This window comes from Enterococcus sp. DIV1328a, assembly GCF_050536905.1.
GTDB classification, from domain to species: Bacteria; Bacillota; Bacilli; order Lactobacillales; family Enterococcaceae; genus Enterococcus; species Enterococcus faecalis.
Genome location: NZ_CP172912.1, coordinates 1988429 through 2046099 on the forward strand (window position 1 = coordinate 1988429; position 57671 = coordinate 2046099).

At 36.2% G+C, this 57671-nt stretch carries 47 protein-coding genes, 1 riboswitch and 2 other annotated features (2 of these 50 running past the window's edge); of the genes, 5 read left to right on the forward strand and 42 right to left on the reverse strand.

Going from position 1 to position 57671, the window contains the following annotated elements; all coding sequences use genetic code 11:
* From IGL93_RS09530 to IGL93_RS09585, 12 genes are all read right to left on the reverse strand, one after another.
* Positions 1–1789 carry the 5' portion of a pyruvate carboxylase gene (locus IGL93_RS09530; RefSeq protein ID WP_010776010.1) on the reverse strand. The gene continues 1640 nt to the left of window position 1, outside the view, so 1789 of the gene's 3429 nt are visible here — the first part of the coding sequence; it begins with the start codon at positions 1787–1789; its stop codon lies beyond the left edge, outside the window.
* A gap of 32 nt (positions 1790–1821) precedes the next feature.
* Entirely contained in the window at positions 1822–3030 is a 1209-nt protein-coding gene (locus IGL93_RS09535; protein WP_002356686.1) for an FtsW/RodA/SpoVE family cell cycle protein, read from the reverse strand.
* 3 nt (positions 3031–3033) lie between these two features.
* Complete coding sequence (locus IGL93_RS09540) at positions 3034–3339, reverse strand: YlaN family protein (protein WP_002356684.1); 306 nt, start codon at positions 3337–3339, stop codon at positions 3034–3036.
* A 226-nt stretch (positions 3340–3565) separates the two neighbouring features.
* Positions 3566–5335 carry a DNA helicase RecQ gene (gene recQ, locus IGL93_RS09545; RefSeq protein WP_002368957.1) on the reverse strand — a complete coding sequence of 590 codons (1770 nt, stop codon included), beginning with the start codon at positions 5333–5335 and terminating at the stop codon, positions 3566–3568.
* 316 nt (positions 5336–5651) lie between these two features.
* The gene (gene typA, locus IGL93_RS09550; protein WP_002356682.1) at positions 5652–7487 is read right to left on the reverse strand and encodes a translational GTPase TypA; all 1836 of its coding nucleotides are present in this window, start codon (positions 7485–7487) and stop codon (positions 5652–5654) included.
* 220 nt (positions 7488–7707) lie between these two features.
* Positions 7708–8490, reverse strand: a complete 783-nt coding sequence (locus IGL93_RS09555) for an inositol monophosphatase family protein (protein ID WP_002384205.1) — start codon at positions 8488–8490, stop codon at positions 7708–7710.
* Positions 8491–8769 (reverse strand): UPF0223 family protein, encoded by a 279-nt coding sequence (locus IGL93_RS09560; protein ID WP_002356679.1) that lies wholly within the window; start codon positions 8767–8769, stop codon positions 8491–8493.
* Positions 8770–8818: 49 nt separating this feature from the next.
* Positions 8819–10084: a voltage-gated chloride channel family protein gene (locus IGL93_RS09565; protein WP_002384204.1), complete on the reverse strand. Its 1266-nt coding sequence runs from the start codon at positions 10082–10084 to the stop codon at positions 8819–8821.
* 76 nt (positions 10085–10160) lie between these two features.
* A riboswitch (Fluoride riboswitch) is annotated at positions 10161–10230 on the reverse strand.
* 50 nt (positions 10231–10280) lie between these two features.
* Entirely contained in the window at positions 10281–11531 is a 1251-nt protein-coding gene (locus tag IGL93_RS09570) for a glycosyltransferase family 2 protein (protein WP_010776011.1), read from the reverse strand.
* Positions 11528–11671, reverse strand: a complete 144-nt coding sequence (locus tag IGL93_RS09575) for a hypothetical protein (RefSeq protein ID WP_002400869.1) — start codon at positions 11669–11671, stop codon at positions 11528–11530. The genes IGL93_RS09570 and IGL93_RS09575 overlap by 4 nt, the downstream gene beginning before the upstream one ends.
* 28 nt (positions 11672–11699) lie before the next feature.
* On the reverse strand, positions 11700–15950 hold the full coding sequence (locus IGL93_RS09580; RefSeq protein ID WP_033789447.1) for a SpaA isopeptide-forming pilin-related protein: 4251 nt from the start codon (positions 15948–15950) through the stop codon (positions 11700–11702).
* Positions 15934–16212 carry a hypothetical protein gene (locus tag IGL93_RS09585; RefSeq protein WP_010707303.1) on the reverse strand — a complete coding sequence of 93 codons (279 nt, stop codon included), beginning with the start codon at positions 16210–16212 and terminating at the stop codon, positions 15934–15936. The genes IGL93_RS09580 and IGL93_RS09585 overlap by 17 nt, the downstream gene beginning before the upstream one ends.
* Positions 16213–16390: 178 nt before the next feature.
* Here IGL93_RS09585 and IGL93_RS09590 point away from each other — a divergent pair, with 178 nt between their 5' ends.
* Positions 16391–16723: a helix-turn-helix domain-containing protein gene (locus IGL93_RS09590; RefSeq protein ID WP_016618386.1), complete on the forward strand. Its 333-nt coding sequence runs from the start codon at positions 16391–16393 to the stop codon at positions 16721–16723.
* 80 nt (positions 16724–16803) lie between these two features.
* On the opposite strand, the gene IGL93_RS09595 is transcribed toward IGL93_RS09590, so the two are convergent.
* The 7 genes from IGL93_RS09595 to IGL93_RS09625 form a co-directional block, all read right to left on the reverse strand.
* Complete coding sequence (locus tag IGL93_RS09595; protein ID WP_002356666.1) at positions 16804–17304, reverse strand: HD domain-containing protein; 501 nt, start codon at positions 17302–17304, stop codon at positions 16804–16806.
* Positions 17305–17459: 155 nt separating this feature from the next.
* Positions 17460–19151: an arginine--tRNA ligase gene (gene argS / locus IGL93_RS09600; protein WP_002367081.1), complete on the reverse strand. Its 1692-nt coding sequence runs from the start codon at positions 19149–19151 to the stop codon at positions 17460–17462.
* A gap of 72 nt (positions 19152–19223) precedes the next feature.
* Positions 19224–19427 (reverse strand) — a binding site (T-box leader).
* Between the two features lie 42 nt (positions 19428–19469).
* The gene (gene tsaD / locus IGL93_RS09605) at positions 19470–20516 is read right to left on the reverse strand and encodes a tRNA (adenosine(37)-N6)-threonylcarbamoyltransferase complex transferase subunit TsaD (RefSeq protein WP_002374298.1); all 1047 of its coding nucleotides are present in this window, start codon (positions 20514–20516) and stop codon (positions 19470–19472) included.
* Entirely contained in the window at positions 20513–20977 is a 465-nt protein-coding gene (rimI, locus tag IGL93_RS09610) for a ribosomal protein S18-alanine N-acetyltransferase (RefSeq protein WP_002359702.1), read from the reverse strand. Before rimI (IGL93_RS09610) ends, tsaD begins: the two co-directional genes overlap by 4 nt.
* A 7-nt stretch (positions 20978–20984) precedes the next feature.
* Positions 20985–21539 carry a ribosomal protein S18-alanine N-acetyltransferase gene (gene rimI, locus IGL93_RS09615; RefSeq protein WP_002387121.1) on the reverse strand — a complete coding sequence of 185 codons (555 nt, stop codon included), beginning with the start codon at positions 21537–21539 and terminating at the stop codon, positions 20985–20987.
* Positions 21511–22230, reverse strand: coding sequence for a tRNA (adenosine(37)-N6)-threonylcarbamoyltransferase complex dimerization subunit type 1 TsaB (gene tsaB, locus IGL93_RS09620; RefSeq protein WP_010776014.1), 720 nt, complete (start codon positions 22228–22230; stop codon positions 21511–21513). The genes rimI (IGL93_RS09615) and tsaB overlap by 29 nt, the downstream gene beginning before the upstream one ends.
* 115 nt (positions 22231–22345) lie before the next feature.
* The gene (locus IGL93_RS09625) at positions 22346–24388 is read right to left on the reverse strand and encodes a penicillin-binding transpeptidase domain-containing protein (RefSeq protein ID WP_010776015.1); all 2043 of its coding nucleotides are present in this window, start codon (positions 24386–24388) and stop codon (positions 22346–22348) included.
* 207 nt (positions 24389–24595) lie between these two features.
* On the opposite strand from IGL93_RS09625, the gene IGL93_RS09630 reads away from it, so the two are divergent.
* The 4 genes from IGL93_RS09630 (at position 24596) to IGL93_RS09645 (ending at position 28088) form a co-directional block, all read left to right on the forward strand.
* On the forward strand, positions 24596–25828 hold the full coding sequence (locus IGL93_RS09630; protein WP_002381543.1) for an SPFH domain-containing protein: 1233 nt from the start codon (positions 24596–24598) through the stop codon (positions 25826–25828).
* A 103-nt stretch (positions 25829–25931) separates the two neighbouring features.
* Positions 25932–27077 (forward strand): hypothetical protein, encoded by a 1146-nt coding sequence (locus IGL93_RS09635; protein WP_010776016.1) that lies wholly within the window; start codon positions 25932–25934, stop codon positions 27075–27077.
* Positions 27074–27883 (forward strand): TPM domain-containing protein, encoded by an 810-nt coding sequence (locus IGL93_RS09640; protein WP_002362631.1) that lies wholly within the window; start codon positions 27074–27076, stop codon positions 27881–27883. Before IGL93_RS09635 ends, IGL93_RS09640 begins: the two co-directional genes overlap by 4 nt.
* Positions 27861–28088 carry an SHOCT domain-containing protein gene (locus IGL93_RS09645; RefSeq protein WP_016616760.1) on the forward strand — a complete coding sequence of 76 codons (228 nt, stop codon included), beginning with the start codon at positions 27861–27863 and terminating at the stop codon, positions 28086–28088. Before IGL93_RS09640 ends, IGL93_RS09645 begins: the two co-directional genes overlap by 23 nt.
* Positions 28089–28111: 23 nt before the next feature.
* On the opposite strand, the gene IGL93_RS09650 is transcribed toward IGL93_RS09645, so the two are convergent.
* The 23 genes from IGL93_RS09650 to IGL93_RS09760 all read right to left on the reverse strand — a co-directional run.
* On the reverse strand, positions 28112–28843 hold the full coding sequence (locus tag IGL93_RS09650; protein WP_010713194.1) for an HAD family hydrolase: 732 nt from the start codon (positions 28841–28843) through the stop codon (positions 28112–28114).
* A gap of 146 nt (positions 28844–28989) precedes the next feature.
* A complete protein-coding gene (locus tag IGL93_RS09655; protein ID WP_002362220.1) occupies positions 28990–29217 on the reverse strand; it encodes a hypothetical protein in 228 nt (75 codons plus the stop codon).
* Between the two features lie 87 nt (positions 29218–29304).
* Entirely contained in the window at positions 29305–29955 is a 651-nt protein-coding gene (locus IGL93_RS09660; RefSeq protein WP_010713193.1) for a diphthine--ammonia ligase, read from the reverse strand.
* Between the two features lie 662 nt (positions 29956–30617).
* A complete protein-coding gene (locus IGL93_RS09665; protein ID WP_010713192.1) occupies positions 30618–31430 on the reverse strand; it encodes an ABC transporter permease in 813 nt (270 codons plus the stop codon).
* On the reverse strand, positions 31430–32815 hold the full coding sequence (locus IGL93_RS09670) for an ATP-binding cassette domain-containing protein (RefSeq protein ID WP_025192006.1): 1386 nt from the start codon (positions 32813–32815) through the stop codon (positions 31430–31432). Before IGL93_RS09670 ends, IGL93_RS09665 begins: the two co-directional genes overlap by 1 nt.
* Entirely contained in the window at positions 32799–33938 is a 1140-nt protein-coding gene (glf, locus tag IGL93_RS09675; protein WP_002359687.1) for a UDP-galactopyranose mutase, read from the reverse strand. Before glf ends, IGL93_RS09670 begins: the two co-directional genes overlap by 17 nt.
* A 58-nt stretch (positions 33939–33996) precedes the next feature.
* Positions 33997–34395, reverse strand: coding sequence for a lipoprotein CpsH (cpsH, locus tag IGL93_RS09680; RefSeq protein WP_010776017.1), 399 nt, complete (start codon positions 34393–34395; stop codon positions 33997–33999).
* Positions 34396–34412: 17 nt separating this feature from the next.
* The gene (murB, locus tag IGL93_RS09685) at positions 34413–36866 is read right to left on the reverse strand and encodes a UDP-N-acetylmuramate dehydrogenase (protein WP_002378569.1); all 2454 of its coding nucleotides are present in this window, start codon (positions 36864–36866) and stop codon (positions 34413–34415) included.
* A gap of 68 nt (positions 36867–36934) precedes the next feature.
* Positions 36935–39445 carry a glycosyltransferase family 2 protein gene (locus IGL93_RS09690; RefSeq protein ID WP_049095916.1) on the reverse strand — a complete coding sequence of 837 codons (2511 nt, stop codon included), beginning with the start codon at positions 39443–39445 and terminating at the stop codon, positions 36935–36937.
* A gap of 69 nt (positions 39446–39514) precedes the next feature.
* Positions 39515–40981 carry a glycosyltransferase family A protein gene (locus IGL93_RS09695; protein WP_010776020.1) on the reverse strand — a complete coding sequence of 489 codons (1467 nt, stop codon included), beginning with the start codon at positions 40979–40981 and terminating at the stop codon, positions 39515–39517.
* Positions 40982–40999: 18 nt separating this feature from the next.
* Positions 41000–42169 carry a CDP-glycerol glycerophosphotransferase family protein gene (locus tag IGL93_RS09700; protein WP_010776021.1) on the reverse strand — a complete coding sequence of 390 codons (1170 nt, stop codon included), beginning with the start codon at positions 42167–42169 and terminating at the stop codon, positions 41000–41002.
* 472 nt (positions 42170–42641) lie between these two features.
* The gene (locus IGL93_RS09705) at positions 42642–43442 is read right to left on the reverse strand and encodes a phosphatidate cytidylyltransferase (RefSeq protein WP_010713185.1); all 801 of its coding nucleotides are present in this window, start codon (positions 43440–43442) and stop codon (positions 42642–42644) included.
* On the reverse strand, positions 43439–44254 hold the full coding sequence (locus IGL93_RS09710; protein WP_002356646.1) for an isoprenyl transferase: 816 nt from the start codon (positions 44252–44254) through the stop codon (positions 43439–43441). The genes IGL93_RS09705 and IGL93_RS09710 overlap by 4 nt, the downstream gene beginning before the upstream one ends.
* A 347-nt stretch (positions 44255–44601) precedes the next feature.
* Positions 44602–45420 carry a MetQ/NlpA family ABC transporter substrate-binding protein gene (locus tag IGL93_RS09715; RefSeq protein WP_002359679.1) on the reverse strand — a complete coding sequence of 273 codons (819 nt, stop codon included), beginning with the start codon at positions 45418–45420 and terminating at the stop codon, positions 44602–44604.
* A gap of 14 nt (positions 45421–45434) precedes the next feature.
* On the reverse strand, positions 45435–46121 hold the full coding sequence (locus IGL93_RS09720; protein ID WP_002356640.1) for a methionine ABC transporter permease: 687 nt from the start codon (positions 46119–46121) through the stop codon (positions 45435–45437).
* Positions 46114–47151, reverse strand: coding sequence for a methionine ABC transporter ATP-binding protein (locus IGL93_RS09725; protein WP_002364465.1), 1038 nt, complete (start codon positions 47149–47151; stop codon positions 46114–46116). Before IGL93_RS09725 ends, IGL93_RS09720 begins: the two co-directional genes overlap by 8 nt.
* Positions 47152–47264: 113 nt before the next feature.
* Positions 47265–47512 (reverse strand) — a binding site (T-box leader).
* Between the two features lie 53 nt (positions 47513–47565).
* The gene (locus tag IGL93_RS09730; protein WP_011109554.1) at positions 47566–47880 is read right to left on the reverse strand and encodes a glycine cleavage system protein H; all 315 of its coding nucleotides are present in this window, start codon (positions 47878–47880) and stop codon (positions 47566–47568) included.
* Between the two features lie 5 nt (positions 47881–47885).
* The gene (locus IGL93_RS09735) at positions 47886–48245 is read right to left on the reverse strand and encodes an arsenate reductase family protein (RefSeq protein WP_002359675.1); all 360 of its coding nucleotides are present in this window, start codon (positions 48243–48245) and stop codon (positions 47886–47888) included.
* Between the two features lie 24 nt (positions 48246–48269).
* A complete protein-coding gene (locus tag IGL93_RS09740) occupies positions 48270–49457 on the reverse strand; it encodes an FtsW/RodA/SpoVE family cell cycle protein (RefSeq protein ID WP_002367107.1) in 1188 nt (395 codons plus the stop codon).
* A gap of 243 nt (positions 49458–49700) precedes the next feature.
* Entirely contained in the window at positions 49701–51137 is a 1437-nt protein-coding gene (locus IGL93_RS09745) for a helix-turn-helix domain-containing protein (RefSeq protein ID WP_002356635.1), read from the reverse strand.
* Complete coding sequence (locus IGL93_RS09750) at positions 51138–51839, reverse strand: hypothetical protein (RefSeq protein WP_010776022.1); 702 nt, start codon at positions 51837–51839, stop codon at positions 51138–51140.
* A gap of 198 nt (positions 51840–52037) precedes the next feature.
* Complete coding sequence (locus IGL93_RS09755; RefSeq protein WP_104662332.1) at positions 52038–56774, reverse strand: bacterial Ig-like domain-containing protein; 4737 nt, start codon at positions 56772–56774, stop codon at positions 52038–52040.
* Positions 56775–56949: 175 nt separating this feature from the next.
* Positions 56950–57671, reverse strand: the 3' portion of a protein-coding gene (locus IGL93_RS09760; protein WP_010713183.1) for a hypothetical protein. It continues 610 nt past the right edge of the window; the window shows 722 of its 1332 coding nt (coding positions 611–1332); its start codon lies beyond the right edge, outside the window — the gene reads right to left on this strand; it ends in the stop codon at positions 56950–56952.

Here is a 57671-nt window from a genome sequence, read left to right on the forward strand (position 1 = left end):
GACGAATTTTTCTTAAACGTTGCCACGGGTCTTCGGTTAAAAAGCGATAGGCAACATCGAACGTAGCGCCACCCCACATTTCACTAGAAAACAGCTCAGGCAGGGCTGCATCAGTTAGACCAGCAATTGCTTTAAAATCTTGTGTTCTCACACGAGTAGCTAATAAACTTTGGTGCGCATCACGGAACGTGGTATCTGTCATTAACACACTTTCTTGATTCTTAACCCAATCGATGACGGCGGTTGCTCCTTGAGCGTCTAGAATATTTTTAGCTGTGATCACTTTTTCTGGAACTTCAACATCTGTCGGCACGCGCGGAGCTTCAAAATATTTTTTCTCCGTTCGTTCAATGCCAGGGAACCCATTGACCGTTACTTCTCCAATGTATTTCATCGTTTTATTGCCACGATCGCGCATACGAGGAAATTCAAATAATTCAGGTGTATTATCAATAAAGGTTGTTTTGGCTTCCCCAGATTGAAACGCTGGATAGCTCACAACATTTTGTAAAAACGGAATATTTGTTTTCACGCCACGAATCCGAAATTCTTTTAAGCAGCGTTGCATTTTACTGATTGCCTGTTCAAAAGAGAAACCATGCGTACAGACTTTAACCAATAAAGAATCAAAGTAAGGCGTCACAGCGTAGCCAGAATAAGCATTCCCTACATCTAAACGCACACCAAACCCACCTGGTGAACGATACGTATCAATTTTCCCTGTATCTGGCATAAATTGGTTCAAGGGATCTTCAGTCGTAATCCGACATTGAATAGCCGCGCCTTTTAATGTCAATTCGTTTTGTTTTGGCAAATGCATATCTTTATGCAAATCAAGCCCTTGCGCAATTTGTAATTGAGAGATTACAATATCAATATCTGTAATCATTTCTGTGATAGTATGTTCTACCTGAACACGAGGATTCACTTCAATAAAATAAAACTGATCCCCTTCTACTAAAAACTCAACCGTTCCCGCATTCACGTAGCCGACATGCGCCATTAACTGCACAGCAGCCGAACAAATGGCTGCTCGTTGTTCTTCATTCATTGATACACATGGTGCGACTTCTACCACTTTTTGGTGGCGCCGTTGAACGGAACAATCACGTTCAAATAAATGCAAGACGTTCCCATGATGATCGCCTAAAATTTGTACTTCGATATGTTTAGGATTAGAAATATACTTTTCAACATAAACCTCGTCAGAACCAAAGGCTGCTTTCGCTTCGCTTTTTGCTCTTTCGTAACCTTCTCGTGCTTCCTTGGCATCGTGGGCAACGCGCATCCCGCGACCGCCGCCACCTAAAGCAGCTTTAATCATGATAGGAAAGCCATACGTTTCACCAAAAGCTACGACCTCTTCCACCGTTGCTACTGGCCCATCTGAGCCTGGAATCGAAGCAATCCCCGCAGCTACAGCTGCTTCTTTCGCTTTAATTTTATCGCCAAAAATATCTAAATGGTGTGTTTTAGGTCCAACAAAAATGATTCCTTCTTCTTCACAACGTTCGGCGAAGCGTAAGTTCTCTGATAAAAAGCCATAACCAGGATGAATGGCATCTGCTCCCGATTTTTTGGCAATTTGGATAATATTTTCAATGTCTAAATAGGCTTCAATTGGTTTTTTCCCCTTACCAACTAAATACGCTTCATCTGCTTTGAAACGATGAACAGAATACTCATCTTCTGCAGCATAAATCGCTACTGTCTGGATATCTAATTCTGTACAAGCTCTAAAAATTCGAATCGCAATTTCGCCACGATTGGCAACTAATACCTTTTTCATAACGTCACTCCTACCATCAATTTCCTTCAAATTTATTGGTTCTGTTCTAAAGATAAATAGTACTCATTTTCTAATTTCTGACGTGTTTCATCTGCACTGATATTCAGGACAAAGGCCACAGCAATCGAAATAATCAGCAAACTATTCCCACCTTGACTCAAGAACGGGAAAGTAATTCCTGTTAATGGAATAATCCCAGTAATCCCACCAACATTAATAAAGACTTGAATTAATAACATTGTACCAATTCCAATACACATTAGTGAATTAAAAGGTTTCTTCGAGCGTACACCGACTAAAATAATTCGCGCAATCATAAACATCAACAATCCTAAAATCGCTAGACCGCCGATAATGCCTAACTCTTCTAAAGTAATCGCAAAGATAAAGTCCGTATGTGCTTCTGGTAAAAAGCCTTTTTTCTGAACACTATTCCCTAGACCTTTGCCAAACCAGCCGCCATTACTGATTGCATAATAAGAATTAGCTAACTGATGGCCTAAGTTCCGTTCATCTAAAAATGGATTTTTAAAAACAGCAAAACGATTATAAATATATTGATAACGCGCTGGGAAAATTTTTCCTTTAGACATAATTAATAACTGAATAGCCGTGATACTACCTAAAATGCCCAAGCCACCGACCAAATAGGTATACATATAATTAATCCCACTTGCTAAAACCATCACGATGGTAATTAATGTTAGAATGGCCGCATTCCCGAAGTCAGGCTGGATTGCAACTAGAGCAATTAATACAAAAACGAGCATCAACGGTCGCCCGGCAGCTTGTTTAAATTGATCCATGCCTCCATTAATTGTCTTTTGTCGCCGTGCTAAAATATAAGACAAATACCAGACAACCATGATTTTTAAATACTCAGCTGGTTGCATCGAAAATCCACCAATCTCAATCCAACCACGTGCGCCGTTAATTTCTTTCCCGATACCAGGAATCCGAACGGCTAAAACCATAACCGTAATTACTGCAATGGCAAACATGATAAAACTTCGATTCTGGAAAACGGATGTTTTCATCTTATAAATAAAAAACATTGCAACTAACCCTACTACCCAAAAGGCAACCTGGTTAATAACGAATGACGTAGGTGAAAAACCTTTCATTACTTGTAATGCGGATGTGGAACTATATACCATAATCAATCCCACGATACTTAAAATTAAATATGGAATAAAAATACTATAGTCTAGCAAATGCCGTTTCTTTACTTTGTTTGGCAAAGCTTAACCCTCCTTGCCAATCTCGTTTTTTTCTTGTGTTTCTTCATAAACATCTGTATATAATTGATTCAATTCGCGTTCTAAATCACTTAGTAAGCGATGTCCTTCATCATTAGTTAAAATCCCCAAACGGGTCGCATAGGTCACTTGTCTTGAAAAACCATACATTTGTGTATCCACCACTTCTTCAAATGCTTTACATTGAGAAATGCACAAACTGTTTTTTTGATTACGAATAAGCATTTTAATGCGTTCTGCATCGTCTTCTAATAATTGAATGGCAAATTTCTTTGAAATTCCTTCGTCCATTTGTACAGAACCTCCCTATCTTAATTAAATAATTATAACATAATTCTCAGTTAGATACATGATGATTTCAGAAAATTTCCTTTAAGAAATTTTCTAAAACCAAGCGATATATTAAGTAAGAAATCTCTTTATATAACAAGCTTATTTTATCAATACAACAACAAATACATTAAAAGAATTTTTTCTTATTTTCTGCTTTTAATTTTAAATAAAATAACAAACTATATCATTTTTTCGTCTCTTGATATTCTTTAATTACTTCTAAAAAGGCGGTGCCATATTTATCTAATTTATTTTGGCCGACCCCTTTTATTTGCAATAATTGAATCGTTGTTTGCGGTAATTTTTCACACATTTCTTTAAGTGTACTATCGGAAAAGACTACATATGGCGGCACGCCTGCCTCTTGAGCCATGTCCATACGTAATTCGCGTAATCGTTCAAACAAGGCATCATCCACTGCTACTTTTCGAACTTTTTGGTCTTCTTTTCGGAAGACTTTCCGTTCCCCTAAAAGCACCTGAACACCTTCTGTCGAGACTGATAACAACGGAAATTGCCCATCAGAAGGAATTAAATAACGTTCTGCTGTCAAATAATCAATCAGCTGTGTGACTTCTTTTTGCGTGCGACCTTTCATTAGTCCGTATGTTGGCAAACGATCAAAATGCCATTGATCAATTTTTTGATCTTTTGAGCCAGTCAAGACTTTACCAACTAAGCCCTTACCGAAACGTTCTCCCATACGTTTTACACAAGACAAGACTTTTTGGGCATCGACCGTAATATCGACTAATTCTCGATTATCCAGACAATTTGAGCAGCGACCGCAGTCCGTCCCTTCTTCACCAAAATAGCGTAAAATATATTTTTGTAAACACATTTGTGCATTCGCATATTGTGACATTTCCCGTAATTTCAAGTACTCTTTCTGCTTATAATCAATGGTCATTTCAGATTGTTCAATAAAGTATTGTTGAATTTGCAAGTCTTGTGGAGCAAACATTAACACAGCATCACTAGGCAGACCGTCACGACCAGCTCGGCCGGCTTCTTGATAATAAGATTCAATATTCCCTGGTACTTGTGCGTGAATGACAAAACGAACATTACTCTTATTAATCCCCATACCAAAGGCATTTGTTGCTACCATCACTTGCACTTGATCATACAAGAATGCTTCTTGATTTTCACTACGTAACTGTTCACTCATGCCCCCATGATACATCCCAGCCGCAATTTTTTTATTCTCTAATAAATGATAAATTCGTTCAACTTCCTTCCGCGTGCTTGCATAAATAATACCTGATTGCCCAGTATTCATCTTTAAATATTCCAAAAGAAAAACGTCTCTGTTTTGATCTTTCACGACTTGAAAAGATAGATTTTCTCGAGCGAATCCTGTTTTGATTTCATTTTCTGATGGAATTCTTAATTGCTTGACAATATCCTCCGCTACTTGTGGCGTTGCTGTAGCTGTTAGTGCAATCACGGTTGGTTGTTGTTGAAATTGATCGATAATCTCTGCTAAACGCAAATAGCTTGGACGAAAATCATGCCCCCATTGTGAAATACAGTGTGCCTCATCTACTGCCAATAAATCAATCGGTACATGTGTCAGCATCTGTTGAAAATCATAAGATTCTAATCGCTCTGGCGCAACATACAATAGCTTGACTTCTTTGTTAACTGCTAATTGAATACGATGATTCATTTCTTGATAGGAAATGGTACTATTGATATATGTAGCTGGAATCCCCATTAAATTCAGGGCATCTACTTGATCTTTCATTAAAGAAATTAATGGTGAAATCACCAATGTTAAATTATCCAGAAGTAAGGCTGGCAACTGATAACAAATCGATTTGCCTCCACCTGTTGGCATAATGCCTAAGACATTTTCTTGTCGCAATACATGACGAATAATCGTTTCTTGTCCTGGCCGAAAATCATCATAGCCAAATGTATCTTTTAATAATTCTTGTAATGCACTCATTTATTGCGCTCCAATCTTTGTTCTACAAGTCATTTTAACACGCTAATCTAACAGGAACAAGGTGTGTTAAAACAAGACACAATCGTGAAACACCAGTTAACGTGAAACATCAAAAAGAATGAAAAATTGTGAAAGCTTGCTATCAAAAGCTTTCAAAAATAGCGACATTTGCTTGTTGTGGATAACGAGTAGTTATCCACACATAAAAAATATCCTTATCTTAAAAATACGCATTAATCCGTTTTTTTCATAAAAAAACCAACTATTTTCGTAGTAAAACGAGCATAGTTGGTTTAAATGTTTATTTGTCGAAAAATTATTCAGCTTTTTTCTTTTTCTTGCTTGCTTTTTCGCGTTCGTTTTTGTTAAGAATTTGTTTTCTTAAACGGATGCTTTCTGGTGTTACTTCACAGTATTCATCTTCATTCAAGAATTCTAATGATTCTTCTAACGTTAATTTTTTCGGTTTTTTGATGACTGATGTTTGGTCTTTCGTTGCCGAACGAACGTTAGTCATTTGTTTAGCTTTTGTGATGTTCACAGTTAAATCGTTGTCGCGGTTGTTTTCCCCAACAATCATTCCTTCGTAAACTTCTGTCGTTGGTTCAACGAAAACTGTACCACGTTCTTCAATACTCATGATTGAGTAAGTCGTTGCTTTACCAGTATCGATTGAAACTAGCGCACCTTGATGACGGCCACCAATCGTTCCTTGAATCATTGGTAAGTATTGATCGAAGGTGTGGTTCATAATACCATAACCACGAGTCATTGATAAGAATTCTGTTGAATAACCAATTAAGCCACGAGCTGGTGCCAAGAAGATTAAACGCATTTGTCCGTTACCGGCATTAATCATATCTTGCATTTCGCCTTTACGTAAACTTAGGGATTCAATCACGCTACCCATGTATTCTTCAGGTGTGTCAATTTGAACACGTTCAAATGGTTCACATTTAACTCCATCAATTTCACGTTCAATAACTTCTGGACGAGAAACTTGTAATTCATAGCCTTCACGACGCATGTTTTCAATTAAAATTGATAAATGCAATTCGCCACGGCCTGATACAGTCCAAGAATCTGGGCCAATTGGATCCACACGTAAAGATACGTCTGTTTGTAATTCAGCCATTAAACGTTCTTCGATTTTACGAGCGGTAATGTATTTTCCTTCACGTCCCGCAAATGGAGAATTGTTAACTAAGAAAGTCATTTGTAAGGTTGGCTCATCAATGTGTAGAATTGGTAATGCTTCTTGATTGTGAACATCTACAACTGTTTCCCCAACGAAAATGTCTTCCATTCCAGAAACGGCAATTAAATCGCCCGCTTTTGCTTCATCAATTTCCACACGTTGTAAGCCAAAGAAACCTAAAATTTTCGTTACACGGAAATTTTTCACGCTGCCATCTAATTTCATCAACGCAACTTGGTCGCCGACTTTCATTGTGCCACGGAACACACGGCCAATCCCAATACGTCCAACGTAATCGTTGTAGTCTAGTAATGAGACTTGGAATTGAAGTGGTTCGTCTGAATTGTCAACTGGAGCTGGCACATGTTCAATAATTTTATCAAAAATTGGGGCCATTGTTGGCTCTTGATCTGCTGGATCATCTGATTCACTTGAAGTTCCGTTTAAAGCAGAAGCATAAACAACTGGGAAATCTAATTGATCGTCGTCTGCGCCTAATTCGATGAATAACTCTAAAACTTCATCTACTACGTGTTCAGGACGAGCAGAAGGTTTGTCAATTTTGTTAACAACCACGATTGGTGTTACTTTTTGTTCTAATGCTTTTTTCAATACGAAACGTGTTTGAGGCATTGTTCCTTCATACGCATCGACAACTAAAACAACACCGTCTACCATTTTCATGATACGTTCTACTTCACCACCGAAGTCCGCGTGTCCTGGTGTATCTAGAATGTTGATACGTGTACCGTTATAATCTACGGCTGTATTTTTTGCTAAGATAGTAATTCCACGTTCACTTTCAAGTGCATTGGAATCCATTGCACGTTCTTGTAATTGTGTGTGTCCATCTAAAGTGTCAGATTGTTTTAAAAGTTCATCTACTAAGGTTGTTTTACCATGGTCAACGTGGGCGATAATTGCCACGTTACGAATATCATCTCTGTATTTCAATTTAATTGCTCCTTATCTATATACGCTTATGTTACTTAAGTCCATAAAAGCCGACTGCTTATTATAGCAAACTTTTTTCATTAAAAAAAGGCTTTCGCCTGCAAAAATAATGAAAGTTTTAGAAATTATTCGGCTTTTTCTGAAAACAAGGACATTTTTTTACAAATTTTTCTCTTTTAAAAGAGGAAGAGCCTTACCTTTCAGCAACGCTCTTCTTTGATTATTCCGATTCATTTAAATATCGGGTAAATACTTCATCATAGGTTTCAGGAGTTGCTGCAATAAAGTATTCACGACCCGTAAAAGTTAATGGTTTTCCTGTAATACCAGAGTATTTAAACCCAAATTCTTCCAAAAGTACTAAGCCTGCTGCATAATCCCAAGGACTTAGATTAGATAAATAGCCATGATGGTTGCCTTTTAACATGGCAATAATTTCCAAACCTGCACAACCGCTAATACGCACGCCCATGCTTGCTTGTCCGATTTCCGTTGCGTGATGAATATTTTTTCCATGCATGTAAGCATTCATGCCCCATAATCCATCTGCCAAGGCTTTCATAGTAGGCGCTTTTAATAATTGATTATTTCGATAAACGCCAAGCCCTTTGCCGCCCCAATAAAGTTCTTCTCGCATCACATCATAGATAAAACCTAATTTACCAATGCCGTCTTCATAAACAGCTAACATAATACAGAAATTTTCTCTTTCCATCACGAAATTCATTGTGCCATCAATCGGATCGATGATCCACACGCGACCAGCAAAGCTTTTTAAAGTATTGTAGCCTTTTTCTTCCCCTAAAATTTGATCTTCGGGAAAATTTGTTTGAATTTTATTCATTAAAAATTCTTGGGTTTGTTCATCCATATTTGTTACTAAATCGGTGCGGCCATTTTTCTGTTGAACGGTTAACTCTGATTCCAAGTTCATTCGAATCACATCGGCTGCTTCAAAAAGCCAACTTTGAATTGTTTGAACAAATTTTTGCGTTTCAGTCATCTAATCATCCCCCAGCTTTAATTTACCGCTTCCCTGTTTTTTAGCTTGTTGAAGCGTACGATATAACGAATATCCTGAAGCATTTTCAAATTCACGACCTAAGCGTTTTTCTTCGCCGATACTTTTAACGACCGTTTTAAATTGTTGATAGGTTGTTAAAAATTTGTCAACAGGCAAGCCTGTTTCGTTGGCTTGCTCAACTGCTGTCCACATATTAGTGACAATCACCATTTCTTCTGTCGTCCAATCTAAATCTAATGGATATTGATAGTCTTTCATGTCTTCACCTCATCTTCTCTAGTTTAGCATATTTTCATAAAAAAACATCTTATTTACGTCGATTTTTTAATGCGTTAAAGAGAGGATATTCTGCTGTTCCTTTGCGATACAAACTTTGTTGTGAAGCATAAATACCACTATTTCCAGAACACATAAAACTGATTAAGCAAACCATGAAAAAATAGACCGCCGCTTCACTACCAAATAGTTCAATGCCCATAATGAAACAAGCAATCGGCGTATTCGTGGCGCCAGAAAAAACACCAATAAATCCTAACCCTGCTAAAAAAGGAATTGATAGATGTAACAAAGGGGCCAAAGAACTACCTAACGTAGCCCCAATTTCAAACAATGGCGTTACTTCCCCTCCTTGGAATCCGGCACCCAAGGATAACACCGTAAAGAATAATTTCCCAACAAAATCAAAAGGCTGCGCATTGCCTGCAAATGCATCTTCTAATAAAGGTAAACTCAAGCCTAAATAACGTTGGTTGTTTAAGACGAGCACAAACAGAACGACAATGGACGCCCCAAGAAACGCACGAAGGTAGACATTAGCAAACCAATTTGCGTAGGTCTTTTTTAAAAAGACAATGGAACGACTAAAAACCCAACCTGCCAAACCAAAACAAATCGATGCCAAAAATAATTTTACGAATAGATCAACCGACCAAGTCGGAATTTTGCCCATCGGATAATGCGTATGTGTTACACCAAAACTTTCAGTCACAAAATTAGCAAATAAGCCTGCAAAAAAACTTGGGAAAAGTGCCTCTGCACGAACTTTTCCAATCGCCAAAACTTCTAATCCGAAAACCGTTCCCGCTAATGGTGTGCCAAAAACAGAACTAAAACCTGCACTAATTCCGCTAATAATAATTACTTGTCGTTCCAAAGCGGACAGTTTAAAGACTTTTCCTACAGCATTTGCGATTGCGCCCCCCATTTGCACCGCCGTCCCTTCACGACCAACAGAACCACCAAATAAGTGCGTAGTAATCGTGCCAAACAATGTTAAAGGAATTAAGCGCAAAGGAATATCTTCTTCCCCGCCATTGCCTTGTTCAATCACTAAGTTATTTCCTCGGCTAGCATTTTTCCCAAAACGCGTATAGAAATACGTAAAAACAACACCGCTAATGGGGAGGATAAAGAGTAACCAAGGATTTGCTAAACGAACATCTGTTACATAGGTGAGACTCTTTAAGAAAAAGGCGGATAACGCCCCCATAAATAAACCAATAATTGCGGTAATGAGCAACCATTTTGCCATATAACCGCCGATTGATAGTAGTTGCTTTGTTTCTTTTTTCACTTTACATGCTCCTTTACAATTTTCTTATCGCCAATCCTAGCGTACAGAAAAAGCCTACCAAAGGGTACACTTCTCCCGTTTGGTAGGCGTCATTAATTTATTCGTCCGATAAATAGTTCGTGGTGAACACCATCACCATGTTGCTATTAAACTATTAAAAATAATACCACGCAACTCTGGAAAGTGCAATAAAAAATCAATTGCGTTCCGTTTTTATCCACGTGCTATTCCCTTTAATAAACCGATAATAAGCCATTACCACACTAACGAATAAAATTAAGTACATGTAGGAAATAGTAAAAGGTAAACTAATTAACCCCACTTTTGCCGGTACTTCTAATTGAAAATTTTTCAACTCGTGATAATAGTTGATTGTAAAAAAAATGCCGAAAACTAGCGAAATACTGACAGCCAAAGCAAAACTAATACCTAGAGATAACGAAAAACCTAACCTATACAAGTGTTGCAGTTGAAGCCCAGTTAAAACAAAAACGAGGATTCCTGCGACGAGATTAATAAAGGGTTGCGCTAAAAAATAATAGATGCCGCACTTCTGCCTTAGCGTTAATGACTTTGATTTAATCACCCTGGGTAAATACGCTAGACAATCTAAATTCCCTTGAACCCAACGGCTTCGTTGCCGAATAAAACGTTTCACATCTCTCAGTGCTTCTTGAGCCATAAAGGCCTCGTCAATATAAGCAATCGATAACTCTTTCAGCATTAATTTAATGGTTAACTCATAGTCATCCAATAAAGCATTTCCCCAAGGCTGATAACCTAAGTGTTCGGTAATCATTGATAACCGAAAAAACTGACCATTGCCACCAAGTCCGATGGTTTTTGTTGCCCGACGTGCCTTTTGAATAAAATTATTAATCGTAAAAAACTCAACATCTTGTGCAATAAACATAAAACTTGTAACATCTTTCATTTTGATTCTTGTTTGCGCAGCACAGATTGTCGTATCTGCGAAAACAGCAGTTAGTTCATTGATAATATTCTCACTAAAAAAACCATCTGCATCCACTACTCCCACCAATATTTGATTTCGTGAGTAGTCTTTTTTTTCTGCATCTGCTAATACAATTTGGAAAGCATGGTTCAAAGCGGCGCCTTTGCCTTGTTGCGCATTAGGAAATTGACGAGACAGAACTTGGATTGGACCAGCAATACTGTCCATCATTGCTTTGGTTTGGTCCGTTGATCCATCATCAATCGCAATTATTTTTTTCTTAATTGGTAAAGCAACCAGTTTTTTTAATGTTTCTCCGATGACTTTCTCCTCGTTTACACACGGTACAAGAAAGTAGCAGAAAAATTCTTCTGCTACTTCGACTTCTCTTCTTGTTTTTTTTCTTGTTCGAAAACTGAGAAATAAACTTGTAAATAAATAGGTTAAGAAAATGAACATAATTACTTTGTATAACTGATACAAATAAATCATGTAATTTGTCCTCTTTTCAAAAAATAACGATATAGAATGTAGGCAGTGACAATTGAAACTAGAATAACACCAATTAAATCAGTCACGAAAAGGGCGCCCGTTGAAATTACCCCAAGTTTCGGTAAAGCGGATTGACTCATTAGATACTCCTTTCTCTCTATTTGTTTTTTACCAACACACCACCACGATAACCATGACACATCCCCCATAATAATATCTTGGCGGATTATAGTACACAGGTGGATTATAGTTAGTGATGGGTGGCACATAGGGCCAAACTGTTGGTGGCGGTGGATTATAAACTGGTATTCTGCGATTTTCTCGAACAATTGCAATTGTTTGCCCCGCATGATTTTGCATCAGACTGACACGTGTTGGCGTAGTATTTCGTGAATAACCAGCTGGCGCTTGAACTTCTCTAATTTCATACACTCGGTTTACGGATAGTCCACTGATAGTAACTGTACCATCTCCCCCAGTTGTCACTCTTTGTGTATAGCCGTTAGTTGTATCTTTCCATTCAAAAACAGCGCCTGCTAAACGTACTTTTGTTTCAACATCTTGTTTAATAATTTTAATAGCACCATAGTTTGCTTTATTGTTTAACACTAACGTATACGTTTTTGCGCCTTGGCCTCGTAAGTCAATCCGATGGACCCTACTATCCAACGCATACCCAGTTGGCGCTTGAATCTCGGTGATTTCATAAATACGATCTGACGATAATCCTGGAATCAGTACTTCACCATTTCCATTTGCTGTAAATGTTGCCGTATAGTTATTGGTGGTATCGCGGAATCTAAATTTTGCGCCTGCTAAACGTTGTTTTGTATCCGTATCTTGCTTAATAATTTTGATAGCGCCCTGTTGTGATGTATTATTCAAGACTAGTGTATAGGTTTTACCACCTTGTCCACGTAAATCAACTTTATGAACACGTCTATCTATAGTATAGCCGTTTGGTGCTTTAATTTCTGTGATCTCATAGATACGATCACCGGCTAATCCAGGAATCAGTACTTCACCGTTTCTATCCGCTGTAAACGTTGCTGTGTAATTGTTGGTTGTGTCTCGGAATTTAAATTGTGCGCCTGCTAAACGTTGTTTCGTATATCCATCTTGCTTAATAATTTTGATGGCACTTTTTTGTGCTTGATTATTTAAGACTAATGTATAGGTTTTACCACCTTGTCCACGTAAATCAACTTTATGAACACGTCTATCTATGATATAGCCATTCGGTGCTTTGATTTCTGTAATCTCATAGATACGATCACCGGCTAATCCAGTAATCAGTACTTCACCGTTCCTATTCGCTGTAAACGTTGCAGTATAATTATTGGTTGTGTCTCGGAATTTAAATTGTGCACCTGCTAAACGTTGTTTCGTATATCCATCTTGCTTAACAATTTTGATGGCGCCTTTTTGTGCTTGATTATTTTTGGTAAACGTGTAGGTTTTGCTAGCATAATTCGAAGGTAAAAGAACTCTATGCACCGTTTTGTCAAGTATATAACCATTTGGTGCTTTTATTTCTGTAATTTCATAAATCCGGTTGACGGAAAAATTATACAAAGTTGCTTCACCATTAGCATTAGCAGTTACTACGCCTGTATTCCCGTTCACTGTGTCACGCCATCTAAATTGTGCACCTGCTAAACGTTGTTTTGAATAACTATCTTGTTTAATTAATTTTAAATTGCCACGTAGCGCAACATTTTCAATGGTATAATAACCAATCTTGTCAGCAAAATTAGTCGTTAGGGTAACTCGGTAAGTCTTGTTATTTAAGATATAGCCGTTTGGTGCTTTAATTTCTGTAATTTCGTATACACGATTGACTGGCAAATTCGTTATCAGGGCTTGTCCATTTTTGTCGGCTACAACTGTTCCTTCTTTTCCTGTCACCGTATCACGCCATTTGAACTCTGCACCTGCTAGACGTTTTCTTGAATCTTTGTCTACTTTGATTATTGCTAGACTACCTTCTTGCGCTGTATTTTCAATGGTATAATAACCAATTTTATCTGCAAAATTAGTCGTTAAGATAACTCGGTAAGTCTTGTTATTTAAGATATAGCCATTTGGTGCTTTAATTTCCGTAATTTCGTATACACGATTGACTGGCAAATCTGTTATCAGTGCTTGTCCATTTTTGTCGGCTACAACTGTTCCTTCTTTTCCCGTCACCGTATCACGCCATTTGAACTCTGCACCTGCTAGACGTTTTCTTGAATCTTTGTCTACTTTGATTATTGCTAGACTACCTTTTTGCGCTGTATTTTCAATGATTACTGTCACTACTTTATTTGCCTGTGCAGTTGTTAAAGTGACTTTATGCACGGTTTTGTCTAGTACATAACCTGTGGGTGCTTTCGTTTCTGTGATTTCATACGTACGATTGACGGATAAGTTGGGAATTGTGACCGTTCCATCGGTTCCAACTGTCACTGTTCCTGTTTTTCCTGTCACCGTATCTTTCCACTGAAATTCTGCGCCTGTTAAACGTTTTTTACTGTCTTTGTCTTGTTTAACAATTTTGATAGACCCTTTTTGCGCTACATTGTCAACAGTTACAGTCACTACTTTATTGGCTTGTGCAGTTGTTAAAGTGACTTTATGCACGGTTTTGTCTAGTACATAACCTGTGGGTGCTTTCGTTTCTGTGATTTCATACTTACGATTGACTGCTAAATTGGGAATTGTGATGGTTCCATCGATTCCAACTGTCACTGTTCCTGTTTTTCCTGTCACCGTATCTTTCCACTGAAATTCTGCGCCTGTTAAACGTTTTTTACTGTCTTTATCTTGTTTAACAATTTTGATGGAACCAATTTGTACTTGCTGCTTATTCTTCACCCGATATGTTAAAGTGTAGTCGGCTTTTCCAGCAAATGAAATAGGATGTTTAGTATCGTCTAATTCATAGCCATTAGGCGCCTTCGTTTCAACTAAATAATATTCTCCATCAGGTGATAAATTTGAAAATAACAGCTCGCCATTTTCATTCGTGACACCTTTTTCTATTAGATTATTTTTTTGGTCATACAACGAAAATTCAGCACCCGCTAAACGCTTCGCCTCATTATTTTCATCTACTTTTTCTACTTTTAATTGATTTTCTAAACGTGTATTTTCTTTTTTCAGACGAATCGTCTGAGTTTGGCCTGATTTAATTTCAAATGATACTGGCGTTGCATCTAATTTATAGCCGGGTGGTGCTTTAACCTCAATTAATTCATATTGATCAGGTTCTAAACCAGCTAAACGGATTTGTCCAGATTGATTGGTCCTTAAATTCTCTTGAATAACTTGTTGTGTTTTTTTATTCACAAGTTTGAAAATAGCGCCTTGCAGAACTTCAGCTGTCTCTGCGTCTATTTTTTCTAAAATAACACCACCTTGACCTGTTCCTCCACTATTTTCATCCGCAGTGATATAAGCGATGTCTTCATCTTCCCAAGCATCGAATCCCTCATTAGAAATACGCATATAGGTGTAATTTGATAGTAAGGCATCACTTGGAATATTTTCATTTGGAATTGTTTCTAAATAAATATAATAGGCGTTTTTGTTAGAAAGATAACTGCCCGTAGCCGTTGGTATTCCTTCAAATTTCTCCGCTTCATAATTAAGTCCGCTTTTAGAAGCATGTTTTTGGAAAAATTGACTAGCATCGTAACTGTATTCATCATGCTCTAAATTCCGAATCATTTCACCATTTACTTCTAAAATAGGCTGCTTGGTGAGATACGCGGCAATACTGTCAACAGCTAATGTTTGGTTTGGACCTACATTATCTAAAAATTTAAAGGTTGTTTTTTCTGAACCTGAAAGTCCTGCTTGGTTATAGTTAAAATAGATGACCCAAGCAACTCTTCCTTCTGGCGTAAAACCTAAAGGAACTTTCCGAACGAGCTCAGTTTCTGGAACTTTCTCAACATATTGCCCAATGTTAATCATTGCAACTTTTTGTGAATCTCCAAAAGTAAAAGTCACTTTATCTTCAAAATTTTCTGACAAATTTTGGTTATATCGTAATTTTAATTCTAAATCAGCTGAATAGTCTACAATATTTTGCAACGCTTTAATCGTCCAAGTTCCATCATCATTTGGAGTCACTCGAAGCCCATCACTGATTTCAAAAGGTGTCATTGAATAGGAATATTTTTCGCTATCCATTCTTAATGTAATCGTCTCTCCAATTGCTAATTCGGAAATTGATAACGCCAAGGAAACAGTTGCCCAATCTTTTGTCGCAACAATTTCCGTCTTATTTTCTGGATACTCCACAGATACAGACCGAATTTGCGGTCCACTTTCATTATCTATCGCATAAGAAATAATACTTGTATTAGATCCTAAAATAATAAAAATAATTAAACAAAGCGAAAATAACTTATTAATAATTTTTTTCATTCATCACAATCCTTTCAACATCAATATGTGTCTTTTTAGACACTAATTCGCTAAAAAAAATAGTCATAATTTCTTCATTCTTCAAATCCAACAACTGTGAAATCAATTTAATATCCGCTGCTTTGAAAACAACTTCTCCTTTTAATTTTTTGTAAATCGTTGAAGCGGATACGGGCTGCCCGTATGCAGTCATTTCATTTGCCAACCATTCAACATTTTTTCCTTTCATTCTCAATTTTGAGTGAATTAAATTTGATTCCATTTTACTCTCCCCCTTTTCCACTCTTCGTGTCTAATAAGACACAGAAATTATATCATTTTGTGAAAAAAACGTCAATATCATTAAAATCAAATAACTTTTTTGTTATATTTGTTATATCTACTTTCAAAAAAACATGTTTCTTTTGCGACACTTTTTGTGCTAGAATGTTTTTACGGAGGTGGTTTTTTTGAAAGAAAATTTTTTGAAGCAAAAACGGATGGAGAAAAATCTTACATTAGAACAAGTTGGAAATTTTGTTGGTGTTGGAAAAAGTACCGTCAGGAAATGGGAAACTGGAATGATTGAAAATATGGGGAGGGATAAAATTGTCGCCTTATCTAAAGTTTTAGATGTATCACCTCTTGAAATCTTAGGTATTCCTGAAACGGAAGAAACGCCACTTGTTGTCCCGACCAATATTATGAATGTTTACAAACAATTGACAACTGAAAATCAAGAAGCAGTTTATCGATATGCTCAAAAGAAATTAACAGAACAAAATTACTTTTAATATTTATTTTAAATAGATGAATGTTAGACTTTTTAGTCAACGTCAAACAAAAAAAGCTTATCCTTCCGGATAAGCTTTTTTTAGATTGACTGTTGGCCAAAATACTGACGCCATTTGGTTTTCATGGCTGTCGTCATCGGCAACGCTGCTTCTTTGACAGCACAATATTTGTCAACAAAGGTTACAATGTAACTTTCTTTGTATTTTGGTGGTGCAATAGTTGCGCCCCACATATGTTTAATAATAATGTCTCGTTCTAAATCAGACAACTCTGTAATTTTTTCAGCATTTTTGGCTGCAATTCGTGGATGAACATAGGCATGAGAGCCTTCGTCAAACTTTGTTGTGCGCCAATCATAGTAAAACAAATCATGCAATAAACCAGCACGAGCTGTTGCACGAGCATTGCCGTTCCAACGCTTTGCTAATTTATAGCTATGATAGGAAACACTAATTGAATGTTCTAAACGAGTTGAATGCATATGTTGTGTGTATTCTGCTAATTTTTGGACTTCTTCGGTTGCTAATAAATCTTCTACATAAGAAAGATATTCTTCGTCTTCACGCCATTTTTCTGTCATATAATTGGGTGCCACCTTTTCTAATCCTTTTATAACTTGACTCGAGTATAGCACCCCAGCTATTTAATTACTATGAATTTCTCAATCTGTAACTTAACTTTAATATTTGCTTAATAAGTTTAGCGTTCAACGCAGTAAAATTTTCACAAAAACTTCTACATTTCTTCTGGTGCATGTAATCCTAGTAAACGTAAATCTTCTTTTAAAACAGTAGCTACTGCATAAACTAACGCTAAGCGTGCCTCTTTTTGAGCATCTTCATCCAAAATCCGAACATGGGCATAATATTTATTGAACGCTTGTGCTAAATGAATGCTATGTTTCGCAATAACAGATGGTTCATATTTTTCAGCAGCTTGCATCACAGTTTCAGGGAATTTTTGTAACAACTTCACGACTTCCCAGCTATCCTTGTCATTTAGTGCATAACGTTGTGTAGCGTCTGGTGTAAAGTTTGCTTTACGTAAAATACTCATCGCACGAGCATGTGTATATTGAACATATGGGCCAGTTTCGCCTTCAAAACGAACAACTTCATCTAATACAAAATCGAAATTATTTAGACGATCATTTTTAAGGTCATGGAAAATAACTGCACCTACACCAACTTGTTTCGCCACTTCTTCACGATTTGCTAAGTCTGGATTTTTCTCGTTAATTTGATTTCCTGCTAAAGTAACAGCTTCATTCAATACTTCTTCTAATAAAACAATTTTCCCTTTACGTGTGGATAATTTTTTACCGCCTTGAGTAATTAAACCAAACGGAATGTGTTCCATATCATCTGACCAGTCAAATCCTAGTTCTTTCAAGACTGCTTTTAATTGTTTGAAGTGATTGCTTTGTTCGTTGCCGACTACATAAAGTGATTTGGCAAAATCATACGTCCGTTTACGGTAAAGCGCAGCAGCTAAATCCCGTGTGATATATAAGGTCGCACCATCTGATTTACGAATAAGTGCTGGATTTAAATTATATTCTGTCAAATCAACAATTTCTGCACCTTGATTTTCTGTTAATAAATGTTTTTCTTCTAATAAAGTAACAATTTCATCCATTTTATCATTATAAAAGGCTTCGCCATTATAAGAATCAAATTCAACTTCTAACATGGAATAGATTTTATCAAATTCTTTTAGAGACTCGCTACGGAACCATTTCCATAATTCATTGGCTTCTTGGTCTCCTTCTTCTAATTTTTTAAACCAAGCACGTGCTTCGTCTTCTAATTCTGGTTTTTCTTCTGCTTCTTCATGAAATTGCACATATAAGCGCAATAATTCATTAATTGGTTGTTGGCGGACTGCTTCTTCAGAACCCCATTTTTTATAAGCTACAATTAACTTACCAAACTGTGTACCCCAGTCACCTAAGTGGTTAATCCGAATTGGCTGATACCCAATTTTTTCTAAAATAAAGGCAATTGAATTCCCGATTACCGTAGAACGTAAGTGCCCCATAGAAATTGGTTTAGCAATGTTTGGTGAAGACATATCAATAGGAACATTGCCATTATTGCCAAAGGTACTGTTTCCGTAGTTGTTTTTTTCTTTGACTACTGCGCCAATGACAGCTTGACTGACTGCTTCTTTATTCATGAAAAAGTTTAAATAAGGTCCTACCACTTCAATTTTTTCAAAATTTGTGCCATCAATTTTTTCTGCTAATTCTGCTGCAATTTGTTGTGGTGCTTTACGATAAATTTTAGCTAATGAAAAGGCTGGAAAAGCAACATCTCCATGATCAACAGATTTAGGATTTTCCAATAATTGTTCGATTTGATCCATCGTTAATTCTTCATTTAAAACATCATGTAACGCTTTTGCTACGATTTCTTTGTTGTTCATAAGAACCCTCCTGATTAATTTGTAAGTATAAAAAAACAAAAACGTCTCTGACAAAACAAAATGATTTGTTTTGTCAGAGACGAGAATTTACCCGCGGTACCACTCTAATTGTCTATACTACTTGGATAGACCTGCTTCATCGATAACGGTGATTGCCGTCTGCTTTCAGCAGAATTCTAAAAGTGCGCTTCCTCATTCCGATCACTCTTGGCTCCCACCTTCCCAAGATCGCTAAGCTGACGTTGAAATAAGTACTCTCTTTATCATCGAATGTCATTGTTAAACTGGCTTCATTATAGCAAATTTTTGTCTAGCTGGCTAGCCTTCTTCACTAATTGTCATAAAACTAACGCCAGGTTCTGCATTTAAGTTATACGAAGCAAAGTGATTCTTTTCAGCTTCGATAAAGGCGGCAGCGCCAATCATCGCCGCGTTATCCCCACAAAGTTTTAATGGCGGAATAAGTAATGTCACTTCTGGTAATTGTTCACTGATTGCATGTCTCATTGCTTCTCGTAATCCTTGATTCGCAGCAACGCCCCCAGCAATTAGCAATTGTTTAACAGGATATTCTTGACAAGCACGAATGGTTTTAGTCACTAATACTTCTACCACACTCGCCTGAAAACTTGCGGCTAAATCCTTTGTAGACAGTACTTCACCACGTTGCTCTGCATTATGAACCGTGTTAATAAACGCACTTTTTAAGCCACTAAAACTAAAGTCATAGTTATCCTCTTTTAGCATCGCCCGTGGAAATTGATAGGTATCTGTGCCTTCATGGGCCAAAGCATCAATCTCTTTGCCACTAGGATAAGGCAATCCTAACACCCGTCCGACTTTATCATACGCTTCACCAGCTGCATCATCACGTGTTTCACCAACAATTTCGAAAGAGCCATCTTCTTTCATGTAGACCAATTCCGTATGTCCTCCACTAACGAGTAAGGCCATCAATGGAAATTCGAGCGGTGCCACAAAACGGGCAGCATAAATGTGACCAGCCATATGATTGACTGGAATAAGTGGTAATTGGTGCGCCCAAGCAAATGCTTTTGCTGCAGAAAGTCCTATTAATAAAGCACCAACTAACCCAGGCCCATAGGTCACAGCAACGCCACTAAGCTCTTCTGGTGTGACTTTTGCTTCTGTTAATGCTTCTTCAATACAGATCGTCACTTGTTCAACATGATGACGGCTCGCAACTTCCGGAACGACTCCACCAAAACGTTGATGGCTCTTAATTTGCGAAGCTACGATATTGGAAAGAATTTTGTCGCCATCTTCAATGACAGCCACACTTGTTTCATCACAGCTACTTTCCACAGCTAATAATAATTTACGTTCTTTTGTAAAAATTGTCATTGGGCTTCCTTCCTTAATTTCGCACACATTACAAAGGCATTTTCTTGCGGTTCTTTATAATAATTTTTTCGAACAGCTACTTTCCGAAAACCTGTTTTCTCATAAAGTTTTTGAGCTAATGTATTCGATTCTCTGACCTCTAAGAAAATTTGTGTAATGTCACGACTTTTAACATATTCTTTAAAAGCTTTCATTAATTGACAACCAATTCCTTGGTGTTGTTTCTGACCATTCACAACAACGTGACTAATTTCTGCTTCATCTAAAATAAAATGATAGGCAATATAGCCTAACCACTGGCCATTTTCAACTAAAAAAAGATATTCGCTATTTTCCTGAGCAAAATCTTCCGCGAATTGTGTTTCTGTCCAAGGGGAGCCAGTTGTATAAGAAGAATTACTAAAACGCCATAATTCTTCACCAATATTTGCTACAGATATTTCTTTTTTTGTTACTAACATTTTTTCTTCACTCTTCTTTTAAATCAATTATCATTTCTAGTGCGTCTTCATTATTTTCGTCATAATAGCCTTTTTTCACCGTCTGTGAGACAAAGCCAATTTTTCGATATAAACGTTGGGCTTTAACATTACTCATTCGTACTTCTAGCGATAAGGTTTCACAACGATTTTTCTTGGCAAAAATTCGCGTTTCTTCTATTAAAGAACGACCTAAACCTAAGCCTTGGTATGCTGTATGGACAGCGACATTCGTAATGTGTGCATCCGTTCCTTGAATCCGACAACCAATAAAGCCAACTGTTTTTCCGTTAATTGCCGCTAACAAATAGAGATGCGGCGCTTTTGAGCCAAGTTCTGCCATGAAAGCAGACATCGTCCAAGGAAGTTCCCCAGCGTAAACTTCACGTTCAATTGCTAGTAAATCCTTAATATCTTGGTAGGTGATTTCACGCAATTGAAATTCTTGCTGGTTCATTGCAATGGTTTTAGTTATATACCGTTGCCGTCTTTTTGTAAAGTATTTTGTCACAAAATTAAAGTTTTTCCACATAGCTTTCTCCATTAGGCGTGTGTGTCTTCAACCAATTTTCTTCCGCTTCTACTTTTTTCAAATACGCAGGTAAGAACCCATGAACATTTTCAACATGTTCAGCCACACTACCTAACGCAGCCAAAACTGCGGCATTAGGAATTTGCCATTGCGGGACATCACAAATTTCTCCATGAGGAATGATTTGAGCTATTTCTTCAGTGAATTTTTCAACATCTTCACCAACAAAAAAAAGATTTGGTTCATTTTTTAGTTGTTCTAATAACTCCCGCAGGGAAATATGTTGGTCCGGTAACTCATTTTGCCACACGCCATTGACAAACCGATAAGCACCAGCATAGACGTTTTTACGACGCGCATCAAAAAGAGGCACAACTAAACCGGTTTGTCCAACACAATTGGCAGCTAACGTTTGTAGACTGGAAATGCCTACTAGCTCTTTCTTTAAAGTATAGGCCAATGTTTTGGCAGTCGTCACGCCTAAACGTAAACCAGTGTATGATCCAGGTCCTTCTGCTACGACAAAACGATCAATTGCCGTTGGCGCCAAGTTCAATTGACTCATCAAATAGTCAATTGCCGGCATTAATGTTAAGCTATGATTTCTTTTAACCGTTGCTGTATAACTTCCCAGAATTTTTTGATTTTCACACACAGCAATACTCAATGTTTGGTTAGATGTATCTATTGCTAAAATTCGCACACGAATCCCTTTCCTTCTACAATTTAGTCGCTTCATTGTAGCACACTTTCCTTTTTCTAAAAAGGGAAAACGAGGTTTCTTTTTACAGAAACCTCGTTTCGTTCATTTTCTCTTTTTATTTAATGGTTGCTTCTAAGTAATCAATTAATGGTTTACTGATATCTGTTGCAGAACCATTTTCTCCTGAATTTTCAACCATAATCATTGTTAAGAATTTATTGTTACTACGATCTAACGTTAGAAGGAAACTGTTTTCTTTGCCATCTGTATCTTGTTTATCTTTTATTTCAGCTGTTCCTGTTTTGGCAGCCAATGAGAAGTTCGGATTGTACATATTATAAACATAACCTGAAGGATCTTCCACACTACCTAAAAGATCTGTGGCAATTGTATTCGCTGCGTTGGCGCTGATTACATTGTCTTTTTTCTTCGTTTCTTTGTCTAAAACTAATTTTGGATAGACTAATGTCCCATTATTTTGGAAAACACTATACATGGTAGCTTGCTGGATTGGCGAAATTAACAATTGGCCTTGGCCGTAGCCCGTATCTGCCAAAAGAATTTCAGAATTAAATTTATCTTCATTTGAAATTTGAGCAGGCGTCATGGCAATTGGTAAATCTAGTTCCTCACCGAAAATGAATTTATTAAGACCCGCTCTAAATTTGTCTTCTCCCATCCGTAATGTTTGTTGGGCAAAATAAATATTATCTGAATTAACTAAAGCGGTACGCAGATTGACTGGACTTGCTTCTTTTACACGTGTCGCAAAATAGCCGCCCCAAGATTTATCTTTTTGCCATTTCAAACCATTAATTTCTAGCTCTTCATCTGGCTTCAATGTCCCTGTATCTAAACCAATGGCACCGGTAATTGTTTTAAAGGTAGAGCCTGGTGCATAGCCTGTCGCAAAACGTGCTGTGAATGGTAAATCTTTGTTGTTATTGTAAGCATCATATTCTTTTTGAGAAATGCCATTGGCCATTTTATTAGGATCATACGAAGGTGAACTAACCGTTGCTAATAAATCGCCTTTTTGAGGATCGGTAATGACCGCACTACCAGGGCGTTTGTCAAATATAGCGAAGGCTTGTTGTTGTACGCCACTGTCAATCGTTAATTTAATCGTTTGACCATCTTTTTTCTCTTTGGTTTGTAAAGCTTTTTTGACATTCTCTTTGTCATCTAAAATAACTAGTGAGCCACCATCTTGCCCTCTTAATTCTTTATCAAACGCTCGTTCTAAGCCAGTTTTACCAATTACGCCCGTACTACTTAACTCTGGATTTTTTTTAATATCTTCTGCAGTAATGGTGCCTGTATACCCGATTAATTGCGCAGCTGCTTCCCCCAGCGGATAATAACGTGACTCTGTATCTTTTGTCGCAGCCCCTGTTGGTAATTCTGTCACTGGTTCAGAAGCGACTGTGATTGGTACAAAGGAGTCTGCTTGGACCCACCCTTGGCTTAACTTTTGATTGATTTCATCAACAGAAACGCCGAACTTATCACTAAAAGCTTTGATATTGGCTGTTTTTTCTGCGCCAGAACCGAGTTTGCCAGGCACTACGCCCACTTCGTCAAACACTTTGTTAATTGCTAGCCCACTACCATTACGATCGACAATTTCTCCACGTTTGGCATTATCTACTTGAATCGAAATTTTATCATTTCCTGACATATCTGGAAAAATTAAAGACGGCTTCCAAGCGATTTGGTAGGTATCGCCTTTTTTGGCGATACTTGATTGATAAGACAAATCTTTCATTTCGCCTAAAGGGGTACTCATCGATAATTTATAGGTAAATGTGTATTGATTGTCTTTCGCTTTTTTGACTTGAACATCACTAGCTTTGACTCCTTCTGCTTGAATCCCTGAATAAATTGCTTGGTATTTTTCAACAACAGATTTAGTATCATAGCCATTTTTCTTTAAGCTAGCTTCTTGAACAACGGACGGTAACTTATCAAATTTCTGTTTTGTCAATACGTTTAAAAATGTAGTAGCTGTTTTCTTCGCTTCGGCTAATTCTTGTTTGGCTTGCCATTGACTATAAGCATAATACCCGCCACCGGCAGCAGCGATTAGAACCAAGGCAGAAACACCAAGAATAAGTGGTTTTTTTGAAGATTTTTTATTACGATTGCTTCGTTCCATTCAATAATCCCCTAACTATATAATATGTCTTTTCTTCTATTATACGTAACTTTTTTTAAAATGCTTGTGTTTCACCTATACTTTTTTTAATTTCTTAATAAAGTTTGATCAATTTTTTCCATTTCATCAGGCTTTCGTTGGATTTCTCTGCATTCATTGTGTGGTATACTAGCTGTAACAATTAGTTTTTTATTAGGAGGAATGAACATGGGACTTATTAAAGCAGCAACAAGTTCAGTTGGCGGTGGCTTGGCCGATCAATGGCTAGAGGTTATTGAACCTGATAATATGGGGGACACAACCGTCATGACAAAAGGTGTTTTTGTGCGTAAAGATGATAAACGTGGTTCTAATCGTAAAGGAACGGACGATGTTTTAACAGATGGTTCTGTTGTACATGTCTATCCCAACATGATGATGCTTCTTGTCGATGGGGGCAAAATCATCGATTACACTGCTGAAGAAGGCTATTATACAGTCAAAAATGATTCTGCGCCTTCAATGTTTAACGGTTCTTTAAAAGATGCGATTGCAGAGACCTTCAGTCGTTTCAAATTTGGTGGCGTAACTCCACAAAAACAACAAGTTTTTTATATTAACTTGCAAGAAATTAAAGGCATTAAATTTGGAACACCTGCGCCATTAAACTATTTTGATAATTTTTATAATGCCGAACTTTTCTTACGTGCACACGGAAATTACTCAATTAAAATTACAGATCCTTTACTATTTTATACTAATGCGATTCCTAAAAATCAAACGCAAGTAGATATTAATGATATTAATGAACAATATTTGGCAGAGTTCATTACAGCATTGCAAGCAGCAATCAATCAAATGTCTGCTGATGGGCAACGTATTTCTTATGTTCCCTCAAAAAGTGTTGAATTAAGCAAATATATGCAAACTGCACTTGATGAGGATTGGCGCACCAATCGCGGCATGGAAATTGTTTCTGTAGCAGTTGCGAGCATTTCTTATACAGATGATTCAACAAAATTAATCAACATGCGAAATGAAGGAGCTATGCTCAGCGATCCAGGTGTTCGCGAAGGCTATGTTCAAGGTTCCTTGGCTCGTGGTATGGAGGCTGCTGGTAAAAATGAAGGTGGCGCTATGAGCGGCTTTATGGGCGTTGGTATGGGCATGAATGCGAATGGCAACTACTTTGCGCAAGCGTCTCAAACAAACCAACAACAAATGCAAGAAAAACAAAACCAGCAAAACGCACAAGGGTCTACAGACACTTGGACTTGCCCACAATGTGGGACTGAAAACACTGGGAAGTTTTGTTCAAACTGTGGTACACCAAAACCAACAAACGAGAAACCAAAATTAGAAATGAAATGTAGTGAATGTAGCGAAATTGTTGACTTAAGTAATGGTATTCCTAAGTTCTGTCCACATTGTGGTAAACCATTCCAAGGGGTTCCTTTATAAGCAAGTAGTGAACAATTAAAGAAAAGGGTCAGGCACAAGTCTACCCTTTTTCTTTGAATCAGATTCCTGTTATTTACTCACTCTATTAGAAAGGACGGTTGCAATGGAAACAACATTTACCCATAAATGCCCCAACTGTGGCGGCCCGCTCTTATTTAATCCCAAAGATCAAAAATTTCATTGTGAATATTGTTTAAATATTTACACGGAAGAAGAAGTGACTCGTTATGAGCAACAGCAACATGAGGCGCATTTAGAGAATCCCTCAACAACGACTGCCGAGGAAAATTTGACTTTCACGGCGGAAGAAGAATCCTCCGCTACGCAACAAACAGAGACCACTGAGAATGAAGCAGCTGCAGATGCAGGCACAATGGAAATTTTTAATTGTCCAAGCTGTGGCGCTCAAATTGTCACCGATGCAACAACGGCTGCCACATACTGTTATTATTGCCATAATCCTGTTGTCTTGGCTGGTCGATTAAGTGGCGAATTTTTACCAGAAAACGTCTTACCCTTTACAATTGAAAAAGACGAAGCGATTGAAAAATTTCTCGCTTGGACCAAGAAAAAATGGTTCATTCCCCGAGATTTTTTCAGCAAAAATCAAATCGATAAATTAACTGGGGTTTACTTCCCCTATTGGGTCGTTGATGCAGAAGTCGATGGACAACTCCAAGCTACTGGCACAAGTATTCGCATTTGGCGCGTAGGTGATATTGAATACACCGAAACAAAACGTTTCAATGTGGGACGTTCAGGAAAATTATCGTTTAAAGAATTAGTTAAAAATGCCTTGTCAAAAAACGTCCAACAAAAAATGGTGGAAGGCGTTCAACCATTTTTAATTGATCAAGCAGTGCCTTTCAAAAGCCAATACCTAGCAGGTTTTCAAGCAGAAAAACGCGATATTGAATATGAAGCAATCAAAAAACACGTCCAACAAGAATTACAAGATTATTCGGAATCATTGTTACGGGACTCTGCTTCTGGTTATACTACATTGACAAATGTTCGCACGGATATTTCTCTAGACCAAGAAAATAATCACTATATGCTTTTGCCAATTTGGTTAGTCACCTATCGCAGTCAGGAACAATCAAAAAAAGTTTATTATTATGCCATGAATGGACAAACAGGTAAAGTAAGCGGTGTGCTTCCAATTAGTTACACTCGTTTAGGACTAGCAACGTTAGGCATTTTCGCTGGACTCTTAGCACTCTTTTTATTAGGAGGTTATTTCCTATGAAAAAACGACTTTTACCTATTTTTTTCCTAATACTTCTTACCTTTGGCCTTGCCCTACCCGTTTCGGCGGCTGAAAATTCAATTGATGATGGTGCACAATTACTGACACCTGATCAAATCAACCAACTAAAGCAAGAGATACAACCTTTAGAAGAAAAAACAAAAGCCTCTGTCTTTATTGTGACCACAAATAATAATACCTATGGCGATGAACAAGAATATGCAGATCATTATCTTTTAAATAAAGTTGGCAAGGACCAAAATGCGATTCTTTTTCTCATTGATATGGACTTACGGAAAGTCTACATCTCTACTTCTGGAAACATGATTGATTATATGACGGATGCACGAATTAATGACACCTTAGATAAAGTAATGGATGGGATGAGTCAAGGAAATTATTTCGCGGCTGCTCAAACCTTTGTTCAGGAAACTCAAGCATTTGTTAATAAAGGGGTTCCTGGGGGGCACTATCGTGTGGACAGCGCAACAGGTAAAATCACTCGTTATAAAGTCATTACCCCGCTGGAAATGGTAATTGCTTTTGCTGCTGCTCTGATACTCAGTTTGGTCTTCTTAGGCATTAATATTTCTAAATATCAATTAAAATTTTCAAGTTATCAATATCCCTTTAGGGAAAAAACAACTTTAAACTTAACCTCCCGCACAGATCAGTTAACCAACTCTTTCATCACTACGCGTCGTATTCCTAAAAACAATGGCGGCAGTGGCGGAATGGGCGGTGGTGGCAGCACCACCCACTCAACTGGCGGCGGCACATTCGGTGGCGGCGGTCGAAGTTTTTAGATTTTTCACAGAAATACCAACTCCTATAAAGAGTGATGAAAACCAACCGATTGAACCAAAGCTATCTGATTCACAAAAAAACTCATCTAGCGCTATTGAAGACGTAATGGCTGAGTTAAGAAATTTAAAACTGTTAGTTGATGAAGGAGTTCTAACAGAAGAAGAATTTCAACAAAAGAAACGGCAATTGCTTCAATTAGATTAATAAAAAAATCCTGAAAAGACTCGTCATCTTTTCAGGATTTTTTTCTTCTTGGTATTTTCCCATAATTCTTGATAAGGTATTTCATGGATATCACGGAAATAGGCTACTTCAAACTTTTCAAAATCAGTTGACTGGCAGTTGCCTGTTAAAACACCAATTCCTGCTTTGCCATGACAAGTTCCCATGAAAACATCCACGAGCGAATCCCCCACCATAATTACTTCTGTCGACTTCAATTGACATGACTGACAAAAGGCTTGGAGCATGTCCGCATCTGGTTTCGGTAAGTAACGATCTCCTGTCGCAATAAAATCAAACATTTCTGTTAAACCAAGATATTCCATAATCAACATAGTCGCTGGCAAAGTATCTGAAGTTGCTAATCCAATTTTATAGTTCTTCCGTTTCAGCTCAAGAAATAACTGTTTTAAATCACCAATTGGTTCGATCTTTTTCAGATTTTTTCGTAAATAATCATAAAAAAATTGCTCCAGCCATCGACTGCTGATTCCCTGTTCGACTAATTCCTCAAATTGCGCCAATTCCTGATAAAGTTCCTGATAAAGGACTTCATCAAGTAAAAGTTTTTGCAAAAAACGTTGCTCCTGAATAGCTAATATCTTTTTTATTTCTGCTGAATGATGAGGGGCTAACATACTTAGTGTTTCAAAACAAGCTTGCAAACCTGCTTGCCAAAGAGTATCAAAACGAATACACGTACCATCTTTATCAAATAAAATTCCTCGTTTTTCCATGAAAGAACACCTCAAAACGTTTGCTTTGCTTCCTATTTGTTTCTTCAAGTATACTAATCATTTATTTGATTTTGATATTCTTTTTGTATCATTTGTGTAAAAAAATATAAAAAAGCAACGAATTTAGAAAAATTCGTTGCTTTTTTTTAATCAATCACTTTTTTTACTTTGAATTCTTTTGTTTCAGCAGACGGTTCTGTTTGATCAGCTAATTCAAATAAAATATGGGTACCATTTTCTTCATCTTCAACGATAATCAGTTTTCCTGGAATCTTTCGAGTATCTTTCGCAATTTGGGCTTCTTTAATTAATTCTTTTTGATCTCTTTTTGAAGCAAGGGCATTTCCTAAATTAAAAAAGACAGTTTCTTCCATAATTAACCACTCACTTTCTCTACTTTTCTTAAGTCAATTATAGCATATCGCTAGAAAAAGTGGCAGCTTGTGTCCTTTTACTTTCATTTAAGCATCAATAATCAAAGAATAAGCATAAGGACTTTCATAAATTCCTGAAGTATAATAATTGAGCCTCTTTTTAAATAGCGGGCCGTCAATTACCAACGTATGGTACTCCCCGTTTTCTCCGCAAATATCTAATTGATGCTCTTTAAGGTACGTGATAAATGTTTCATCTAAGGGTTCTCCTAAAAATTTTATTGGAATGCCTGCCTCTTTGCTGACCGTTTTGATAATTGCTGTGTACCCTTTTGCCAAGAATTCTTTGACAAGTGCTTCGCGATTCTCCTGCCAAAGAGGTAATTGTGGCTCAAGCCCAGCACTTAATGCAACTTGGCGATCCCAAGCACCATTTTGTTCAATATCTATATCGCCAAAACAAACCGTTTCTGCACCCAATTTTTTAGTTTCATGCAGTGCCTCAACCACTTTTTCTGTGTAATTTGTTTCGTTGTTATGTGATATAACAAGTGGTAAATCTAACGCTTCGGCTGCTGATTCTAAGACGGAGATTGGTATCCCGTGAAACCAAGAACGATTAATTTCATCACTTAATGTTGTCACTAACGCAACTGGCTGATTTCCTGCTTGTACCAATCGATCCATCGCCAATAAACAATCTTTACCAGAGCTATAACTTAAACAAAATTTTTTCATAAACGTTCCCTCTTTTCTCTATGACTATACCTCAAAATAATACATCCGTATACATATTTATTATTTAAGTATAACTAATACTGAATAGTTATTTGAATCAAAACATGGTATAAAATAGAGGTAAAGCAAGCTTTATTCACTTCTTTATATCTCTTTTCAACGGATGATCAGCTGGCGGAAACCAGCTGATCTTTTTTTCAAAAAACACAGCTATCTTTTGCAGTTTTCTTTTCCTCATGTTATAAAGAGAGGGTAGGAAGCATTTATTCACTTCTTTACAAATCTATCTTAATCTTAGACAGTCGGCGGAAAACGGCTGTCTATTTATCTGGAAAAATTATGAACTCGTCAGCTAGTGGTCAGTTGACGAGTTTTATGTTATAATAATTAGAACACGAAAAATATTTTTAAACGAACCATTCAATTGTTTTGATGATTTTATTCAAAACTGGCGTGTCTAGAGAGACACAAGGATGTATTAGAGGTAGGGAATACATCGCTTAAATGAAAAATACTTGAATACTAGAAATAGTCTGATCCAACTTTAAAATAATAATATTGATTCGTTAGATAGCCTTCTCTTTAAAGAGAAGGCTATTGTCAATTAAAGAGTAAAACCACCGTATTCTTGTCAGTATACGGTGGTTTTACTTCTTCATATATTACATATAATCAACAAATTTGCTTCTGAACTTAACATGTAAATGAGCCCCTACGATAAATATTACTAATGTTGTTAGCCAAAAAACAATAAGCTGGGGCTTATCTTCAAAAAACCATCTTTTATAGAAAAATGTATCTCGAAATCCATTAATAATATATGCGTAAGGATTCAACATAAGAATTTTTGATAACCAAGACGGTAAATTCTTTGTACTCAAATCCCAAAAGACCCCTGACATATACATTAATACTTGGATAATAGAATTCAAGAAAATTTGATAATCCCTAATTAATGCAGCAATCGTTGAATTAATTAGACTAAAACTATATAAAAAGATAATCATCGCTACAATATAGTAAGGTAGCTGAATCCAATAAATAGAAATCTTTTCGCCTGTCGAGATTGAGACAATTGCTGCTAACGTAGTGAATGCAAAATAACTTGGTAACTCAGAAAATATTTTAACCATTGGCAAAATACTTATTGGAAACTTCATTCTAGAGACCATGCCAACTTGCATATAAACAGAACTAGAAGCTTGTTTCGTTACTGTACTTAAAAAAATCCATGTACTTAATCCTATCATCAACCAAGCGATATAGGATACTCCTCCTTTTACGGTTCGAGCACCACCAAGGGCAATCCCAAAAGCAAAATAATAGACACCTAACTGAATTAAAGGACTTAAAATTTGCCATAAATTTCCTAAGATGTGGCTTTGATATAATGCTTTATTACTGTATTTAGCAATTCGTTGTGCAACGCCTAAGTATGAAAACTGTTCAGCTAAAATTAATTTTACCTCGCGCATTATTCAGTCACCTCTTTCAATTTCAACACTTGTCCAGGATAAATAGGTACCTCAATGATTTCTGGGTTCAAAGTTTGAAGTTGTTCTATAGTGAGTCCGTGATTTTCAGCAATCAAACTGACTGAATCTCCAACTTCCACTGTATATGTCGACACAGCTTGTTCACTATTATTATTTTCTGGTACGTTCGTTGAACTAGACTGTACTTCCTCCTGCTGGATAGATTCTTTTGTTGAAGTTGGTTTAGTTTTAGACGTTTTCACAGCGCTTGAATCCTTACCTGCTACTTTCTCAGGAACAAATATACGTTGAATTGTTTCTGCTGGATGAATAAAAGCTGTTGTTAATGAAATACCTTTTACAAAGGTAAGACTTACATAAAAAATCATACAAAGTAGCAAAATTAACAAGCTCTTCGTACCAAGAGTCATTTTATCTCCAATTTTATTTTTAGTAGTAAATTTTATGACTTCTTTAGTCGTCCGGCGACTGCCTACTTGTTGATTGGCTTTTTCAAGAATTGTTTCTTGAAGTTGTTCCAAAGAAAAATTTCTCTGTTTGGCCTTGCCATCTCTCTGATACGATTCTTTTTGCGGTTCAGTGAAATGATTATAACGGTGCAAGAAAGCACGATATTCCTTTAAAATATGCTTAGTTTCACCAAATGCACGTAGGTCACCATAATGCATCCAAGCGACACGATCACAAATTTGCTCTACTTGTTGAATAGAATGAGAGACGAAAAAGATAGTTTTGCCTTGCTCTTTAAATGCAAGCATTTTTTTTAAGCCTTTATTATAGAAGGTTTGATCTCCTACAGATAACGCTTCATCGATTACTAAAATATCTGGATTTTGATGAACCGCAATTGAAAAACCAAGCTTAGCACGCATACCGCTAGAATAAGTTTTAACAGGCTGGTCGATAAAAACGCCTAATTCTGAGAATTCAATAATATCATCGATTTTGGCATCAATTTCTTTATTCTTTTCCCCCAACATTAAACATTTCATTCGAATGTTTTCTCGTCCTGTTAAATTATTATTTAGTCCTGCACCAATCGAAATAATTGACACTTCACCATTTATTTCAAGTTCTCCTGATGTTTGAGGGGTGATGCCTGAAATAATGTTTGATAAAGTGGATTTGCCTGAACCATTTAAACCAATAATACCAATTGTTTCTCCAGAATATACGTCGAGGCTAACACCTTTTAACGCCCAAAATGTGGGAACTTTGTTTTGAAAAATACTAAAAAGTGTCTTCAATTTGTCAATACGTGTTTGCGCTAAACTGTATTCTTTGGTAAGTAATTTTGTTCTAACTTTCAGTTCTTTTTCCATTTGTTCCTCCGAGTCTAACCGTTCACTAGTTGGCCATTTCACCAAATTCTTTAGCGACTGCCTTCAAAGCTGCTCCGAAAACTTGGTCCATATCATAGTATTGGTAATTGGCTAAACGTCCACCAAAAATAACTTTTTCTTGAGCGTTTGCTTTTTCTTTGTATTTTCTAAACAAAAGCGAATTTTTCTCATCATTAACAGGATAATACGCTTCTTTTGAACGATCCCAATCTTGTGGGTATTCTTTTGTCAAAATTGTTTTGTTTTCATCGGCCTGTTGATCAAAATGTCGCCATTCCATTATCCGTGTATAGGGGGTTTCCGCATCTGTGTAATTAATTACGGCATTGCCTTGTGCATTGTTTGAATCTACTGTTTCATTTTCAAAACGTACTGAACGATATTCTAATTCGCCATAAGAATAATCAAAGAATGCATCAATCATCCCTGTATAAACAATTTTTGGAAACTCTGATAAGTAAGTTTCTTTCTCTGCCAAAAAGTCTTTATTCAATTGAATATCAATTAATTCACTCTCTAACAATTTATCAAACATAGCTGTGTAACCGTCGACAGGTACGCCTTGATAGCGATGGTTAAAGTAATTATTATCAAAAGTAAAACGAGTTGGCAAACGGCGAATAATAAAACTTGGTAATTCCGTAGCCTTACGTCCCCACTGTTTTTCTGTATAGCCTTTAATTAATTTTTCATAGATGTCTGTTCCTATCAAACGAATCGCTTGTTCTTCTAAATTTTTTGGAGCTCCTTTAATTCCAGCTGCCTCCCGCTGTTCTGAAATTTTTGCTTGTGCTTCAGCTGGTGTTTTTACCCCCCACATTTGGTAGAACGTATTCATATTGAATGGTAGGTTGTAGAGCTCCCCTTTGTAATTAGCAACTACTTGATTGATGTAGCCATTGAATTCCGTCAATTGATTGACATAAGACCATACTTCTTTATTGTCAGTATGAAAAATATGGGCACCATAGTCATGGACATTAATCCCATTTTCTTTATGTGTATACATATTGCCACCAATATGAGCACGTTTCTCAATAACTAATACTTTTTTTCCTCGTTTAGCTGCTTCACAAGCAAACGTTGCCCCAAAAGGTCCCGAACCAACAATTAAATAGTCATAATTTTTCGTATTGTATTTCATTTACTAACTTCTCCTAACAAAGTTACTTTCAATTTATTTCAAACACCAAATGCATTATTTATTTCTTCACTAGAGTAGCCAATACTTTTTTTCCAACGCCTTCTTTTGTGTAAGAATATAAGTTGATTTTTTCGTTATCTTTTTCTATTTTATAAACTACAAGTGATTTCAAATTTTTTCCCTTTAAAATCACAATATTATCATTTGTAGTCGAAACATCATAAATACGTTTGCCATCCAATGTCCACACATTATCTTTAACAACTAATGTTTTCCAATCCCAATTAGCTGTTACTTGATACTCTCCATTTACAATCAAAGGTTGTTCTGAGTTAGTACTTTTGGAAATAGTTGTCTCTTGGTTTTCCGAATATTTTTTACCGATGTAATATCCTGACCAAAAACCACAACCGATACCAATTGCTAAAGACACAATTATCGTGATTATTTTCTTCATGTCACACACTCCTCTGTTTATTTAAAAGTTAAACTTGCTTCCCACATATTTGCACCTAAAATTCTCACTTCTGGTTTTAATAAAAATCCAGAAAATTCATAAACTTTTGCAATAATTAAATAAATTAATGCTTCATAGTCTTGAGCAGAGGCTTGTTCAACATTGATAAAGAAACCTGGATGTTTTTCAGATACTTTTACTCCGCCAATTCTAGTACCAACTAAGCCAGCTTGTTGAATTAATCGAGGCGCCCGTCCCCAAGTAAAAGTTGATCCATGATTTGGATGTGTTAGTGGGTGCATCCTTTCTCTAATTTCGACAGTTCCTACCATGTCATTTACCATGTTTTCTAAATTACCTTCTGAAATCTGTAATTTAGTTTCTAGAATAATCCACTCAGGATGATCCATAAATGAACTATAGCGATGACTAAATTGAACATCTTCTTTATTTAAAACTTTAATTTCTCCATTTTCATCTACAATCGTAGCTTCAAGAAACATACTATTAATATCCTTAACTGTCCCAGCATTCATATAAACTGCGCCACCAATGGTTCCTGGAATATTATCTGCCCATTCTAAACCGCATTTCAAGTGTTCTAGTAGATAATAAGATGTTTCAATTAAACTTGCACCTGCCGAAACTGTTAAAACATTCCCCGTAATTTTACGATAATTCAAGGCAGTCATATTTAAAGTAATCCCACGGATACCACCATCACGGACTAAAATATTTGAACCTTTACCGATAACAGTTAAAGGAATCTGATTATTTTTAGCATATTTTACAATTAAAGCAACTTCTTCTATCGTTTTTGGAAAAATTAAAAGGTCTGCTGGACCACCAACAAAATTCGAAGCATATTCTTTTAATTCACGACCTACAAATAACTCTAAATCTGGTAATTCTTCTAAAAGATCCTGTTTCCACGAACGAATTCTCTCATTTTGCACAATTTTCATAATTAATTGTTTTCTTGTTAAAAGATTCTCTGGAATTGCTAATGCTTTTTTTTCTGTGCCTTGTTTCGGTTTAGGCTTAGGTTTTTGTATCGGATGCAAATACATGACATGTTCGATTTTTTCATCTTTCACATATTTACCGACGATTCTAAAAGGACTGAACGTTTCCTTTCCCTTAAACTTTTCACGATTAAATCTTGTAGTGACTTCACGATGATTATTCATAAAAATTAGTTCTTTATCTGTTAGCTTCCAAAAGCTTTCATTAGGGTTAGAATTTTTTATCGTACCATTTGGCGATAAAACAATTGCTGCGGAAATCGGAACAGTTGTTTTAGCTCGATAAAAATCCAAAGGTTTATTGATAATATATCGTCTAAATTCATCATATACTTCGTCTTCATCTGGGCTAAATTTACTTGTCAACGCATCGGTTAACCACTTATCTGAAATCTCTTTTTCCCTGGCAATCTTTCCAGCGGTCTTTTGATAGTCAAGTGCTAAACTAATGTTTTTATTTTCTTCAATTTCTTGTTTTGTATTTTGCTCATAGACACGTCTAGTTTCGCCAAGCTCAAATAGGTTCATCAAGCTGTTAAAGCGATCAATTCCACGTTGTTCATTATAAAAAATTGAAAACGGTTTTTGGAAAATAGTCGCAAAAACAGTGCCATGAAACGAATCAGTAATAATATATTTTGCTTCTCGATAAACAGCTAAGAAATTTTCTGGTGTATCTTCAGAAACATATTCTACTGTATTAGGGAATGTTTTTTTCGCTAGTTCACGTCCTTTTAAAGGATTAGGCAAGACCACTAATTTCAGTCCCAATTTTTCTGCGATCGCTAGTGCTACACGAACTTTTTCCTTGTTAATATCCAAGAAAAAGACAGCCATATAATCTCCTGATTCTTGTCGTTTAAACGTAGCTTGATCAGCTAAAGAATCATATTCACTTCTTTCAACAAGATAGGTTGGATCCAAAGCCTGAATAACTTCTTCTTGAAAAATATCCTTCATAATTTGTACAGAAAAATCTTCTCTCATAGAAACATGATTAAACTGTGTAATATCTTTTTTGCGGTTTGCAACCCATTTGGGATCATATTTACTTGTATCTGCTTTTCCTAATGAAACAGAATAAGCAATTGTTTTATTACGAGGATAAACAAAATCTAAGAAATCATCATCGTCTACCCAACCATTCCACGGATTCCACATCTGATCAGAACCTAAAATAAAGGTATCTAGATTTTCTAAATCATTCAATGTCGGTAACGTTTCTTTTGTTAATTGCTCGGTATAGGGCATATTATTTTTCTTAAAAAAATTATACGCTAAAGGCATCCATGCTCGAAAGTTACTTCTGTTTTTATAACCTAGTGGTCCATCAATCATAACCGTCTCGTACCCTTTATTCTGTACATATTTGTTTAGAGCATAGTATGTTAAGATTGATCCATAATTTTGGTTATACCACCAGCCCATAATTGCTGCTTTTTTCATTTTTCCGCTCCTACTTTCTCTTCTAATTACTTAATTATTCGTTCATGTTTAAGAATCTTTTTTACATGCTATTTCAACAACCCTTTTGCTTTTTTAAGACTTTTTGATACAGCTTTTTTAATTGTTGTAGGTTCATTTCCTTCAATTTTATTGATAGGTGTTAATTCGTTACTGATGCTTGTCATTGTATCTTGGATATAGCCTTGGTTTTGTCGAACGACACTGAAATGCGTTTCCCCTTCTCGAGAAGTCAAAATTCGAACATTGTAATCAAATGCTGCATATTTTTGAGTATAGCCCGCCCAAATTGTAAAAACATTGTCTACGAAAGTATAATACATATTTTCTTGTAGTAAGGTATAGCCTTTTTCCCACTCGGCTTGTAAAACAATCGATTTTAAAGTAGTACCTTCTTTTTTAATTAATAAAGATACTAATAAACTATCATGAATTATTTTTGTATTGTCACCCATATAAACGAAATCAATCACTCCGCTGGCATTGCTTGTATCGTTATCTGCAATAATAATTGAAAACATTTCAATTGCCGTCCCATTCCCCTGGGTTTTCTCTTGTCCAAAAATTACTTTACCTCCACGCTCTTGAATATGAACATTCGGGATAATGAAGGTTTTTTTCATCCCAAAATCTTTATAAATATTTTGATATATTTCTAAATTGTATTGTAAAATATTTTGGATTCGAGTGATACGTTCTACTTGTTCTGGGTCATTAGAATATTTTTCTTTTTTCACTAAGTCTAGCCCTAATTGTTGGATATATTTCTCTTTTAATTCTTGATAGAAACGTTCTTTAAATGCTTGATCAACACGATTCATATCAAAAATAAACCAGTTTAATGTATTAATAATTTTTAAACGATATGCTTCAATCCGATTTGGAGCATGTTGTTTTAAGTACTCCAACATTTTGTCATGTAAATTGAACTCATCACGATAATTCATTCCGTACGTAGACATCAAACCATCTTGTCTAACAATTCGAGTCAGCAAATATTTGTTTAGCGCAACAATTTTTTCGGTACCTAATAATGCTGTATAAGTGAAATAAGCGTCTTCACCAACAAATTGTTCTAAGTTTACCAAGTTATTTTCTTTGATGTATTCTAATAAAAATAATTTGTCATATAAATAAGGAGTTACTTCATCCAATGAAATTTCTTCACCAGACATACGTCCGCCATTAGTTAGTAATGGATTGTGAACCACGTGCACTTCTCCATTTGGCAATTTTTCTTTCATACCAAATAAAAGAATATCTGTTGCACTATCATATGCACGATAATAAGCGTCTTGTAATAAATTCACTTCAAAATGATCATCTGCATCTAGAAATTGTAAATACCGTCCTCGTGCCATCGAAATGCCCACATTTCTTGCGTGTCCAGGATTACTTTTGCCAATAGAAATCCCCGTAATTCTCGGATCTTTTACTGCAAATTCGTTAATAATATCCATGGTATTATCTGTAGAGCCATTCTCTACCAAAATGATTTCAATTTCACGTAAAGACTGCCCACAAACAGTTTCTAATGTTTGTCTTAAATATTTGGATGCATTGTGAATCGGCATGACAACACTAACTTTATACAGATTTTTCAAGTAGTCCTCATAATAAGCTACTGGATCATTCGAAATTTGATAAAATTGTTTGATATATTCAAAATCGATATCATTCAGCTGGTCTATTTCTATAGCTTGTTTAAAATCTACTGCCACTTCTTGAATCACTTCATAAACCGACTCGTCACGTAAATGGGTTAATTTTTCAATCGCCCAAAAGTATTTTTCGAACATTTGCTTATAAAAATAACCTTTGTAACGTTCAAATTTATTTTGTTCAATTAAATTTGAACGAATTAGTTTAAATTGTTGAAACAAGAAAGGAACCTTTGTTGCCACATTATTTACTGTCGAATTCGGGTTGTCTTGTCTATAAAAATACAAACAATCTTTAATAAAAATAACATTCTGAGATGCTGAATTGATTTTCCAAAATAGACCAGTGTCCCCATAACTTTTAATTTCCTCATCCCAAGTTACGTTTTCTTTCTCAATCATACTTTTTTTATAAATGGCATTCCATGGATAAACTTGTACAATTAAATCTGTCGTTTTTAAGTCAATCAATTGATTGTATTTATCGGGATATTGCCATAATATATCTCGCTCAACCTCTTCTTCAGAAGAAAATTCAACCCAATTACAACGGACAACATCTGCATGATGACTTTTAGCCGTATTGTATAAACGCTCATAGGCATGCAACGCTACATAATCATCACTTTCAAATTCAGCAATATACTCACCTTTTGCTTCTGAAACACCCAAGTTAAAGGCTTTTCCAATTCCCCCATTTTTAACATTGAAAACGCGAAAACGTGGATCGTCTTGTGCAATTTCTTCAATAATTTTTTGACTATTATCAGTAGAGCCATCATTAATAATTAAAAATTCAATTTCTTTTAATGTTTGATCTTTCAAACTCATTAATGCCTCTTCTAAATAGGTTTCTACGTTATAGACGGGTACAATGACTGACACTTTCACATTTTCCATAAAACAAATTTCCCTCACTTATCATTTATAGTTGTATACTCAAAATATCCTGATTTAAACGGACAAAATTTAAGCAAAAAACTTACTAAAATCTTTAACCCCAATTTCTAAATAATTATCAAAAACTATCGTAAATCTACTTTCTTTATTTGAAAATTTTTCTGGCAACTCCACCTGGTAACTAGTTTCACTAATTTTTTTAAACGCCAGCCTCTGTCTTGTTTCAAAAGGATTTTTCAGCTCTTTTATTTCAAATCCTGTAATTTTTTGGTGTGTATACACATTTAAAGAAAGCGTATTGCCTTCACGTTGCGTTGCTTCTGCATAAGCATTCATGCGAACTGCTGGGAATCGTTTCAATAATCTGGGATAATAATAACTTCTCTCTGTTTTTGAAACATAACCAAAGCGATTGACTAACACCCAACGAATGGACTGACATTGAATAAACCAATACAAACCATCAATATCGTTAATTTGTAAAAATGTCCAAATAATTTGGCGCACATCACTTCTAAAATACGGGCTAGGATCAAAATTTAATTCGCCTAAATACAGATCCATCTGTACTTTAAAGTCTTGTAATCGCTTTTTACTGAATGGATACCCAGTATCCCTCCGAATACAAAAGTCATAAATTAGCCATTCTAAACGGCGGGCTAACATCCGCTCTTTAGACAAATCATCTGGAAACTGTTGATTGATATAACTTAACGCACGCAACCAAGAAAGCATAAATGTCCGATTAATTGATTTGCTTAAACTTTCATTATCTGCATCTCGATTTAAATAAGTCGTTAACCTTTCCCCTTGTGTAATGGTTTTTGAAAATCGCATGGCTTCATAAAAGAACAGCACATCATCAGCCACCCGTTGATTAACAAAGTGTAAATTATTATTGTGTATCAGTGAAGTTCTTAACATGATAGCTTGCGGTCCTAACCAACCATAAAATTCAGCTGGCAATTCTTGGATAGACCGATTTTTAAATGACCCATCCACATAATACGGCTTACTTTTTAACATTAAGTGGCCATCCGTACTCTGTATTAGACCAGAAACAGCAAAATCATCGTGAGAGTCATCTAGTAGGTCTGATAAATATTTCAATGCATTTAAATCATACCAATCATCTGCATCTAAGAAGACACTATACTCACCACGTGCATTTACAATTCCTACGTTTCTTGGGCCGTGAGCACCTCCAGTGTTTTCAAGTAGCTGATAAATTTCAATATTCGGATATCTTTCAAGATATGGCTCTATTACTTTTAACGAATGATCTGTGGAACAATCATCAATAAACATCACTTGCAATTGCTCGATCCCAATGGTTTGTTGAACAAGAGAATCCATCATCTTTTTAAGATATGGTGCATTATTATAATTAGCAATAATGATTGAGACTTTAGGATTTTTTGATATTTTTTCTGAAGAGGACAGCTTAAATTGACTTAACTCCTTTTTCCACGTTTCAGTATCTAACATATATTGATACTCTTCATATTCTTTTTGGACTTCTTTTTGTTTTTCCAACCTACACCCTCCGGCTTTTTATCTCTTTAAAATTTCTGAAATCAGCTGTCTAGTGGCATCCTGATTTTCAAGGCAAAATTCACGAAAAAACTGCACATATAAACGTTGTTCCTGTTCCGTTTTAGAAAACAATACGTTTTTTACAGACGTTACTAGGCTATCCGTATCTGTCACAATTTTCCCAGGCAAAATTGCTGTTGGGTCAAAATAGAATCCCCTTGTACTATTTTGATACTTTTCCTTATCATACATAAAAAATAGCATCGGTTTTTTTGTTAATGCAAAATCAAACATAACCGATGAATAATCTGTAATTAATAAGTCAGCGATTAAATAAAGTTGATTGATATCTGGATAAGAAGAAACATCGATTACACGTGAACCAAATGCACTTATATCAAAACTTTCTGCAATTAAATAATGTAGTCGTGTAAGTATAACAACAGAAGAATCAATTGCTAAAAGTTGTTCAACTGGCAAATGGTTGGTAAAACGATAGGCTCCTTTTCGAATAGACTCATCATCACGCCACGTGGGGGCATAAAGAATAATTTTTTGATTGACTGAAAGGCCTAACTGATTGCGAACAGAAAAAGCTATTTTGTCCTTATTTTCACAAACTAACAAATCATTTCGCGGATATCCTACTTCTAATATTTCCCCTCCATAATGAAAGGCCTGTCGAAATACTCTCGTACTATATGCATTAGGTGAGATGAGATAATCCCAACGATTTGCTTCTTGAATGACTTCTAGTTTATAGCTCTCTGTTTCATGGTCTGGCATTTTGACTGTTTCAATATCTAAGCCCAGTTTCTTTAGAGGGGTCCCATGCCACGTCTGTATATAGATTGTTGTTTGATTCTTATACATCCAAGCTGGCATCCGCGTGTTAAAAACCCAATACTGAGCTCTTGGCATCAACCATAGCCATCTCCAACTTAATCGTTTGACGAAAGGAACATTCTCTTCCACAAAAGGCATCTCATATCCTTTTTTGACTGCCCAAATACATTGATATTCAGGACAGTTATCTCTTATGTACTCAAAAATTGCACGTGGATTATCACTATACTGTTTTCCATGAAAACTTTCAAAAATAAATAACTTCTTTTTAGGTAGTTTACCTAAAAAGAAAAAACAAGCTTTTATGGCTTGATGTATACTATTCTCTAAAAATTTTTTCATTGAATTAATCCTTTACATTAGATTATCAAAAATATAATCCTAATCTATAACCTTGTATGAAGAATGCGTTCACAAATCTCTAAATTATCTTCTCTTTACTTGTTTAAATTTATGAATAACTCTCACCACGATTGAACAAGCTTATAAAATACATTATTTTGCTTTTCTTCTTTTAAGTATAAATTTATCTATGCTAAACGTCAATGGCTTTATTGAAATAAACATTCCAGTGTTATTCGATTGTTATAATTTAATTTTTAACAATCGACTTTCCCTCTGAATGTTCAGATATTTAACATCCGATCACCTATTTAATTTTTAGAAACTTTAGCCATCTTTATACAATTACTCTTATAAATTAAATAACTCACAAGGTACCTAAACTAACCCAATAAACAGTAAAAATCCAGAAGAGAGACTCTTCTGGATTTTTGCTTATTTGACGATACTTTTTTAAATTTTGTTAATCAATTTAAAATAATCCACATAAGTGCATAATTGGGAAAACAAATAATAAACTATCAAAACGATCTAAAATACCACCATGTCCTGGCAAGATGTTACCAGAGTCTTTCACGCCATAATGACGTTTGATAGAAGATTCAACCAAATCACCGAATTGCCCTACTATAGAAAATAGAACCGTCAATACGAGCATCACCGGCATTTGATAAGGAAATAGCCCTTTATTAGCTGTGAAAACTAAAAACAACGCTGCTACAACGACGGCTGATAAAATACCACCAAGTGCACCTTCTATTGTCTTGTTGGGTGAAACATCTGGCATCAATTTATGACGACCAAATCGGCGTCCAAATAGATATGCACCAATATCCGTTGCCCAGACAATGAATAAAGCAAATAACAAGACTTCAAAACCTGCGGAACGGGCACTAATAAAGTTCTGGAACCCCATCCCTACATATAAACTGACAATAACTGGAAAGCCAGCTTCTTCAATCGTATATGTATTTTTAGAAATTACCGAAGCACCTAACAACAACATTACAGTGACATAAAATAAAATGAAATTTGTTTGCATTTCCGGCAAAAAGTTTAACCATTTAATTGTTGGGATAACTAAAAAAACGGCCCCTAATGCTGATAAAATACCTTCAAAACTTAATAACGTTAATCCTTTCATACGGAATAACTCGTACACGCCGACTACTGCCAAAGCAACAGCGGCAATCTCAATTGCAAAACCACCATACCAGATAATTGGAATAAAGATGATTAATGCGACGATAGCTGTGATGACACGTTGTCTCACTGCGGATCGCTCCCTTCTGTTTCTGTAGTTTCTTTTAGACCTCCAAAACGACGATTACGATTTTGGAAAGAAGCAATCGCGGTTTCTAAAGTGTCCCCTGAAAAATCAGGCCATAATGCTTTTGTAAAAAACAACTCGCTATAAGCAATTTGCCATAGCAAGAAATTACTAATTCTCTCTTCCCCACTTGTTCGAATCAACAATTCTGGATCACGAAGTTCCGTGGGTAAAAAGCCAGTCATTAAGTGATCTGCGATCGTTTCTTCTGTAATCTCATCTGCCGTATATGTTTTTTCTGAAACCTCTGCAGCAATCTGTTTCATGGCAGTTAGTAGCTCCGCACGCGCCCCATAATTTAAAGCAAAGTTCAAAACCATGCCCGTATTGTCCTTGGTTTGCTCAATGGCCCGCTTAACAGCATCTTGCGTATGGCTTGGTAGAAACTCTTGGTAGCCCATTACATTGACTTTAACATTTTCCTTAATTAATTCAGGCACGAATGTATCAAAAAAATCAACAGGCAATTGCATTAAGAAATTGACTTCATCTGTTGGTCTCTTCCAATTTTCCGTTGAAAATGCATAAAGTGTTAAAACTTTAACGCCTAAATGACTAGCATGCTTCGTTATTTTTTTAACCGTATCCATGCCTTCTTTATGTCCAGCAATTCTCGGCAGTCTTCGATTCTGTGCCCACCGGCCATTTCCGTCCATAATAATGGCAATGTGCTGCGGAATTTGGCCTTCTTTATCAAAGGCGTACTGGCTTGCTTCTTCTACATATTTATTTTTTTGCGGAAAAAAACGTAACATCTTTTTCCCTCCATTCCAAAAAATCTATCTTAATTATTATAACAATAACTAATGCAAATGCCTATGCATAGTCCCTGAATTTTCCTGATAATTAAGAAATTCCTTGTAACTTTATCATTTATGGTCCTTTTTTAAAAGAAAAAAACTTAGACTTGGCAGGTAAATCAACATGATGTATCTGCCTAGCCCTAAAATTTTAAATAAACAACGGGACAGGAGCAGCTTCTTCGGAAATAAGCTGAACGTCCTTGAGAGACAAAAAGCATCTTTCAGAACTTTCTTCTTATTTCTTGAAGCTTAACACGCCTGTCCCGACCTCAAGTTTTTATTCTATTGTCTTTTTCTTTTTATTCATTGACTGGAACAATGGCACCGTTCCATTTTTTCGTAATCCAATCTTGGACTTCTTTGCTACGTAACACTTTGACTAATTTTTTTACATTTTCGTTGTTTTCGTCTTCTTTACGAACCGCAATAATATTGGCATAAGGTGAACTTTCTTTTTCTAAAGCAATCGCATCTTTTTTCGGATTTAATCCTTGATCCACGGCAAAGTTTGAGTTAATTAAAACCGCAGCCCCTTCTTCATTGTCATAAAGAGTGGTCATGATTGCTGGATCACTTTCATGATTGAATTTCAACTTTTTAGTATTTTTATCAATATCATCGAAAGTAGCAGTTGTTCGGTCTACCCCTTCTTTCAGCGTGATTAAACCAGCATCTTCTAAAATCGTTAAAACACGTGGCCAATCTGAAACGGAAGAGCTAACGTAAATCGTTGAACCATCAGGAATTTCTTGTAACGATTTGTATTTTTTCGAGTAAAGCCCAACTGGTTCTAAATGAATCGCACCTGCATTCACAAAGTCATAATCATTTTCTTTAACCGCTTCATTAAAGAACGGCACATGTTGGAAATAGTTGGCATCGATATCGCCACTTTCCAACGCCTTGTTAGGTAGCACGTAATCTGTATAAGTCGTCACTTCTAATTTTACGCCTTCTTTTTCTAATAAAGGTTTTACATGTTCTAAAATCTCTGCATGTGGAACTGGTGAAGCTCCAACTTTCAAGACCGAGTCATCACTCTTTTTATTGCCGCAAGCCCCTAAAACTAAGACAGCTACTGCTACAGTAATTACTGACCATAATGTACGTTTTTTCATCTTATTCCCTCCATTTATCGTTTATCTATTTTTTTAGCGACTGTATCCCCAAGCCATTGAATCGCAAAGACAATAATTAAGATACAAATCGTTGCTACTAAGGTAACTGTATTTTGACCACGTTGGAAGCCATCTTGATACGCCAAACTTCCTAAACCGCCCGCTCCAATAGCAGCTGCCATTGCAGTGTAGCCCACTAAAGAAATGGTTGTAACGGTTAAGCCAGAAACAAGCGCTGGCAGACTTTCTGGTAATAGAACTTTCCAAATTATTTGGAAACGATTGGCCCCCATTGCTTTGGCTGCTTCAATCACGCCTTTATCGACTTCACGAAAAGCAATTTCGACCATGCGAGCATAAAAAGGTGCTGCGGAAATAATCAATGCTGGTAAGGAGCCTTTGACACCAGACATACTCCCTAAAATAATTTTTGTAAAAGGAATTAACAGAACGATTAAGATAATAAACGGAATCGAACGGAAAATATTTACAAAAATGGCCACTAGCCAATACAGTAATCGGCTCAAAATCCCTTTTCTGCCTGACGTTTCAAAAAGTAGTAGTCCTAAAATCAGCCCTAAAATGGCGACCACTATGATTGAAATCCCTGTCATATAAAGTGTTTCAATCGTTTTTTCTTGTAGTTTACTTATATCAATTTGGGAAAAATCAAAGAAACTTGCTAAGCCACGATTATTCATTTCCAATCACCTCTGTTTCTACACGAAGTTTACGTAATCCTTCAATGGCTGCTAGAATATTTTGCTCTTCGCCTAATAATTGAATATAAAGAGAACCCACTGCACCCTGCTTTGTTTGCTGAATGTTCCCTTGAATAATACTGACTTCTACTTGATATTCTTGGACAATATGCGAGATAATTGGCAATTTCGCTTGTTCGCCGTGGAAAAGTAGGCGAACAATTTTTCCATTCGGATATTGTTCCAACATTTCTTCGACAACCAGTTCCGTTTCTTCAATGTTTTTATCCGCTTCTTGTTGGATAAAGCGTTTCGCAATTTCTGTTTGAGGCTTTTTGAAAATATCGATTACTTTACCTTCTTCAACAATTTCACCATATTCCATCACGGCTACGCGATTACAAATTTTACGAATCACGTGCATTTCATGGGTAATTAATACAACCGTTAAATTTAATTCTTGGTTGATTTTTAGTAGTAATTCTAGCACTTCATCGGTTGTCTGCGGATCCAAAGCACTCGTTGCTTCATCACAAAGCAAAATATCAGGATTGTTAGCTAAGGCACGGGCAATCCCCACTCGTTGCTTTTGCCCACCAGAGAGTTGACTTGGGTAGGCATTTTCCCGTCCTTCTAAACCAACCAACTTGATTAACTCTTCTGCGCGGCTTTTCCGATTTTGTTTTGGAACGCCAGCAATTTCCAATGGGAGCATGATATTTTCTAGGACCGTCCGTGACCATAATAAATTAAAATGTTGAAAGATCATCCCAATTTTTTTACGGAAGTTTCGTAGTTCTTTATTTGGCAACAATGCAATATCTTGTCCTTGAATTTCTACTTCACCTTCTGTAGGTGTTTCAAGTCCATTCAATAGGCGAACCAACGTACTTTTTCCTGCACCTGAATAGCCAATAATGCCATAAATATCTCCTGATTCAACCGTTAAATCAATATCTTTTAAAGCCGTGACTTTACCCGCTTTACCGGAAAACTCTTTTTTTACATGACGTAATTCAATTAATGCCATTTTGTTCTCCTCTTCTTTCTGTTCTACTTTCTTATTTTGAAGGTTTCGCACTTTTTATGAAACGAATTTGCTTAATAAAAACAAAAAAACTTCCATCCTTTTGCTATTACAGCAAAAAGGACGAAAGTTTGTCATTTCGTGATACCACCTTAATTCGCTATTATTTCTCAATAATAACCTCATACGGTACTTGATTCTTCGCATACCGTTGGCTGTAACGGGCGCCCCGTAGTAAGTTCACTGCTTCGCTCACTTACTCTGCTCAAAGACCATCTTCCATCTTAAATCTGTTACCCATTCTCAGCAAACAGGGCTCTCTTCAAACGTCCTTAACATGTACTCTTCTTTTCAAAGCTTTCTTTTGATTAGATTGAGAAAATTATAGCAATAAACATTGACCTTGTCAACGTAAGACTAAAGATTTTCAAATTCTGTTGGTTCAACATCTGCTAAAACAGCAATCCAGGCATTTTCTTCATCTAATGCACTTGGCTCTTGATCAGCCGCTTCATTAATCGCAACTACCTTACCAGATAATGGACTACTGAATTCACTGACTGCTTTTTCTGCTTCTAATTCAATTAAAGAATCACCTTTAGCTAATGTTTGTCCGACTTTTGGAAATGTTGCAAAAGTAATCTTCCCTAAATCCTCTTGGGCTTCGGCAGTTAAACCAATTTTATAACCTGCTTCTGTTGGTAAAATCCATAATTGATCGATTTGTTTCATTTCACTCATTTTCCAAGCACTCCTTCGTAATCTGCTTCTTTAAAACCATTCGTTAGAAATGTATTGTCTTTTAAGAGAATTGGACGCTTAATCAACATGCCATCCGCAGCTAAACGCTGACTTGCTTCTTCAATAGAAAAACTGTCAACCAGATCTTTTAAGCCTTGTTCTCTATATAAAACCCCGCTTGTGTTAAAAAAACGACGAACAGGCAAGCCGGTCTCTTTCATCCATTTTGCTAATTGTTCACTACTAGGCGGTGTTGCTTTAATATCAATTGCTTGGTATTTAACGCCTTGTTGGTCTAACCACGCTTTCGCTTTTTTACAAGTTGAGCATTTAGGATATTCATAAAGTGTGTACATTTCTACCCCTTCTTTCTTCTTTCTTTAACGACCACTTCTGGTACGAACCGTTTCTTGTTGGTAACGCATGGACATAATTAAGCCCACCCCAATCATGTTACCTAAAATGGAAGAACCACCTTGACTAATAAACGGTAATGGAATCCCAGTTAATGGTAGTAAACCAATATTCGCTCCAATGTTTTCAAAAACATGGAACAAAATCATCATGATAATTCCTGTGGCAATGTAGGCATAGAATTCATTATTTGTATCAAAACAAACGCGAATCATGCGGTAGATTAAAATAAAATACAACAAAATAATGAAACAGCCACCAATAAAGCCAAAGTTTTCACCAACAACTGTAAAAATCATATCTGACTCACGAACAGGGACATACACATCACTCACGTTAAAGCCTTTTCCGAAAAGGCCCCCAGAACCAATTGCTGTTAATGCTAGCGCTGGTTGGAATGAGCGATCTGGATCTGTATGGAAAGGATTTAGCCATAAATCAATCCGATCAAATTGATAAGCTTTAATGCCAATTTTAGACAATAAGTCTCTTCCTGTTTCTGTTGTTACCAAGTAGATGGTTCCAGCTCCGACTAGAGCAGCTATGATAAAGGCGGGCACAATAATTTTCCAAGTAATGCCAGACATTAAGAAAACTCCCCCAAAAATGGCTAAGAAAACTAACATCGTCCCGAAGTCTTTTTGTAAAAGTACTAAAACAATTACCGGAATCGCCACTAATAGCATTTTAGCGATTAGCCAAAAGTCGCTTTTGAGTGTTCGGTCCACATATTTAACATTATGCATGGTCACTATATAGGCCAACATCAAAATAAACGCAATCTTCATCAATTCCGATGGTTGGAATGTGGTGCCACCAAAGCGAATCCAGTTTTTAGAACCTGTTTGCTCTGCTAGCACGGGATCATAGAATTTCAGTAGTAATCCCATTAAGACTAATCCAAGTGCATAAAAAACGGGCGTTAACCGCCAGAGTAATTTTGAGCTAAAATGCATAATAATGACAATACTTAATCCTCCGACTAAATACCACAGTCCTTGTTTCATTAACAAGCTACCAATTTTAGGTTTGCTTGGATCATTGTAAAGCGCTACGTAAAGCGATAGCATACCAATTAGTGATAAAAGAAACACTGGTAATATCACGCCGTAATCAATTCGACTATCTAAATTTGTTTTCTCTTTTCTATTCATTCGTCATCCCTTTTCCTTTGTTCATACGTTTTTTATTATATCTTTCTCACAGAAGAAAAGAAAGGAATTCTACTATATTTGAGAAAAACTTTAGAGAATTGGTCCTTCACTAGCAATTTTTTCTTTTTCTTCAATCCTATTTTGCTTTTATTTAAAATTTTTTACATCAGTGATAATGAGAAAGTTTACTATAAACAGTCAGTAACAAAAAACAGTCGCAACTAAAACACGTTGCGACTGTTTTTATTCGCTTTTTCTTTGTTTCGTTTGTTGTAGCTCTTTATTAATTCGGACAATTTCGTTGCCAAAATTTTGCCAGTCACTGGCTCGCGGGGGCGCTAGCCAAATTAAACATTTTACTGAAAATAATGTTTTTGGTAAATAATCTGAAACTACTAAATCAGTATCTGGTCGAATCGCTGAATGAAAGTGAATGCTGAAAGATTCGAATATTTTGATTTGTTCTTTGATAAACTGAGTATATTTTTCTCCTTGCGTAAAATTAACATAAAGATTGATCGTGCTTTTTTCATTCCTTTGGTCATAAAGACGGGATAACACTAATAGCAAATCAAAAAATAAAGAAAGCTTACTAAACTCAAACGCCGAGCAATCCAACGCAAATAAAAACTGACGACAGCTATTAAAAACAATTGGGTAGCGTTCCTGAAAAAATTCTAAATCCATAATTCGTAAGGTGATATCGATAAACGGTGTAATAAAACGATGTTGATAAATAATCGGAACAATTTCTTGATAAAATTCTTCGTCCGAAATTGTAAACGGCATATAAGAAAAGAATAATGTTTTCGTAGCCGTAATTGCCTCATTGTGAGAACTCAGCAAATGTTCCGAAATAAGTTCACTTTGATAGACCGATAAATTGCCGATAATTCCTTGAATTTCTGCGTTTTTCTCTGCATGAGTCGCCTTCATCACTTCGTTGATCCAACTTTGAATTTCTTGATAAATCGAACTTTCTTCATCAAAAGCGAATGGATTTTCTTCTTGGGATAAAAAATAATTAGCTTTTCTCTGCGTTCGTTCTAACGCCACCAATACATAATGTTTAAATAAATGAAAATTAGTGATATTTTCATAAGAGCCTTTCAATTGAGCCAATAATTGGTTAACTGCGCGAAGATCTGTTTGATTATATAATTCTTCAGAATCTTTGTAAATTCGGTAATAAAGCATAGTAAAATATTGTCTAATCGCCATTTCATTGCCGCTAAGTTGTAAATTTTTGGATAACTTGATACCGTATTGACCTAATTCTTTCCGGATATGGTCAACAATTTTGTACACAACCGTTCGACTCATCCCGTGCTTTTCACCGTATTTTTTGATTGAGGTAAACTGATGAAAGAAAATCGTTTTTAATAGATTAAATTCTAACGAGTCTTTTAAATAATATTCTTCAATAATACTTGAAGAAATACGAAGGCTTTGAGATAACAAAATTTCATTATTTTTTTCACTGATTTCCATCTCATTAATCAGACCAAAGCGTTGCAAATCTGCATTGATTTCTGTTATGTTCCGTTCTAGCAAATAAGGAGAAATAGCTAATTGCTTACATAAACGATCTTTTCGTTCAGAAAATGAATATTGTTGCTCTAACTTTCTAATAATCGCTAATTTTAAATTTTCCCGATCATCTAATAACAAGAATTCCATTTAAACTCTCCTTGTTCCATACAAAAGTGAGCCTGACAGGAAGCTTAAAGTGGTGCCAAATTGAGAGGACCCACTTGCCGCTCCTCCAGTAATTTCCACTGGGGCTATCGTATCTATTTTTTTCAACAACTCATCATTTAACAGCACCTTTTTATTTACTCGTTCCTGTTCAATTTTATTTTTCTTTTTCTCCTGTTTTGTTTGTTGCTCCTTGTCCTGTCTCGAGGCAATAATTGGTCTTTCTGGGCCAATCATTGCTTGACTATAAGGAAGCTCTGCAAGCATATTCCCCTCTGCAGCAAAATTAGTAGGGTTGACATACACCTTCGCAATAGAAAGGTATGACTCGTAACGGAAGGTTACAAAATAAAGGCCTACTTTTTGAGGATTTACATTATTTTCTATAATTACATTTTCTAAATTTAAAGGGCGACCCTCTTTATCTTTTAGAAAAACGACATTGTCTAAGGGTGACCATGCTTGATTAACTCCTAAAAACGTGTCTTTTAATTTAAGTTCCGTTTGATTTTCTTTGACCGTAATGGTTGCTGTTTCAATTTTGCCATCCACTTCATAAGTCACGGTATATTTGCCTGGTGTTGTCGCTTCGTTTGCATAGCTATTCACTGAAGCAATCAACATTCCTGAAGAAAGAAATAAGGCTGTGCCGATACTACCATAATAAATAGTTCGCTGGTTCATCTCGTTTATTATTCCTCCAAACTATTTCATAAAAATAACTATCTTAACAGAAAAACCTGCTAATAGGTGTTCTTAAAATAAAAGTCACTTGTAAAACTTCCTATTTTCCAAGGAAACAGCTACCCTCATTCATGCACTTATTCATCTTTTAAGCGTGGAACAAAAGTTACTTTAAACTTTTGCCCCACGCTCATTTAATTATTTTCGTTTCTTCTTGATGACTATACCACTAATAATCACAATAAGTAACACAACAAGTCCTAGCACACGATATAGACCATTAGTTTGTTCTCCCGTTTTTGGATAACGTCCTTGCTTGTCAGGTTTCACAATATGTGTGACATACTGACTACTTTTTATCGTGGTTTGATTCGTTGAGGAACTAGTCTGGTTGTTCTCATTTTTATCTGGTAGTGGTGTAGGATTACGATCAATCACATGAACAGTTGCTACTGTCGTCAATTGACGAGGTGTCTCGTTTGAAAACATTGAGAAAAGTCGTGACTGCACAGCTGGTTTGGTTTCATTAACTGGCTCAGTGGTATAGGAAATCTGGTACTCTCCTGTTTTCTTTGTATCAACTTTCCCTTTCACTTGAACTTTATCAAAGGATATAGCATGACCGTCACGATCTGTCGCTGAAACGAAATTATCTTCTGGTTTCCACGAATCACCAACATAAATCGTTGTATCTTTAACCTCTAACTTAGATTGGTCGGGTTTGACGGTCACATGGGCTGTTTCTTCTTTACCTTCGTAACTGTATACGATTGGATAAACGCCTGCTTTGCTAGTATCAACTTGACCTGAAACAGTGATTTTTTCGAATGGGACATCTTGACCTGTTTTATCTGTTGCTGAAACAAAGTTCTCTTCTGGTTTCCATGAATCGCCGACATAAATCGTTGTATCCTTGACTTGTAAACGACTATCATCACGGACATGAACGATTGCTTTCGCTTCTTTTGTGCCATTTTTATAGACAATTTCATAATCGCCTATTTTATCAACATTCACTGTTCCCTGAACATCAATTTTTTCAAACGGAACGTCTTGACCTGTTTTGTCTGTCGCGGAAACGAAGTTATCTTCTGCTTCCCATTTATCACCCACATAAATTGTTGTATCTTTGACCTCTAACTTAGATTGGTCGGGTTTGACGGTCACATTAGCTGTTTCTTCTTTACCTTCGTAACTGTAAACGATTGGATAAACGCCTGCTTTGCTAGTATCAACTTGACCTGAAACAGTGATTTTTTCGAAGGGGACATCTTGGCCTGTTTTATCTGTTGCTGAGATAAAGTTCTCTTCTGGTTCCCATGAATCGCCGACATAAATCGTTGAATCTTTGACTTGTAAACGACTATCATCACGGACATGAACGATTGCTTTCGCTTCTTTTGTGCCATTTTTATAGACAATTTCATAATCGCCTATTTTATCAACATTCACTGTTCCCTGAACATCAATTTTTTCAAACGGAACGTCTTGACCTGTTTTATCTGTTGCTGAAACGAAATTATCTTCAGGTTTCCATTTATCGCCGACATAAATCGTTGTATCTTTGACCTCTAACTTAGATTGGTCGGGTTTAACGGTCACATGGGCTGTTTCTTCTTTACCTTCGTAACTGTATACGATTGGATAAACGCCTGCTTTGCTAGTATCAACTTGACCTGAAACAGTGATTTTTTCGAATGGGACATCTTGACCTGTTTTATCTGTTGCTGAGATAAAGTTCTCTTCTGGTTTCCATGAATCGCCGACATAAATCGTTGAATCTTTGACTTGTAAACGACTGTGATCAATTGTTTTCGTTAATGGAATTTTTAGTTGATTGTCTCCTTTGACCAGCTTAATAGCTTTTCCTGTCAAATACTCTTCATCCACGGAATATTCCTGCGGTACATTCGTTACTCGCAAAGTATAATCACCTGTCATGATGGCATCAAAGGAGTATTGACCTTTTTCATCTGTTGTAAATTCGGTTGCTGTATGCGTGACATTATCAATTAGTTCAAAAGAAACTTTCGCAATTGCTTGGTTTTCATCCTCTACGTTATGCGTGTAGAATGTGGCAGTTGCTAAATAGACAATGCCTTCCGCATCACCTTCTGAGAATTTCAATGTGATTGGCGCAGTGGCGACTTTTTTCTTGCTAGCAGACATCTGGTTCAATGTTTCAGAGTCGATTGTTGTTTCTGTATAGATTTGGCCAGCGTTTGCAGAGACAGTATTGTATTCAATCGTAATGTTTTCTGTCAATGTATAGTCTTTAAAAATAATTTTCGCACCGTTTGTAGTCTTCTCTAATGAATAAGCATCTTCTGGCACGCCTTTCACGGTAATAGAATTCAAATCGATTTGAGCATTGGTTGTGCCTTTGGGTGTTAATTCAATCGTTGGATTTTTCACACGATGTGTTTTATTATCAATATTTTTTGTTGTTACTGTCGTTTTTGTTACATTTTTTAATGTTGGATTCGCCGCTTGTGTTGCACTCAAAATGTCTAACGCTTCATTTTGAACAGAAACCGTAGCAGACCCTTCATTATTATTCGATTGTGGTTCTTTAGCTGTCCCTGTTATATAAAGAGTTGGCACGTCGATCCAGCCATTGGCATTTTTATACTCAATAATGTAACGTTTGTTGGTTTTTCCAAAATCAAACGTGTAACTATTGGTATTTTCGTCAAAAGTAATCGTTGGGTATCCAGGACTGTCTGGTGACATTGGTTTATCAAAATAATAGCCACGATCCCAGTATTGTGGATAAATTGAATCTACCTGATCGTTTGAAACATCATAAATGTCAAAAAGAACATCGGCGCCAGCTGGAATTTTTGTACGGACGCTTAGTGAGTCAAAAGAATCATTTCGTGCATTGACAAGGAATTGATTTTTACTACTTTGAAGTGTTCGTTCAGAACCACGCTTACTATTAGTAGTTACTGTCGTATCAACTGGAGTTAAACCTTCAGCACTCATTGTTATCGGTATCGTATCGACTGGGATACTTTTATCTTTTGGCAAACTATCGGGCACATAATTAAAACCAATTGGAATTTGGATTTCGTTGGTTATTGGCGTAGTGAACTTAATAACTGAACCATCTGACGTTGGCGTTACTGTATAATCCGTTCCTAACTTGTAATAAAAATAAATTTCTTTTGTAGCTCGCAATGAAAGATAATTAGGATGCTTTACTTTAATTTCTAAATTTTGAATCGGTGTCTCTTTGCTTCCCATAACTGAGACAGTTGTTCTTGATGAATAGGCACCATTTTGATCATAATTACCCCAAGCAGTTTCAGCATTCAAAGGATTAACAACACTAATTGGTTCAATATATTGATCAGATACTAATTGAATGGCTTTATTGGGACCAATTACAGGTGTACTTAATGATAGATTGATATCTTTCTTGTCAAAATCCATTGTTAAATCAGAAATATTTATTCTTAAATAGCTATCTTTTGTGGCCGTTAAAGTGAGCTTGCCACCTTCAGTTTTAATATCAAAATAGTCTTCCAATTTTACATTTTCATATAAAGGACCATACGCCGTAAATTTAGGATTCTTAATTTCTTGACCGTTTGTACTCTCTAATACGATTTGTTGACCCACTTTTGTTTCTGTTAATGTGCCATAAATTGTTACATAATATTTCCCTTTGCTTTGAAAACTGATATAGGACATACTACGCATTTCACGATCAGCAATTACTTTACTTGTTTGACTCGTCTTCGCAGTAAAATCGGTTGTTTGTTTAGTTCCTGTCGTACTTTTCAAAGAAATTGACCCAATTTTTGTGGTTGGATACTGCTGCGAATATAAGTAGTTATAGTCCGAAGCACTCTCTAAATAAATTGTCCGATTAATCGATAAGGAATAGGCTTTTTGTTGATTCATGTTTGGAACAGTTACAGCAATCCGCCCGAGTGAATTATCGCTTAATGTATAATCTTTGCCAGGTGTTAACAGGGCTTGCGTTTCTGGTAAAATTTGACCATTAATATCGACATCGTAACTGAAAACTTGAGGTTCCAAGTTATCTTGTTTTCCAAAGACAGCGTCTGGCGTCTCTGTTGTTAATAATTCTAATGTTTGATTGCCAGTTAACGTCCGGTCTAAATTATAAAAAATTTCGCCATCTAACCCTGTCGTTCTGGTTCGTTCGTTATATTGAATTGGTTCCACTTGTTCATATAAATCAAACGAGTAGGTTTTTTTATTTTTTCCTGGAGTTTCAATTTTGATTAATGGTTCCGCCTCTGTTGTTAGATAACTTTTTAGTTCTACTTTAAAGGAAGTATCTGAAACTCGTTGATTAAACGTAATACTTAATGTTTTGGTTGCCGCATCGACTGCCCAAGTTGCGCCAATGCCTGTCACTTCTCCGCTAACAGTTGAATAACCTAAATGTTCTGGTAATTGAACTGTATAAACTGATCCAGGTGCATAACCTGTGTTTCCAACAGCAAATTGGAACGTAGCGGTTACCGGTGTTGTATTTAATTCGCGGTGAACCTCTGTTTGGCTGTATTCTGTTCCACCAATCGGCGCAAGACTCATACTGTCAAGTAGTTCATCTGTAATTGGCGCTTGAACATCTGGTAGGGCTTTTTCATTAAGTGAGGTGTCCTTGTCCTCCGTTGTTTGTTGTTCAGATGGTGTAGCACCACTGGAAGCTGTTGTGCTCGCCTCTGTGGTTTGCGATTCAGTTGTTGCAGTTGGTTGATTCATTTCTGAAGTAGTCGTTGTTGCTAAAGGTAAAGATGGTGTTGAGTTCGATAACTCTGCCTCTTTTTTTGCTGTATCAGTGGTCTCTGTTTGTGCTTCTGTCGTTGTTACAGCATAGGCATTTACGGCAAACCCGAAATTTTGTGCGAGAAGTATACTCAACATCACAAAAGAAAAAGTTTTTTTCTTCATACTAATCCCCTTTCAATAAAATTCATATAACCTAATAATAGCTTGTTAAAAATGAAACAATTGATTAATTTTTTTTGAATCTTCGAAAAAAAAAAACAGCTTTTCATAAAAAAATACTTGGAAAATCAGCCACAATCACTGTTTTTCCAAGTATTTTTTTATGAATATTTGTAAATTATCGTTTCTTTTGGCGAAAAACGACCACGAAATAAACTGCAATAAACAATAACACTAAGAGCGAGTTACTATTTTTAATGAAAGTTAAAAATTGACTTGTTTGCATTGAAATGCCTTTGCCGCCAGTCAATTCTAATAAAAATTGTGTCGTGCCACCTTTGCCTACTACAGTGACTAACATAAGCGCCATCAAAATAAATTGATGGAATAAACTCCCTTTTGTTTGTGTTGTATATTTGATAAGGATGCGGCTATCTTTAGGCAAATCTGTCTCTTGATAATATCGCCTAGCTAAAAAGCTGTTCAATGTGCTTTTGAAAAAACTCAAGAGAAACAGGCCTAAAATAGTCCACGAGGTAAGAAGTAATATTCCCAAACTTCCCGCCAGACCAATCATTGGTATGTTGTTTGACCATTGTTTCGTTTTACTAGCTACAATCATTGCAAAAATCATCCCTAAAACATAAGGTAAATAGAGATAGATGCCCATATGAGCTCTGCCATAAACCCCTGCAACATAAATGGAACCAAATAAAAATAAATAGTTCCCGACAATCCCGTTAATCAAGGTCGCAAGATTCATTTCTAATGATACTTTATATGCGCCCCGTTTGCCATAATGACTAACGAAAAGGACAGCCACCACAAAGAAACAGCAGGCGCCAACAATCGCATAATCAAATTCCACCGCATTCGTTAATAAGCGACCACTTCTTAATA

Coding starts and splice junctions, on each gene's coding strand:
- IGL93_RS09540 (WP_002356684.1), bottom strand. CDS start 3,339: ATGGACGAAGGAATTTCAAAGAAATTTGCCATTCAATTATTAGAAGAC.
- recQ (WP_002368957.1), bottom strand. CDS start 5,335: ATGAGTGCATTACAAGAATTATTAAAAGATACATTTGGCTATGATGAT.
- IGL93_RS09555 (WP_002384205.1), bottom strand. CDS start 8,490: ATGACTGAAACGCAAAAATTTGTTCAAACAATTCAAAGTTGGCTTTTT.
- IGL93_RS09560 (WP_002356679.1), bottom strand. CDS start 8,769: ATGAAAGACTATCAATATCCATTAGATTTAGATTGGACGACAGAAGAA.
- IGL93_RS09570 (WP_010776011.1), bottom strand. CDS start 11,531: ATGATTTATTTGTATCAGTTATACAAAGTAATTATGTTCATTTTCTTA.
- IGL93_RS09575 (WP_002400869.1), bottom strand. CDS start 11,671: ATGAGTCAATCCGCTTTACCGAAACTTGGGGTAATTTCAACGGGCGCC.
- IGL93_RS09580 (WP_033789447.1), bottom strand. CDS start 15,950: ATGAAAAAAATTATTAATAAGTTATTTTCGCTTTGTTTAATTATTTTT.
- IGL93_RS09585 (WP_010707303.1), bottom strand. CDS start 16,212: ATGGAATCAAATTTAATTCACTCAAAATTGAGAATGAAAGGAAAAAAT.
- IGL93_RS09595 (WP_002356666.1), bottom strand. CDS start 17,304: ATGACAGAAAAATGGCGTGAAGACGAAGAATATCTTTCTTATGTAGAA.
- argS (WP_002367081.1), bottom strand. CDS start 19,151: ATGAACAACAAAGAAATCGTAGCAAAAGCGTTACATGATGTTTTAAAT.
- tsaD (WP_002374298.1), bottom strand. CDS start 20,516: ATGACAATTTTTACAAAAGAACGTAAATTATTATTAGCTGTGGAAAGT.
- rimI (WP_002359702.1), bottom strand. CDS start 20,977: ATGTTAGTAACAAAAAAAGAAATATCTGTAGCAAATATTGGTGAAGAA.
- rimI (WP_002387121.1), bottom strand. CDS start 21,539: ATGGAGAAAGCTATGTGGAAAAACTTTAATTTTGTGACAAAATACTTT.
- IGL93_RS09625 (WP_010776015.1), bottom strand. CDS start 24,388: ATGGAACGAAGCAATCGTAATAAAAAATCTTCAAAAAAACCACTTATT.
- IGL93_RS09630 (WP_002381543.1), top strand. CDS start 24,596: ATGGGACTTATTAAAGCAGCAACAAGTTCAGTTGGCGGTGGCTTGGCC.
- IGL93_RS09635 (WP_010776016.1), top strand. CDS start 25,932: ATGGAAACAACATTTACCCATAAATGCCCCAACTGTGGCGGCCCGCTC.
- IGL93_RS09640 (WP_002362631.1), top strand. CDS start 27,074: ATGAAAAAACGACTTTTACCTATTTTTTTCCTAATACTTCTTACCTTT.
- IGL93_RS09650 (WP_010713194.1), bottom strand. CDS start 28,843: ATGGAAAAACGAGGAATTTTATTTGATAAAGATGGTACGTGTATTCGT.
- IGL93_RS09655 (WP_002362220.1), bottom strand. CDS start 29,217: ATGGAAGAAACTGTCTTTTTTAATTTAGGAAATGCCCTTGCTTCAAAA.
- IGL93_RS09660 (WP_010713193.1), bottom strand. CDS start 29,955: ATGAAAAAATTTTGTTTAAGTTATAGCTCTGGTAAAGATTGTTTATTG.
- IGL93_RS09665 (WP_010713192.1), bottom strand. CDS start 31,430: ATGCGCGAGGTAAAATTAATTTTAGCTGAACAGTTTTCATACTTAGGC.
- glf (WP_002359687.1), bottom strand. CDS start 33,938: ATGAAATACAATACGAAAAATTATGACTATTTAATTGTTGGTTCGGGA.
- cpsH (WP_010776017.1), bottom strand. CDS start 34,395: ATGAAGAAAATAATCACGATAATTGTGTCTTTAGCAATTGGTATCGGT.
- murB (WP_002378569.1), bottom strand. CDS start 36,866: ATGAAAAAAGCAGCAATTATGGGCTGGTGGTATAACCAAAATTATGGA.
- IGL93_RS09690 (WP_049095916.1), bottom strand. CDS start 39,445: ATGGAAAATGTGAAAGTGTCAGTCATTGTACCCGTCTATAACGTAGAA.
- IGL93_RS09700 (WP_010776021.1), bottom strand. CDS start 42,169: ATGAAAAAATTTTTAGAGAATAGTATACATCAAGCCATAAAAGCTTGT.
- IGL93_RS09710 (WP_002356646.1), bottom strand. CDS start 44,254: ATGTTACGTTTTTTTCCGCAAAAAAATAAATATGTAGAAGAAGCAAGC.
- IGL93_RS09715 (WP_002359679.1), bottom strand. CDS start 45,420: ATGAAAAAACGTACATTATGGTCAGTAATTACTGTAGCAGTAGCTGTC.
- IGL93_RS09720 (WP_002356640.1), bottom strand. CDS start 46,121: ATGAATAATCGTGGCTTAGCAAGTTTCTTTGATTTTTCCCAAATTGAT.
- IGL93_RS09725 (WP_002364465.1), bottom strand. CDS start 47,151: ATGGCATTAATTGAATTACGTCATGTAAAAAAAGAGTTTTCCGGTAAA.
- IGL93_RS09730 (WP_011109554.1), bottom strand. CDS start 47,880: ATGAAACAAATCGATCAATTATGGATTTTACCAACAGAAGCAGGTTAT.
- IGL93_RS09735 (WP_002359675.1), bottom strand. CDS start 48,245: ATGTACACACTTTATGAATATCCTAAATGCTCAACTTGTAAAAAAGCG.
- IGL93_RS09740 (WP_002367107.1), bottom strand. CDS start 49,457: ATGAATAGAAAAGAGAAAACAAATTTAGATAGTCGAATTGATTACGGC.
- IGL93_RS09745 (WP_002356635.1), bottom strand. CDS start 51,137: ATGGAATTCTTGTTATTAGATGATCGGGAAAATTTAAAATTAGCGATT.
- IGL93_RS09750 (WP_010776022.1), bottom strand. CDS start 51,839: ATGAACCAGCGAACTATTTATTATGGTAGTATCGGCACAGCCTTATTT.
- IGL93_RS09755 (WP_104662332.1), bottom strand. CDS start 56,774: ATGAAGAAAAAAACTTTTTCTTTTGTGATGTTGAGTATACTTCTCGCA.